A 57325-nucleotide genomic window follows, 5' to 3' on the forward strand; every position below is an offset into this window, starting at 1 on the left:
TGATGAAGTCTGGAAAGATAGAGGGAAAGATTCCCGTGGAAGCACTAATGCTGAAGGAAATACAATAACTGTCTTTGTCAACTCTTATTCTAAAGTAAATTCGCAAGATGGGAGCACATATGATTGGTCTCCGAGCTTAGACAGGACCTCTGTTGCTACAGCAAAACAAATGGGAAGAGGTATCTTCTCAAGAACTATGACCTTTTTTCATGAGTCTTTTATTCATGCAGATTTATTTGCGAAGGATTATCAAGATAATGGTTTATTTGACTATAGCAATATATCCAGCAGGTTTAAAACTCCTGGTCTAAAGGAACACTGGCAACATTTTCAAGTTTTATATAATAAAGATAATTCACTATGGCCTGGAGGAGCTAAAAGGGGATTAATAGAAGTAAACTCAGGATACCAGTATTATAGTAATGAACAAATAAGTAAGATGATATGGGATTACAATGGAGGAAAAAGGTAACGAACCATTTCAAGGTTTTAGTCTGGTGCTCGTTTTTACTTTTCTGCAGCTCATGTGATAGTAGGAGTGAGGAAGTTATATTACTATCATATAATTGGTTTGATAGTGCCGATAAACAACTGAGTAGCGATACAACTACAATTACCTTATTAGAAAATGGAGCAATAAATACTGTTGAAGTATCGAAAGGAGGCCAAGTTCTTTTTACTTATAAACAAGTTTATGATAAAGACTCAGGCCTCTACAACTTCTGTGACGGTGTGAAAGTGCTAACACACTCCTTTTATGATTCTCTATCACTTTACAGGTATTGTAAGGCAAAATCCCCCTTTCTCAGCGAAGAGACAATATTAGTAGATAGTAAAAAATATAGCAGTAATGGTAAGAACTTTGTAGTGTTCCAGTATAAAGAGTTCAACACAATGCAAGCACCATTCTATAGTTACTATTTGGATGAAATTGGATTCATATGCTATTATGATTTTGAGAGTGATATTTACTTAAAACCTACATATTCCACTAAGCACTGGGATGTGGTTAAGGACATAACCCAACAGCTTGTTAGTGATTCTACTTTTTTTGCGAGATTTATCCTTAATAAAGCTTCTCCAGACTTTTATCGAGGTAGTGGTTATGAATAAATCCAAACTCTGTTAGTTCGGGGTTATAAACTGTATCCGCATTTCAATATGAACATAGTAGAGGCCATTTCCACTCTTAATTAGGCTACTTCCTTCAAAGGGTTTCTTGGGGAAAAAGCATTACTTGCATTAGTGTCATTGACAGGTAAAGCGGTGTTCGTGCGTGTCCTCGCTCACGCTCCCTTCGGCACACCATGGTCTACTCGCTGCGCTGCGTTCCACCATGGCTTTGCCTTTCGGTCGGCTCGTTGCGGTACTCCTCACGGCTGTTGCTATTTTGTTTTTGAGTCTATAATAAGCCTCCGGCAGGAAGGCCAAAAACAAAACCCACAGCCCATTTTATGCTCGCCTGCGGGTCAGCCGCCGCACAGCCAGCCGCCCACCCTCACGGGTGTTCTCTTCCTGGCTGGCTCTGGCTTCCGCTCGCAGCGGCTTCGCGCTTTGGAATCTTACCCCCAACCCCCGGCATCAACCGGGGGCTTTACTTTTGAACCTTTCAAGAGGAAGTTAGATTCTGTAATGTGACAAGTGCTTAATACATTTTATGAGTTAATTATTTTTTATACTTCTTTTATCTAATAATGTACTCCATGAATTCCCTGCCAAACTGTGTAATGCTCATATACTCAAAAGGTTCAACACCAATGCCCCCAATACCCGTGTCAACTAATAAGCCTCTCGAAAAAAGCCTTTGTTTGAAGTAAAGGAATTGATCTTCTGTTATATTATAATATGGTGCTTCCAGTCTATGTCTGCCAGAGGTGATCTTTTCATTTTCAGATGCGATCAGATTATTCACTCCATCAATCTCTGCGATTAGAGAAAGATAATTGTTGGCATAACCAGCAGCTTTTAGTTCTCTTTCCGGTTCTAATCGTTCCCTAAGCTGTTCCAACTTATTGTTATGCCTTACTAGATTTTGCTTAATAGGCTTAAGTTTAATATAGAAGAGGTTGAAATGATGCAGAATCGTGATTTCAGCTTCACTAAGACTTGAAATTAAGTCTAAATAAATCTCAGCACTGTCAACATTGATATTCGGGCAAAGCATTTGATTGATTAATATATCCCTGAATCTTCTATGTTTTTCCTTAGAACTCGACTGTACTACCCTCATTAGCACGGACTCAAATAAGTCGCTAAACTCCTCGGTTTGAAGGGTATCAAGGTTTATCAACTTAGTGTTATAATCTGATTCATCTTTTAGTAAATCTGCAAAATCGCTAATTCGATTCTTCTTGATCTGGCTTCTATCCGCAAATGCTACTAAATCAAGTGTATTGCCTATGTTCGGGATATCACTAAAGTAGTTTTGCATAACTGCAAGCCTTCGGTCTTTTTTATGGATACTATGTTTCATCGCTACATTTTATTTCTCTAAAGTTAATGTCATCATAACTTTACTCAATATTTTAATGCTGCCTTAATAAAGGGTTTAACTAATGTAAATTAAATGGAAATAATATTTCAATCTGGCGAGTTTTATGGTGAGGAAAATTCGTGGATAGGGGATCTGTTCATTACTTCTATAGGTGCGTTTTTAGGGTTTTGTGGCGCATTGATTCTATTTCGGTACCAGCTAAGTGTGGAAAAAGAAAAAAATGGAAAGGCTGAAAAGGATTCAATAGAGCGAAAGCTCCATTATTTTACCTCGTTGATTCACAAAATAACTGGAGCAAGCAAAGAACAGGCTGATCATTTAAGGGCATTTTGTAATTCATTTAGTGAAGACCCATTTGAGCTACCTAGACCGGCATTGGTATCATCTCTTGATATTAAAAGGTTCTCAGAAGGACTAAGCCACGAAGAGTACTATTATGCATACATCAGCAAATTTGGGCTAACAAAATCAATAGTCTATGGATACAGACGCTTATATTCTTATATTGATTTTCTAAATATGGCTTTACCACAGCTTGATGAAGTATACAAACAATCAGTAATTTACCACAACGAACTAAAAAGTGAATACACAGACTTGGTCAATGAAAGTGTCCATATGGCAAGAGAATTGGTAAAACAGCTTGTTAATGATGAAGAATACAAAAGTTTGACTGAGTTTCTGGAAGAACGGCTTCATCGGAATAATGAGAATGCGGCATCTAGTTCAAGCCTTCTTTTAGCACAGGAGGAATGGGTGGATGCAGTAAGTGAATTTCTAAAAGTTAACTACATAGATGATGAAACCCTAAGTGATTTGATTAGAAAGCTGGACCGTGTTACGAACGTCTTTATCTTTAAAGAGCAAGCTAATGATACAATAAAAGACATGTTCAAAAAAAGTCATACTAAAATTGAAGAAGCGCATCGGGGGTTACTTGAAGTATCTTCCAATTTGGTATCAACTTACATCTCATATCAATAGCGCTTATGCAATTGATAAATTTGTTGACTTTGACTATTTTTTTAACAGATACATCGGGGCTTTAAGGTTAACGACATCGGCAGCATCGTGGGACTTGGCCGCTACTTCAGTTTTAGCGGTATAATCTCGGCCAGCATACTAAGCCGCTCTGATATAATTAGGCCTGTTCCTCTTCCATTCCAGGAGCCTTGCTTTTATGAAAGTTAAGAGCTTTTTCAGTTCTTTCTATCGCGAGTTGTAGTGTATATATAATATTATTGATAAAAGTAACCTTGTCATCTTATCTTACAGGAATGTTGTACTTGTAGCTTTGAGAGCCCAGCACTAACTGCCAACTAACTTTTTAAAAAAACATCACCACTATATGCGTTATCTGCTCTTGCCCTTTGCCAGAACCTGTATTAGACTACTGCCCTTCCTTCTACTTTTGCTTTCCTTTGCATCGTTTGCCCAGCCAGCCAAGCAGCACCTGCCGACGGGCGCTCCGGAGGCCGGGGAGCTGCTGCGCGAGATGATCGCCTGGCAGGACAGCCTGCAGGCAATCGACTATGCGCTGCAGGATTCCTCGCGCCTGCATGCTTCGCTTGACAGTCTGCGGCAGTTGGGGGAAGAGGGAGAAACACTCGCGCGAAGAGTTGACAGCCTCTCGCAGGCCGTAGCGGGACGGTCGGTACTGCCTGAGGAACTGAAGGAGGTGCGCGGGAGACTGGAACGCCAGCTGCAGGAGGGAAAGGAGGCCCTGGCCACCCAGTTCATGCCGGAGGAGCTCGAACAAGCCCTGCGCCAGCTTGAAGAGGCCGGGCAAAAAAGCGTTGCCGTCCGGTTACCCCAGCCCACTGCTGTGGGGCCGCTGCCAACTTCTGCCGACGAGTTGAAGGCAAAAGCAGGGCAGACGGCATTGAAAGCGGCGGGGGAGCCCTTTACCGAGCCCTTCGACAGGTTGGGGCAGGCGAAAGCCGACTTTGACAAGTACAAGGGTCGGGCAAGCAAGGTGGAGAGCGTGAAGGACATGCCCAAAGGCCTGCTGGGACCCAACTCCCTCAAAGGGAAGCACTGGGTGGAGCGGGTGGTGGTGGGCAGTCTCTGGCAGGCGGGCAAGCAGGAGCACTTCTTCCTGGACCTGGGGCCGACACTAGCCTGGCGCTTCTCGGAGCGACTCTCAGCGGGCGCGGGCGGACAGTACCGCCTGCACCTGAGCGTGAAGGAAAAGCCCTTTGTAGGCGGCTCGGAACGGGTGGGGGGCTACAGCCTCTTTTCGGACTTCCAGATCAAGAGCGGCTTTTTTGCACGGCTGCAGTACGAATACTTAAGTGCGCCGGTGAAGGAAATAGATCCCCTCACGCAGGAGGAGACACTTGGTAGAGTATGGGTGCCTGGGCTGTTAGTGGGGCTGGGTAAGGACTACACGCTCTACAAAAAGCTTAGGGGCTACGCCCTTCTGCAATACAACCTGCTGCACGAGAAGAGCCGCACGCCTTATCTACACCCGTTACAGGCCCGCGTCGGATTCTTCCTCTTTGGCAGTGATATTATCAAGTGACTTTAAGCAAAAGCATGCACTTATAATTTCATGAGCATCTTATTATGTGGAAGATAACAGGCTCGTTTGGGCTTGATGAGTCAAATCACATTTTAAGTTAATGGGATTTGTGCGGAATAATTTCTAAGTTTTTTGAGTAAAATAGGACGAAATAAAAAGGCGGAATAATTAGCTCCAAAACAGGAGATTTGTGTGCGAATTGTGTGTACATAAAAAAAGCCACTTAACGATTTTACTCGTAAGTGGCTGATTTTCAAGTGGTCGCGAAGGGAGTCGAACCCCTAACCTTCTGATTCGTAGTCAGATGCTCTATCCAGTTGAGCTACGTGACCATTTTCCGTTATGGTGATGCAAAGTAAAGGCCTTTTTTCTTGCGATGCAAGCCCCAGAGCGAATTTTTCTCAACTTTTTGCCGTCGCTTTCCGGAGCGCCCGCTTCAGGGCCTGGTCAAAAATAAAGTACAAGCCGCCTATCGATATGATTACCAGTGCGATCATCAGCAGTTGACTTCCTTTGTTGCTGCCAGGGTCCTGCAGTAATTTTATCACGTCGCTGGCCTGCGTACCTACCCAGAAGAAGAAAAGGGTACGGGGCAACATACCCACAATGCTCGCCAAAAAGAACCGGGTCTTGTCGACCTGCAGCAGCGAGAGCACAAAATTCATCAGCGCGAAGGGCAGCACCGGGGAAATGCGTGTCAGGAAGATCAGCCCCCAGCTCTGTTCGCGCAGCTCCTGCATCAGGTACATCGTTTTTTCGAAGCGATTCAGGAAAGACATCATTTTGCCATGGTCGATGAGACGGGCCAGGGTATAGCCGATGATTGACGCAATGCCATAAGACACAACCACTCCAGCAAAGCCAGGCCAGCCCAGGTAAAAGCCGCTTACCAGCGCCACAAAGGTAGTCGGAGTGAGGGCCAGTGACATGGTAAAGGAGATCACGACAAAGTAAAGGAGCATCTGTGGCCAGCTCAGGTCCTCTAGCAGGGTTTCGTTTTGATACAGGTATACAGCAGCCGAGGAGCTGACAACCAGCGGCACAACGACCAACAGCAGCATGGAAATAAAGGAAGGCGCGTTTTCACGTATAAAAGTCCGCAGCATGGACAGTTTAAGCATAGTAGACGTTTTTGGTCAAAGATAGAGCCTTGCAGGCAAGGAATTGCTGAAGGTATACGTAGATTACGGTATGGTCAATAAAACTTTGCGATATGTGCTATCAGCGCCGGGCCTCCTGGAGTCATTCAACTCCTGAAAGGTAAATTTATTAACTTGTGTCAAACCATTTATCCATAAAATAGATACTATGAAATTCGGAACAAAAGCTATACATGCCGGCGTGGAGCCGGACCCAACCACAGGCGCCATCATGACGCCCATTTACCAGACCTCCACGTACGTGCAGCGCTCGCCCGGCGACCACAAGGGCTATGAGTATTCCCGCACGCACAACCCGACCCGCACCGCCCTGCAAAATGCGCTGGCCGAGTTGGAGAACGGGAAGCATGGCCTTTGTTTCTCCTCAGGTATGGCGGCCATCGACGCGATCATCAAAATGCTGAAGCCAGGCGACGAGGTGATCTCGACCAATGACCTGTACGGCGGCAGCTACCGCATCTTCACGAAGATATTCGCCAACTACGGCCTCAAGTTCCATTTCACCAACATGAGCGACCTGAGCAAGGTCGAGGCGCTGGTGAACGAGAACACCCGCATGATCTGGGTGGAGACGCCCACCAACCCGCTGCTCAACATCATCGACATTAAAGGCTGCGCCGCCATTGCCAAAAAGCACAACCTGCTGCTGGTAGCCGACAATACCTTCGCCACTCCCTTCCTGCAGACGCCCCTTGACATGGGAGCCGACATTGTGATGCACTCGCTCACCAAGTATATGGCGGGCCACTCGGATGTGGTGATGGGCGCCGTGATCGTGAAAGATGATGCGCTGCACGAAAAGCTGGCCTTTATCCAGAACGCATGCGGTGGCACCCCTGGTCCGCAGGATTGCTTCCTGGTGTTGCGTGGCCTCAAGACGCTGCATATCCGGATGGAGCGCCACTGCGAAAACGGCCGCGCGGTGGCCCAGTACCTCAAGAACCACGATAAGGTGGAGAAGGTGTTCTGGCCGGGCTTGGAAGATCATCCGGGGCACCGTGTAGCCAAGGAGCAGATGCGCTCGTACGGCGGCATGGTGTCGTTTGTGCTGAAAGGCGACCGGATGGAAGACGCCATTGCTGCGCTGGAGCGCTTCAAGTATTTTTCTTTGGCCGAGTCGCTGGGCGGTGTGGAATCGCTTTGCGGACACCCGGCCTCTATGACGCACGCCAGCATCCCGAGCGCCGAGCGCCTGAAGGCTGGCCTGAGCGACTCGCTGATACGCCTGAGCGTAGGTATAGAAGACATCGAGGACCTGCTGGCCGACCTGGAGCAGGCTATCGGGTAATCATAAAAAAGACTGAAAGGTATAGCCGTTCCTCCCACAAGTGGAGCGGCTATTTTCGTAAGGTATAGATATAGATGGAAGAGCAACGCATCTTGTTCCGGGAAAAGCAACGGTTTAAGCAGTTCTGGCTATGGGCGCTGCTGCTGGGCCTGGCAGCCATCATGCTGGCAGGTTTTGTGTACCAGGTCCTGCTGGGCGGCACCTTCGGCAACCGGCCCGTGTCGGATGTGCCGCTGAGTATTTTGGTGGCCTTGATCGGCTTCGGGCTTCCTTTCTTTTTCTATTGGATAACCCTGACCACAGAGGTAATGCCGGGTGTGCTGCAGATGCGCTTCCGGCCTTTCCATCTGAAACCGGTGCGCATACCGCTGCATACCGTGCGCGATTTTGAGAAGGTAACCTATGACCCGATCCGTGAATACGGCGGCTGGGGTATACGCTGGGGCGCAAAAGGAAAGGCCTACAGCACGTCGGGCAGGGAAGGGGTGCTGCTGCGCTTTTACAACCAGCAGCCTCTACTGATTGGCTCACAGCGGGCAAAAGAGCTGTTTCTGGCTATAGAGCAGGCCAAAGTGCTGGGCAAAGGTATAGCAGACTGAGTCAGCAGGTATAGCACTCAGTTAACAGGTATAGAAAAGGCCGCTGTTCGGGAGGAGCAGCGGCCTTTTTAAGTGTATGCGGTATAGGGACTACTTCATCGACTGGATGCCCAGGATCTTGTAGATCTCGGTGAAATCTGGTGTCAGTATGATCTCGGTACGGCGGTTCTTGGCCTTGGCGGCAGGCGTACGGCCCGTGTCAACGGGCTGGAAGAAGGCACGTCCTGCCGGTGTGATGCGGTCAGGAGACAGGCCACGCTGTGCCATCAGACGGGTAATCTCGGTGGCACGCAGCACGCTCAGATCCCAGTTGTCGGCGATGTCCTTCGTACCTGGTCGCACCTCCACGTCATCGGTGTGGCCTTCTACCATCACGCCCACGCTCTGGTTTTTCTTCAGCACGTCTACCAGTTGGTCGAGGGCCTGCTTGCCGGTGTTGTTTACTTTGGTGCTGCCCGTGGCAAACAAAAGCTTGTCTGACATCGACACGTATACCTTGCCGTCTTTGATGTTCACGCTCAGGTCGCCCTGGTTGAAGCCAGACAGCGCACCGTTCACCTCGTTGCGCAGGTCGTCCAGTATTTTCTTCTGGTCGTTCATGGCGCGTTCCAGTTCCGCCAGTTTTTGCTCACGTGCCCGCAGCGTGTTACTCAACTCTTTTTCTTTGTCGCGGCTGGCGGCCTGCTCGCGTTCCAGGGCCTCCTTGCTGGCTTTCAGTTCGTCGTACTTTTTAGAGGAAACGCAAGATGACATCAGGGCGCCACATAGCAGCAGTGACAAGGATACTTTCGTGAAATTAGATTTCATGTGTGTTGGGGTGTTAATTGATCAGGTTGTTTGTGATTGATTTTTACTGGCAACTAAGCTACAGAACGAAAAATGACGCACGGAAGTATAAGCCGGCTCTATTCTGCACCTTAGCAGTCCCAATAATTAAGCAAATATTATGCTAGAACTATATTTTAGGTATAGCCGAAGGTATAAATATTTCTGGTATCGTAACAGGTAAACCGCAGGAAAAGGCTGATCAGGGCTCAGTAACCAGAGAAGGCGGCCTGGTTTGACAGGTGGAAGGGCTACTACAGAATATAGCAGGAACTGGTCATGCTTGATTTTTACTCATCATCTCTTCGAACCCATTCCAATGCTTTCTCGCGGTCGGTGGGTTCAAAGTACTTTACCTTTGCCGTGGTGAAGGGGTTTGCCATGACGGTGAACCAATCCAGCCACTTGCGGTTGCCGACAAGGGCTACTTTTTTAAAGTCAGATGCGTGGCGGAAGTCAAACTTCAGGTCTTCCCAGAGTGCCTGCAACGAAATCTCTTCGGCCTCCTGCAACTCGGCGTACACCCGTATCTTGCCGTACTGTTTGATTTTCTCTTCCAGGATCGGTAACATCACGTCGTAGTCATGGCGGTCTACGCTGCCTGCCAGGCGAAAAGCAACCATCTCTTCTCGCGACTCTTCCAGTAACTGTAGCATTGGGATCAGGTTTGTCGTCATAGATACGTAACGACAATAGCTGCGTTCCAGTATTGTATGCGGCTCCAGCTATACTTATACCTGTTATTGTACAATATTGGGGCCTATTGGGCGGCCAGCGTGTTCAGTTGGCGTAGCAGCACATCGCGGGTGGTGCTGGTAGTTCCGTCGGCGAACCGGATGCTGTAAGGTGTGCCTGACGAAGACTGCGTAGCCAGTTCTGTAACGAACCCTTCCGCTGTTTTAATTTTGGACGCGTGCTTTTTCCATTTTGAAGAAAGGTGCTCGGCGGCCTTTTCAGGTGCGAATTCGCTGTTGTCGCGTATAAAGGTGGCGCCTTGCAGGGTGCGGATGTATTCGATCAGCTTCTGGACTTTCTGATCTTCTGACATCGTTTCGGGTGAGTTGCTGTGATCGTAAGAAGCTTGTGCGGCAGCGGGTCGTGCTGCACTTTGAAATAAGAGAATGGCCACCGCCACGAATAGTATTCTGAACATGGTTTTTGTACTCGTTTTATTTTAAAAAAATCTGATCTGATCAGTAATTTTGCAAACTGATAAGGCACTTAATTTCAAGTCTTAACGTTAGGTTCAGAAGCAAAAGCATACCTGAATCTGCCGCTGTAACGGCTATACGTATTTTATGAAGAAAATTTTCTCCCTTTTTGCGACGGCCCTGTTGCTTTGCCAGCAGGCCTATGCCCAGCAGAACATCGAAACCAGACTAGGCTACAGTTACAACGATAAATTTGAATTTTCGGACGAGTGGCAGTACCTCTCCACCGACATATACCTCTACAACGGCGGGCAGTTTAACCGTGTGCTCAACGAGCTGGAGTCTGGGGTGAAGAAGAAAAGCAAGAAGAATTACGCCTATGAACTGGAGTATCTGTTCATCACGGCGCAGCTCAAAAACCTGAAGCTCTTCGGCAACGACCAGATCGTATACCCGCTCTTCAACTTCCACATCAACACCGACAAGAAGGAATACCACACCCAGGTAAGTGACCATCTGGAAGTAGTGCGCATTATCGACAAAATGCCGCTGACTTCTGCCCAGAACAGCATCGACGCGGCCATCAATGCCAAGGCAGTCACCAATCAGGACGGCGATCAGGTGTTCAACCTGGTGGCCAGCCAACTGGTAAGTCTTTCGAACCTGACCAACCCATCGGTGGCGGTGATGTCATTGGTAGGGGAGTTTGGCAACCTGCTTAATTCGCGCGCCAAAAAGAAAGAGTACAAATTTAGCTCCACTATCCGCCTGTACGAAGGACAGGATTTTGACACACGTCTGCATTCGGTAAAGGTATACGTATTCGTGCCGGGCAGTGTGAAAACCGTTACGTTAAAGCCAGCCAAACTTGCAGACTACCTCAGCAAAAACTCGAGCAAACTCGATCGAAAGCAAATAGAAGACGCCATCGGGTACAAGGAGTACCCTTATATTGTGGTGGCCAACTACAAGTCGCTCTACAAAGTGGATGTGCTGACCGGCGATGAAGTGACCATGGACCTGATCGAAAAGCGCAAACAGAAGATCCAGACGGCCTACGACACCAAGCTGATGAACGACGAGACCTATCGCCAGGAAAAGCTGTACGTGGAGTTCCTTCGCATCTTCGCCGAAATGAAGCAGAACCTGAACGCCTACCGGCTCAACTACCGCAACAACTCTCCGGAGATCAACGCCAAGAACCTGTTTGGCATCATGCAGGAGTACAAGCGCATGAAAACCGCCTTCGAGGCGCGCGAAAAGGAGTTTGAGAAGAACAGCACGTACAAGAACATTTTCCGCTCGGAATACGAGTCGATACTGGCCAATGCCGACCTATACCTGGACGCTGACCACAACCTGAAAAATGCCAAGGTGCTGGTGAACACGCTGCAGGAACTGGAGAACAATCCGAAAGCATGGGACACACCGGCCAAACGCGAAGCCGCGCTGGCCAAGCTATCGTCGGTGGAGTTGCCGCGCGCCGATTACCTATCCGCCTCAGTAGAAGGGGAGGCCATCGTGCGCCTGACCAAAAGGCTGGAAGACATGCAGTATAAGGAGGTGTTTGAAAAGGATGTGAATAAACTGGCTGAAACACAGGCTTCTGACGAAACTCTGTCTGTGCGCAATGCCCTGCAGGACAAAGCCAACACGAGCAACTGCCTGAGCTGCCGTGACAAGGTGCGCGATGCGGTGAACGAGTACAACAAACGCCACGAAAGCTCCCGGCTGAAAGAGGAGACCAAAGAAATGGGCAAACTGCAGAGTTCCGCCGAACAGCAGGTGCTGCGCCACCTGCGCTGGCAGCTGTGCTTCGACAATAACCTGCAGGCCGTGGCCGTAGCGAGTTCCGATAATGGCATGGACCAGTACTACGCGAAGCTGGGTGAGAGAAGCACTGCCTTTGCCGCTACAATCAAGGAACTGGACACGCTCGCCAAGAACGCACCCGAGAACCCCCGCCTGCAACAGGTGCAGGTCTATAACAAGCAGCTGACGAACCTGATGAAGGAAGTGGAGCAGCACTATACCACACTCTGCGAGCTGGATAAAAAGCTCTGCGAGTGTCAGTAAACAGCTAATAACATTCCTACGATTTTACGCGTTGGGAGTGTATGGCTGACTTTCTGGATGCGCTGCTAGGTATAGACTCCGACTCGCTCACGTGGTGGCAAATGTCTGTCCGGGCGGTGGTGGTGTTTATTGTCGCCCTGATCATCATGCGGATCGGCAACAAGCGCATCTTCGGCAAACAAACCGCTTTCGATATCGTGCTGGGGATCATCTACGGTTCAGTCCTTAGCCGCGCTATTACCGGCAATTCTCCCTTCTGGCCAACGCTTGCCGCCGCGCTCGTACTGGTTCTACTTCACCGCTTTCTGGCTTTTCTGGCTTATAATACCGAGGGTTTTATAGGGCCTTTTATCAAGGGAAACCCTGTTTGTCTGATCAGGGACGGGAAACTGCAGGAGGACAAACTTAAAAAGCACAACCTGACCGAGAATGACCTACAGGAAGCCCTGCGAAATGGCGGTGTATCCTCCATCAAGGAGGTTGCATCGGCTTACCTGGAGCGGAGCGGTGATATCAGTATTGTGAAGCGAGATACCTAAAAGCGAAAGCCTTTCCAAAACTGGAAAGGCTTTCGCTTTTAGATGCTATCAGACCAGTGCTTAGGCCATCTGTGCGTCCAGCTTGCCAGCCAGTACGTTTTTAGGCACAGCGCCTACCTGCTTATCCACTACCTGTCCGTTTTTGAAAACGAGCAGCGTCGGGATGCTGCGGATACCGAACTTGGCAGAAGTCTGTGGGTTGGCGTCTACGTCCACTTTGCCGATCACGGCTTTGCCTTCGTACTCGCCAGCCAGCTCTTCCACGATCGGGCCTACCATGCGGCACGGACCGCACCACTCTGCCCAAAAGTCTACCAATACTGGTTTATCTGAATTGATGATCTCATCAAAATTAGCGTCAGTGATTTCTAATGCTTTGTTAGCCATAACTTTAACGTTTTGTTGGTTAAATTCTGTGTTTTAAATATAGTAACATTTTATAGCTTGTCAAATTTAAGCCCAAACTTGGTTTATATGACAAGCTGTCCTGTTCCCGGGCAACTCCCGCTGCAAATTTAGAACTTATACATACGTTTTTCACAAGCTGCGGGTATATTTATTTGTATAAACAAATGTTGGGGGATTAAGTTTCAAAAGGGGGAATGGAGGGGACATAGTGACAGGGTAGGATTGATGTTAATCTGGAAACTCAATTGGTAGTAAGCCGGGCAAGTTAGCATAGTTTGCTGCGGAGCTATACCTGTAGTGTTCTGGTTCATCAACCCACTCTGCCCGTACGGGGTTTTGGTGGATGTACTCCAGCTTTTGATCTAGGAATGTGTTGCTGTGAATCTCCTTTGCTTCGTTACCGTCCTGCCAAAGCTTGTAATGGCGCACCTTGGGATTAGGCTTGGCTGAAAACTCAAAACGGTGCAACATCCATTGTCGGCGGCTTTCTGGCTCTTCCTGAATAGCGGTTACTATCTTCCTGCTGGTATAGCCTTTAAAATCCCGAAGGATATCAGAAAGGTTTTTACCTTCATCAGCCGCTGCAATTATGTGTAAATGATTACTCATCAGGCACCAGGCATACAGTTTAAGGCCCTTATTTTCCTGACAAAATTTTAAAGTGTCTACTATGATATGTTTGTAAGTAGGACGGGTAAAAACATCAACCCAATCCACAACAGTCATCGTCAGGTAATACAATCCATCAGGTACAATTCTGTTTTTGAGTCCCATGCAGAAGGTATACCTTATTTCTGTATATGCTGTTTCGAGCAAATATGCTGTTTCGGACATCCGTGTCCGAAACCCCTCTGTTGCGGACGTCCGCGTGTGTCGGGGACATGGATGTCCCCATCAGAAAGCATTCGGACACGGATGTCCGAATGAGCAAAAGAAAACCCCCTACAGTTTACTTTCGGATTGAAAAATCCGAAAGAGCGATCAAAACAAAAAAGGTATGCTGCGCGAGCAGCATACCTTTCCTATACCTAAAAGACAGAAGAGCTTCATCTCCCCATCCTTCAAATCTTCAAATCAATTACAGCAGCTTACACTCACCCAACCCCAAGTCCTTGATCTGACCTAGAAACACCTTCGGATCGACACGGTATTTACGGGAGTAAGTCGGCAGTACCAGCTTTTCGTCCGGTACGTGCAGGGTAATTTCCAGTCGCTTTTGGCCCGGGCTGGTCGCGATGGCTTCTTCCAGGGCCTCGGCAATATTCGGGGTAAGCAATTGCAGGTTGACGTTCAACTGCACGCCCTGTGCCATTTTGTCCATCACGTCGCCCAGGAGCTGGATGTTGGTTGGCTTCAGTTCCCACTGGTCTTCGGTTTTATAGCGCAGCTGTACTTTGCCCCGGATGAACAGGTATAGCCCCTGTCGCAGATAGGGCTGGAACTTCATGTAGTCCTCCCCGAACAGGGCCATTTGCAGGGTGGTGTCGTAATCCTCGATGGAGAACAGCGCAAAGGGGTTGCCGTTCTTGGCCGTCCGGATCACCACTTCCGACACCATGCCGGCCACGTTGATGTCCTTGTTCTTATGGTTGGCAATATCAGCTAAGGCTGAGGTACAGTACGAGTCGATCTCCATTTTAAACTGGTCGAGCGGGTGGCCCGAGATGTAGAAACCTACCACATCTTTCTCGCGGCGCAGCATTTCGGCCTGTGTCCATACCTGTACTTCTGGTATCTTCGGTAACGGTGAAGCTACGGCGGCACTGCCCCCAAACAGCGACTGCTGCGCCGCCTGTTGTTCTGCCTGGTAGTTGTTACCATACCTAACAGCCTTCTCCAGCAAACTGATGTTCTCGCCTTCCGGCACTTCCATCAGCTGCGCGCGGTGATAGAGTCCCCACGAATCGAAAGCGCCGGCCAGGGCCATACTTTCGAAGGTTTTCTTGTTCACGGCACGCAGGTTAATGCGCTTGGAAAAGTCGAAGATGTCCTGGTATGGACCGTTCTTTTCTCTTTCTGAAATGATGGCATCCACGGCTGCTTCGCCGGTGCCTTTGATGGCGGCCAGACCGAAACGGATCTGCCCTTGTTCGTTCACGTTGAACTTCAGTAAAGACTCGTTCACGTCAGGACCAAGTACGGCGACGCCTTGCTTGCGCGCTTCCTCAATAAAGAACGTCACCTTTTTGATGTCGTTCATGTTGTTGGTCAGCACCGCCGCCATGTACTCGGCAGGGTAGTGGGCCTTGAGGTAGCCGGTCTGGTAAGCCACTACGGAGTAAGCGGCAGAGTGCGACCGGTTAAAGCCGTACTGGGCAAACTTCTCCATTACGTCGAACACCTCTGAAGCTTTCTTTGCCGGGATCTTGTGCATTTCATGCGCACCGGCAATAAACTTCTCACGCTCCTCGGCCATCTTTTTCATGTCCTTCTTACCCATGGCGCGGCGCAGCAAGTCGGCGCCACCCAGTGAGTAACCGGCCAGAATCTGGGCCGTCTGCATGATCTGCTCCTGGTACACCATAATCCCGTACGAGTAATTCAGGATCGGCTCGAGCAGCTCGTGCGGGTATTCCACTTCCTCTTTGCCGTGCTTGCGGTTAATGAAGTTCGGGATGAACTGCATCGGGCCCGGACGGTAAAGGGCGTTCATGGCGATCAGGTCTTCAATGTTGGTCGGCTGCAGGTCCTTGAGGTACATGCGCATCCCTTCCGACTCGAACTGGAACGTACCGATCGTGTCGCCGCGCTGGTATAGTTCGTAGGTCTTCTCGTCGTCTATCGGAATGTTGTCGATGTCGATCTCTACGCCATGGTTCTTCTTGATCAGCTCCATAGCGTCTTTGATGATGGTCAGGGTTTTCAGGCCCAGGAAGTCCATCTTCAGCATACCGGCACTCTCGATCACCTTGCCGTCGAACTGCGTCACGAGCAGGTCGGAGTCCTTGGAGGTCGAAACAGGTATGTAATTGGTGATGTCGTCCGGCGCGATGATCACACCGGCGGCGTGTATACCTGTGTTACGCACCGAGCCTTCCAGCTTTTCGGCCAGCTTCAGTACAGCAGCGCGCGCGTCTTCCCCTTCGCGGATGGCGGCCAGTTCCAGGTTCTCCATAAAGGCCTTGGCTAGTGTGGTGCCCGGTGTTTCCGGTACCATTTTGGCCAGTTCGTTGGCCTCGGCCAACGGCAGAGAGGTAGCACGGGCCACGTCTTTAATGGACGACTTGGCAGCCATTGTGCCAAAAGTGATGATCTGGGCTACCTGCGTTTTGCCGTATTTGTCCACCACATAGTCAATCACGCGCTGGCGGTTCACGTCGTCGAAGTCAATATCAATATCGGGCATGGACACACGCTCCGGATTCAGGAATCGCTCGAAGAGCAGGTTATACTTGATCGGGTCGATGTTGGTGATACCGACACAGTAGGCCACGGCCGAACCGGCGGCAGAACCACGGCCCGGCCCCACGAACACACCCATGTCGCGGCCACGGTTGATGAAGTCCTGCACGATCAAAAAGTAACCGGCAAAACCCATGGTCTTGATCACATGCAGCTCAAAGTCGAGGCGCTCGGTCACTTCCGGGGTTATTTCAGAATAGCGCTTGGCAGCCCCCTCGTAGGTGAGGTGGCGCAGGAAATCGTCGGCATCGGCGTGCTGCGGCGGAATCGGGAAGTTCGGTAGCAGGATATCGCGCTTCAGAACGGGCGGCGTGATTTTATCTACAATCTCGTTGGTGTTGTCAACCGCCTCAGGCACGTCACTGAACAGCTGGTTCATTTCGGCCTGCGTCTTGAAGTAGAACTGGTCGTTGGGGAAACCGAAGCGGGTTTTCGGGCCAGCCTCGTCAATGCGCTGCAGCATCTGGCGCACGCTCACATGGTTGCTGTACTTGCTGCGCACGTTCTCCACGGTATCGTAGATCACCTTCTGGTCATCGCTCAGGAAGCGGTAGTATTTTGTGGCAAAGTCGCCTACGGGCGTACTCTGGTCCTCGCCTGTGTTCACGCAGAGCAGAATGTCGTGCGCGTTCCAGTCCTCCTGGTCCACGTAGTGGGAGTCGTTGGTACAGATCACCTTCACATTATACTTCTTCGCCCACTTCAGCAGCACCTGGTTGATGTCCTCCTGGCTCTTGCCCGTGCCGTCGATGTTCATCAGGCCGTGGCGCTGAATCTCGATGTAGTAATCTTCACCGAACACATCAAGCCACCACTTAAATATCTCTTCGGCCTCTTCTTCGCTTTTCCACAGAATAGCCTGTGGTACCTCGGCACCGATGCAGCAACTGGTCGCGATCAGGCCTTTGCTATACCTGAGCAGCAGCTCCTTGTCAATGCGCGGCCACTTGCTGTATACCCCCTCGATGTAGGAAAGCGAGCAAAGCTTGGCCAGATTCTGGTAGCCCTCCTGATCTTTGGCGAGCAGCAGCTGGTGGTGACGGACGTCCTTCTGTTCCTTGGTGAAGGTCTTCAGGTGACGGTCAGTAACCAGGTAAAACTCGCAGCCCACGATCGGCTTCACGTTATACTTGTTGGCCTCGTTCACGAAGTTGAAGGCGGCGAACATATTGCCGTGGTCGGTCATGGCAACGGCGGGCATGCCATCGGCCTGCGCCTTTTTCATGAGCGCGCTGATGCTGGCCTGACCGTCGAGCAGGGAGTACTGGGTATGGGTGTGTAAGTGCGAAAAAACTGGCAAGACTATCTAGAATTAGTAATGACGAATGATGAATTTCTAATGACACGCAGGTATAGCGTTCCTATACCTAGAGCCTTTTTCGGGATGTTAAAATTACGCAAAATCGGGCGGCCGCCCAAACCAAAAACAGCCCTGCAGCAAAACAAACATGTGGGCATATACATCCCCTACGCATGAAGTAATTTACTAACAGGCATTCCTGAATAAAGCGTATAATTATAACTCGAAAAGCGTCACTTGACGTAAGATAAAGCCTGTGCCCAAACAGGCATAAGAAAAAGAACAGCATGGCAGATACAGTCGATTCAGGGAAGATAGGAGGTATGTTCCGGGCTTTGCGCTCGCGCAACTACCGGATCTTTTTCATGGGGCAGGGGGTCTCGCTCATCGGCACCTGGATGCAACAGATCGCCATCAGCTGGCTCGTATACCGCCTCACAGACTCGGTGTTCCTGCTGGGCGCCGTGACGTTTGCCAACCAGATTCCTTCTTTTTTGCTCGGTCCCTTCGCCGGAGTGCTGGCCGATAAGTTCAACCGCCACCATGTGCTGCTGATCACGCAGTTTTTGTCGATGCTGCAGGCGGGTACGCTGGCTACGCTGGTACTGACGGGTACGGTGCAGGTATGGCATGTGATGACGCTGATGGTGGTGCTCGGCACGATCAACGCCTTCGATGTGGCCACCCGGCAGGCCTTCGTGGTGCAACTGGTCGACAAGCGAGAAGACATCAGCAACGCCATCGCGCTCAACTCCTCGATGTTCAACATGGCCCGACTCGTGGGACCTTCGATAGCGGGGATACTGATTGCCTGGGTAGGGGAGGGCGTCTGTATTCTGATCAACGCGGTGAGCTACCTGGCGGTGCTGGCTTCACTCCTCACGCTCCAGCTTACCCCTTTCGTGCGGGAAATTCGCCAGGAAAATGTATGGAACTCTCTAAAGCAGGGTTTTTCCTATGCTTTCGGTTTTCCGCCTATCCGTACCCTAATCATGATCGTGGGACTGATCAGCATGTTCGGCATGCCGTTCAGTGTGATGCTGCCGGTGTTCGCCCGCGACATCCTGCACGGCGGGGCCAACACGCTGGGCTACCTGATGGGAGCATCCGGGCTGGGGGCTTTGTCAGGGGCGCTGTTCCTGGCGCAGCGCAAGTCGGTGATCGGGCTTGGGAAGGTGATCATTTTCACCATGACGTTGTTCGGTACGGCGCTGATGGCCTTCTCTTTTTCCACCGTCTTGTGGTTGTCGTTGGCGCTGATGCTGTTCACCGGTTTTGGGATGATCGTGACGATGGCTTCCTGCAACACGCTCCTGCAAACGCTGGTAGACGAGGACAAGCGGGGCCGCGTGATGAGCCTCTACGCCACCGCCTTCATGGGGATGGCGCCGCTTGGCAGTATGCTGGCGAGCAGTATAGCAGAGCAGATCGGGGTGGCGTATACGTTGCTGGGTTGCGGATTCCTCTGTGCTGTCAGCGTCATTCCCTTTGCCCTGAACCTGAAACGCCTGCGTGTGATGGTGCAGCCCATCTACGAGCGTCTCGGCATCATCCCCGAGATTGCCAACGGCCTTCGAACTGCCACGAAACTGACCGCTCCTCCGGGGAAAAGATGAAGCGTATCACGACACACGTATCACGTAGCACGACATTTTCTGGACAAAAGTCAATAGACATTGTGACAAAAGATATTCGCTTACAGGTATAGCCGATAAAAAAACGCTCTTTCGGATTTGTAATATACCTGGCAAAGACGGTGGCTATTGGCAAACAAGCAGATTGCAAATCCGAAGCAGCAGCAGCAGGATAGATTTGATATAGTATACCTATATACCTTGATGCTGCTCCAGAGATTTCTATTAGACTGTAGCCTTTGTTCGGCACCCAGCGTCTGTGAGTATTGAGTTCACATAAAAAAAAGCGTCGGTTTAGGTGGCCGGCGCTTTTTTTATGTTCTTTTGTCCTTTGTCAAATAATCCTTTAACAGGTACTCTTCAGAGAGTCTTGCTACGTGATACGTGTGTCGTGATACAGCAAATTTACTTCTTCCGGATCACCAGCTTATCGCCGGGCTTCACGTTGAAGTCAGATTTGTTGTTCCACTCCATGATGTCTTTGATGGTGACGCCATACTTACGGGAGATCTGGTAGAGGCTCTCGCCAGATGCCACCGTGTGCTGGGTGCTGGAACCCGTGAAGGTTTCTGCAGGCGTTTCTTCCAGGTCCTCGTTTGTAACATCCTGATCGGCAGGGGCAGTCACGCGGAGCTCCTGTCCGATGGAGAGGGCGGTGCTACGCAGGTTGTTCCAGGCTTTCAGCTCGTTCACCGTCACGTTATACCTGCGCGAAAGCACGTAAAGCGATTCGCCGGCAGCTACGGTATGCACCTCAGTTTTCTCCGCTGCAACGGGCGCTTCTGCATTTGCCTCCACGTTATTAGCAGATTCTTCGGGCACTGTTTGCGGCTCCGCAATGATCAATTCCTGACCGATCTTAATCGGTGCGTCGCCGAGGTTGTTCCAGGTCGTGATGTCGTTCACGGTTACGGCATACAGCCTCGAGATGCCCCAGAGCGACTCGCCTTGCTTCACGATGTGACGGGCAGGTTTGGTTTTCGGGGCAGCATTTTCTTGAGCTACCGTGCTGGCTTGCGTAGTTTTAACTGACTCCTGTCTGGCAGGTTTTGGCTTTGCAGATTCAGCTTTGACAGGAGTAGTCTTCACCGTCACTTGCTCTGTGGCAGCAGTTTCTACTGTTTTCTCTGCTTCGAATACTTCCGTTGTTTCTTCCTCTTCGTTTCCGGAGAAACCCACAAACACGTCTTCGCTCAGACCCACGGCCCACTCGGCATTTTCCTCTTCTGTCCCTTCAGCCTGCATTTCCTGCGTTACGGTTTTTTGCTCCTCTATTTTCTGGGTTTTCTTGCCAGGGTATAGGGTGGCGTTTTTTGGCTTCTCCGTCGCAGCTGGTGTTGCCGTTTTTTGAGCTTCAACTGGTTCTGCGGCTTTTACCTCCTGCTCAGGCTGTTTCATCACAGGTGCAGGCGCCTTTTCATTTTTAGGGGTCACAGCCACCTTCACTGGTTCTTCTTCCTGGGCTATACCTTGTTCAGCTTCCTGGACAGGTATAGCGGCAACGGCTGTTTCCTCTTCCTGTCTTGAAGTGGCAGTAGTTTTCGTTTCTGGTTGTTCAGGTGCTGTTGGTTGGCCTTTGAGTTTGTTCCAGCTTCTCTTGAAGCGGGTCAGGAAATCGTCTTGCTGGGCAGCAGGCTCCGCAGTATTTGTCCTGGCCGAAGCTGTGGTAATTTGCGTCGCTTTCTCCTGTGCAGTAACGGTTTGCCTTTCAGCACCTGGGACTGACTTTAACTCACGCACTTCGATGGCCACCTTGGCCGGACGGCGCTTCTGCAGCCAGAGCACACGGCCTGGTACAGGCACCTCGGCGCGCTTCATGCGGTTTTTGAACTGCAGGTAGTCCATCCGGATGCCGTATTGCTGGGCTATCTCCTGCATGGTTTCGCCGTGCTGCACCACATGGTACTCTTTGTCGGCATTCAGGCGTTTTGCTTCCACGTAATAGGCTTCACCTTCTTCGAACTTGTCGAAGTCGCGCATGTCGTTGAAACGCAAAAGCTTGCGGGTGGTGATGCCGGCTTTCAGGGCCAATTTGTCTTTGGTGTCGCCTTTGCCGGCCACGATGGCGTTCAGGTTATTGCGCTTGATGATGCTGCCTGCCGCAGGTATAGCGCCCGTCTGGCGGACAGGTGCCGTGCGAACAGGCTCCGTAGAAGCCACGATACCTGGCTCGGTGGTATGGCGCACCGGAAGCATCACATAATAATCTTTGTCGGCAGGTATGGTGCCGCCCAAAAGCCACTTATTATATTTCTCTAGTTCAGACGGATCGGTTTGATAAGCCAATGCAATGTCGGCCAGGCTTTGGCCAGGGGTGGCACGCAGCTCGCGCAGTGAAACCACGGGCGGCGCACTCTTCCCGATGAAGCTGTCGTAGGCTACTTTGTGCGCCAGGAAAGTCAGCAGGTAGGGGTCTGACTTCTCGGTGATGTCCATTTTTTTGCTGCCTCTGTCTGACTCTTTGGTATACGCCTTGGCGCCTGAGTAGCCGTGGTAATACGACAGCAGCGTGTTGAACCAGTTGTTATAGTAGTTGTTGCTGCGCTTGAAATAGCGGGCAGCACCGCGACTGGCCTCCACAATATGCCGGCGCTCGTCCACCAGGTGGTCCATGCGCAGGTTAAAGTCCAGGGCCGCTTCTTTTTTGAACTGCCAGTACCCTACGGCATTGGAAGTAGACACGGCATCGCCGCGCAGACCGCTCTCCTGGAGGGCCAGGTACTTGAAGTCATCCGGAACGCCTTCTTCCTGAAACGTGCGCTCAATCAGCGGAAAGTAGGCGTCGGCCAGCTCCACTTTCATCTGGAAGAACTTGGGACTACGGTGCAGGGCATCCACTTTTTTCTGGATCTCTTCCTGCGCCCTGGGCGAAATGCGCAGGTGGATGTCACCGAAATACAAGTTGTGAGGCACAGTGACAGTTTGTGCCACAGCGAATAGTGGCAGAAGCAGGAGCAGTAAAAATGGTAATGGTGTCTTCATAAAGGTAAACGGGTAAAATAAGCGAAGCTATCCACAAAGTGGCTACAGTATATGTTGAAACAGCTGTTGATAACTCATTAAGGTATAGGTTGTTCTCTATATAGAGATACACTTGCAAAATTAACGCAAATTACCCCGCATTCTAAAGCTTAGAACGAAGTTATTTTAGAGAAATTTTTTGGTGTGGATAAGTAAAGGCAAGTGCCTGCAGACTATTGCACAAACCACTACAGGGTAGAAACTTCAGGTATACCTATACATGGGCACATTAGCTATACCTGGCAGCTATACCTATAGGGCATAAAAAAAGCGACATGCGGTCGCTTTTCTGTTATTTTTTGCGGGCCACCATCAGCCCATCGCGCACAGGCAGCAGAATGTTCTCTACCCGCGGGTCGTCCTGTACCATTTTGTTGAAGTCCAGGAGGGCGGCCGTGTCTTCGTCGAGCTTCTTGCGGTACTTGGCCAGCACCTTGCCGCTCCACAGCACATTGTCGGCAATGATGTAGCCACCCGAACGCACCCGGTCAATCACCAGGTTATAATAGTTGGTATAGTTATACTTGTCGGCATCGATGAACACCAGGTCAAAAGTCACGTCAATGGTTGGGATAATCTCCAGAGCATTGCCGATGTAGTACTTCACGCTCTCGCTCAGGCCCGCCTCTTTTATGTAGCCCCGCACCGTGTCTTCCAACTCTTCGTTGATGTCGATGGTGTGCAGTGTACCGTCCTCCTGCAGTCCCTCGGCCAGGCAAAGGGCCGAATAGCCGGTATAGGTGCCTACTTCCAGGATCTGCTTGGGGCGGATCATGTAGGAGAACATGGAGAGCAAACGCCCCTGCAGGTGACCCGACAGCATGCGCGGCCGCATCACGTTCAGGTGCGTCTGGCGGTTTATCTTGTGCAGCAGCTCCGACTCCGGTGAGGTATGCTCCTCTGCGTACTGCTGCAGTTCTTCGTCCAGGAATTCCATTTTATTGAATTGTTTAATGGTTGATGGTTAAATTGTTGGTTTCTCAGTTAAGTTAAAAAGGCAATGCGTTTCTTGCGAAAATCCCCTTTTTAACAATTTAACAATTCAACAATTTAACCCTTAACTAGGTACGTAATTCAGGAAACTAAGCTTCTCTTCGCGCAGTACGTCGTTGGCAATGTCGATCAGGTCCTGGGCGGTTGTGTTTTTAATCTGGTCGAAGATCTCGTTCAGGGTATCGATGTGGCCCTGGTCGAGGATGCTCTTGCCCATCATCATCATCAGGCCCATGTTGCTTTCCTCCGCCATGGCCAGCTGCCCCATCAGCTGCTCTTTGGCCGTGTGCAGTTGCAGGGAGCCCAGCTGCTTTTCACGCAGCTTCTTTAGCTCCTTCAGAACGAGCGAAGTGGTGCGCTTCAGCTGCTTCTTCTCCGTACCAAAGTAAATAGACAGCAAGCCTGTGTCGATGTAGGTGGCGTAGTTGGCGTCGATGGTGTACACCAGGCCGTGCTTTTCGCGGACAGCCAGGTTCAGGCGCGAGTTCATGCCCGGACCGCCCAGCAAATTCACCAGCATGAAGAAAGGTATACGGCGGTCGTCGTTTAGGGCGTAAGCCGGACAGCCGATGACGCAGTGCGCCTGTGAGATCGGTTTCTCGAACGTCACCGTTTTAGGAATGTATTTCTCAAAAGCGATACGCTGACGTGGTTTGCTAATGGTCGGAATATCGGCGAGGTACTTTTCTGCCAGTTTCACCACCTTCTCGAAAGGCAGGTTGCTCACTGAGCAAAACACGAGGGCCTCGGTGCTCAGGTTGTCTTTGATAAAGCGCTGAAAATCTTCTTTCTTGAATGCGGACACGCTCTCTTTGGTACCCAGGATGTTATTGCCAAGCGGATGGCTGTCGAATACCACGTTGTCAAACTCGTCCACGATCGCCTCTTCCGGCGTGTCCAGGTACATGGCCATTTCCTCGAGTATCACGCCGCGCTCTTTCTCAATTTCCTTTTCGGGGAAGATGGAGTGGAAGGTGATGTCGGTGAGGAGCTCAAACGACTTTTCGAAGTGCTTGTCGAGCACGGAGCTGTAGAAACAGAGCTTCTCTTTGGTGGTATAGGCGTTGAGTTCGCCGCCTACCGACTCCAGACTGTTCAGGATGTGGAAAGACTTTCGCTTGGCCGTGCCCTTAAAAGCCATGTGCTCCCAGAAGTGGGCCAGCCCCAGCTGGTCGGGCTGCTCATCGCGGCTGCCCAGGTCCAGAATAAAGCCACTGTGCGCAATTTTGGTGTGGAGTACTTGTTTGTGAACGATTCGAATACCGTTCGGCAATGTATGAATATGATAATCAAGCATTCAGTTCGAAATTAGCCTGCAAAGATAGGCAAAATTACCAAAACAGGCCGCTTGCCCGCCAAATGTTAGCGGTCGAGGCTGCGTCCACCCACGTTGATCACGAAGCCCAGCGAAAACACAGAATAGCCCGCCGTGAGCGCCTTGCGGTTGCGCAGACCGAAGTTAGTGCCGCTCGTGTACTGCAGCTGCACCGAAGGCGAGAGCGTCATGCGGGTATAGAAGATCGGCTCCAGGAAAATGTTGTCTTCTTTTGGTTGCTCTACAGAATTAAGCAGATGCTTGTTCATGTTGACGTAGCTCAGGCGCAGGGCGGTGCCGTAGTTGAGCGGAAACTCGTTGCCGAGCAGTCGCAGCGACTTTTTCTTTTTGGAGCTGAAATTCACCTGCGTGAAATATTTGCTGAAACCGGCCTCGCGACGGGTATAGGTCATCACGCCTTCTTTCTCTTCCTTCTCGGTGCGGTCGCTGCTGCCACCGCCAAAGCCGGCGTATACCTCGAGCACCCGGTTCTGGTTCGGGCCAAACGTGGTGAAATAGCCCGCGCCAGCCTCTATCAGGTTATGGCGGAAGTCCCGCTTCTTGCGCTCCTGGTTCAGCATCGAGCCGTTCAGCATCACTCCGATGTTGTCGGTAACGGCATAGGCCGTGTTGAACGTGATATTGCCTTTCGGTGTGATGTGCCCGCCGGCGCTCAGCTCGCCTTTCTCGGTGAACATAGGCACATTGGGCACATTGGGCATGTAGGTAGACACACAGCCTGTAGTCAGGAAGAGGAGGGCAGCAGCAAAGAGTTTAGTAGAATGTAATAGTGCTTTCATACGGGTAAGCATGGCTAAAAGAACTGCTAAACTAACTTTCCTGTCGCTAAGAAGAAAAATTTTTTTGCTCTTTTCCGTGAAAGAAAGCCCAGGCCTATACCTGCGGCCCCTGAGCTTTCAAGTTTAACGGCATTGGCGTAGCTTTGCGGCAGCTTATACCTGATGAAAAAGATCCTGATCATACAGACCGCCTTTCTGGGCGATGTGGTGCTGGCAACGGGGCTGGTCGAGAAACTGCACGCCCATTATCCGGAGGCGCAGCTCGACTTTCTGCTCCGCAAAGGCAACGAGTCGCTGCTGAAGGGGCACCCGCTGCTGCGGCAGGTACTGATCTGGAATAAACAGGAAGGCAAGTACAAAAGCCTGCTGCGTTTGCTCCGGCAGATCCGGCACGAGCGCTACGATCTGGTCGTGAACCTGCAGCGCTTCGGTGCCACCGGTATACTCACCGCCCTTTCCGGCGCCGGGGAGACGGTCGGCTTCGACAAGAATCCTTTCTCCCGCTTCTTCACCCGCCGCTATACCCACAGCGTGGACTCCGGCACGCATGAGGTGGAGCGCAACCACCTGCTCATCGCCAGCCTCACCGACATGCAAGCGGCCAAGCCCAGGCTATACCCATCTCCGGAAGACTTCAATAAAGTGCAGCCATTGAAACAGGAGCCCTTTATCTGCATGGCGCCCACCTCAGTGTGGTTCACGAAGCAATACCCGGCCGAACAGTGGGTGGATTTGCTCAACCAGCTAGGCGACAGGTATACCGTTTACCTGCTGGGGGCACCGGCTGATAAAGCACACTGTGAGGAGATCATCAGCAAAACCAAAAGCAATCGGGTAGAAAACCTGTGCGGACAGCTCAACCTGCTGCAGTCGGCGGCCCTTATGCGCGATGCCGTGCTCAACTATGTGAACGACTCCGGCCCCATGCACCTGGCCTCTGCCCTGGACGCGCCCACCTGTGCCATCTTCTGCTCCACGGTGCCGCGCTTTGGCTTCGGACCGTTGGCAGACTTTTCGGCCGTTGTCGAGAAAAATGAGCCACTTTACTGCCGTCCCTGCGGCTTGCACGGGTACAAATCGTGCCCGGAAGGACATTTTAAATGTGCAAAAGATATTGCCACGGCGCAGTTGCTGGATGTGCTCGCTACCCGCACAGTTTAAGTTAGTTAGGGTAGTGTAGGCAGCGCGGCAGAGAAAGGAATAAGCTAAGTTCGGCGCACCTGTTATATTAGGTTTTTTCTATAAAGGTGTTTGGACTAATGATAAAAGTACTACCTTTGCAGTGCAAGTTCGGTCAGGCCTAAGAATCTGACAGACCACTGCACCTAGCTACTATACCTACAAAACTATGAAATACCAGCCCATCGACAGGGAGCTGTTCTGCTATAACAGGCGCAATTTTGTGCGGCAGCTCAAGCCTTCCTCTCTTGCTGTTTTTCATTCCAATGATGTGATGCCAACCAATGCGGATGGCACCATGGCGTTCCGTCAAAACAGCGACCTCTTCTATCTTACGGGAGTAGACCAGGAGGAAAGCATCCTATTGCTTTTCCCGGACGCGCGCGACGAGCGCATGAAGGAAGTGCTGTTTGTGCGTGAGTCGAACGAGCACATCATGGTATGGGAAGGGTATAAGCTTACCAAAGAACAGGCCCGCGAAACGTCAGGTATAGCCTCTGTGCTATGGCTGAAAGACTTTAAGCAGGTTTTCAACAGCCTGATGGCCGAAGCCGAGCACGTATACCTGAACACCAACGAGCACTTGCGTGCCGTGGTGGAGGTAGAGACTCGCGACGCCCGCTTCATCAAATGGTGCCAGGAGGTATACCCGCTGCACCGCTACGAGCGCAGCGCGCCCATCATGCACCACCTGCGTGCCATCAAATCCGAAAAAGAAATAGAGCTTCTCCGCAAAGCGTGCGATATCACGGAGCTGGGCTTCCGTAGACTACTGCAGTTTATCAAGCCCGGGGTGATGGAGTACGAAGTGGAGGCAGAGCTCTATCACGAATTCATACGCAACCGCTCACGCGGCCCGGCCTACAGCCCAATCATCGCATCGGGCGAGAATGCCTGCATCCTGCACTATACCGACAATAGCCGGGAGTGTAAGGATGGCGACCTGCTACTGCTCGACGTGGGGGCGGAATACGCCAACTACGCCGCTGATATGACGCGCACCGTGCCGGTGAACGGCAAGTATACCAAGCGCCAGCGCGAGGTATACGAGGCGGTGCTGCGTGTGATGAAGGCCGCCACCCAGATGCTGGTGCCCGGCAATTCGCTTGACCAGTACCATAAGTTTGTGGGAACTGTGATGGAGAACGAACTGATCGGGCTCGGCCTGCTGAGCGCGGGCGATGTGCGCAACCAGGACCCTTCCAATCCGCTATACAGGAAATATTTCATGCACGGCACCTCGCACCATCTGGGGCTCGACGTGCACGATGTGGGCAGCAAGTACCGCTCTTTTGAGGAAGGCATGGTATTCACCTGCGAGCCGGGTATCTATATTAGAGAAGAAGGTATAGGCGTGCGCCTGGAGAATGATATTCTGGTTACCAGAAGCGGACCGGTGGACTTGATGAAGAATATTCCGCTGGAGGCGGATGATATTGAAAGGCTGATGCAAAAGCGCTAAGCGCGTGCATAGCAGGGGTTTACATATAACTACTTGCAGCCTTTTTTATTGTATTTACGTTAAAAAACAGATGCTTTGCATTTATTGATGTTGAGCACACAACTTACGACCCGTAAAAGGGGTTGAAATACAGGGATGCGCGGCTGCGGATAACAGGTGAAGCAGTGCAAGCAGCGCATCGGAGTAGATTTAGATTTAAGCTGTTAAGACCGTTTTTTTAGACATTAACAAAATGCTTTTGCTTATGGATAAAACCTACAACAATGCAACGACTACCCGCCTGACGTATCGAAATATACGTTCCGTCTGTTTTTTTATAGAAATATAAAAAAACTTACCTGAAAATATGTACGTATTGTCATATCAAAATATACTTTCTAAAATTATGCGAAAAACTCTAACGAAACTATTTACAACTGCACTCGCGCTTGTATTCCTGCTGTCTGCCAACACAGCTGTGCTTGCGCAGAACGCTGACCAAAGGACGAACCTCCAGATCTACGGAAGTGCGCTCCAATATAAAGGTGATTTAGGCCACAACTGGTGGAAGGACAAAATGGGCTGGGGAGGCGGCGTGTCGCTGAACCAATACCTGAGCCCGTCTTTAGACGCTGGTCTGCACCTGAGCTATGGTAACACCGAATTCAGCAGATTCGGATCTTCCATGGACACCAAACTCGGCATGGCAATGCTCGGCCTGAGACTGAAAATGTATGGCAACATCCTGAAAGAAGATGCTTTCATCGGTCCATACCTGACAGTTGGCGGTGGTGCTCACTTTGTAAGACCAGAAGGTGTTTCGCCAACGGGTGCTTATGACGAAAACTTCGTGGCAGGTGCAGCTTTTGGTGGAGCCGGTATCCGTTTCAGATTCTCTGACGCGGTGAGCCTGTTCATCGAGACAAGAGCGCACTTCACTAGCAACGACAAATACGACAACATCGAGTCGAACATCAACGACCGCTTCCTGCAGCACAACATCGGCCTTGGCTTTAACCTTGGCAAAGGCAAAGACACAGACGCTGACGGTGTGCCGGATAGAAGAGACAAGTGCCCAGACACTCCAACTGGCGTACAGGTTGACAAAGACGGTTGCCCAATTGACACAGACGGTGACGGTGTTCCGGATTATCAGGACGAATGCCCAACTGAGGCTGGCGTAGCGAACCTGGGTGGTTGCCCTGACCGCGACGGTGACGGTGTAGCTGACAAAGATGACCAGTGCCCAGACGAGCCAGGTACTGCTGCCACACAAGGTTGCCCAGACAGCGACGGTGACGGTGTTCCGGATAAAGACGACAAGTGCCCTGACACGCCATCTGGTGTTCAAGTAGGTGCCGATGGTTGCCCAGTTGACTCTGACGGTGATGGTGTTCCGGATAACGAAGACCTTTGCCCTAACTCAGCAGGTACTGCCGAAACAAAAGGTTGCCCTGAGCTGGATGCCCGCACGAAGAAACTGATCGAAGAGAAAGTTAAATTTGAATTCGACCAGGCTCGCGTACAGGACGGTTACCGTCAGCTGCTTGACAGCATTGTGGTAGCTCTGGAGAAATACCCTGACCACGTACTGTTGATCAAAGGTCACGCTGACCACATTGGTTCTGAAGAGTACAACCAGGCACTTTCTGAGCAAAGAGCCCAGGCTGTGAAGGACTATCTGATCCAGCGCGGTGTGCAGAACCCAGACCGTTTGGTGACAAGAGGTTACGGTGAAACTCAGCCACTTGTACAGGTAAACACAAGACTCTCTAAAGCCAGAACTGCTGCTGCCCGTGCTCAGAACCGACGTGTCGGTTTCGAGATGAACACGCCAGACATGCAACTGAATCTGGAGTAACATCAGTAACCATTAAGGTTAAAACACAAAAAGGCCCCGCAGAGCAATCTGCGGGGCCTTTTTGTGTTAATGCGGGTTTGTGCACTCAGACTTCGCCGTGTCTCTCAGATCTGCGAGTGTCTGGGTGGCTACGGAGGTATAGCTTGTCTGAATCTTTATATAGGGCCCCTACCCCAAGGATTTTCAGGATTCAAGGATTTGCAGGATTCTCGTGAACGATTATACCCACCCCTGCCCCTCCCGAGAGGGGATTTTTGTCATTGCCTAATCAAAGGTATAGCTTCGTGGTTAAAGCAGTTCCTTTGAAGTACCGGGTCCAACCACCCCTACCCCTCCTTATCCAAGGAGGGGAGTCTGTAGTTGCCAACTTACAGGTATAAGCTTCGTTGTTACTGTCACACACCACTGGCAGGTATAGCAAGAGTAACTTGCCACGCTGGCATTGAAACAAACAGCATCAGCCAAGTGCATAAACGACGATTTTGTGTTTGAGCGGTCAGCGAGTTTAAAAGCGTCTTGATTTTTTTGCTTACTTTTTTCATCAAGGAAAAAAGTAAGGCCCGCCCGGCCAGGGCAAGCTATAGAACAAAACAGGTTGCTATACCTGCAACAGCACTTGCCACAAAGCAAAGCAGGCTATACCAAGTCCAGAGGCACCATCATACCAGACACGAGCGATGACGCTCACGCCATTAAGCTATACCTATACAGCTTTCCTCAAAAATGATAAAGTGAGTTTTACTGCTTCGAAGCCAGCAGGTATAGCACCGCCATACGGATGGCCACACCGTTCTCTACTTGGTTGAGGATAATGGAATGATGGGAATCAGCAGCATCGGAGCTTAGCTCCACACCGCGGTTGATCGGGCCAGGGTGCATGAGCACGATCTCCTTATCAAGGCTGTCGAGCATCTTCTTGTCAATGCCGTAATAAAGCGTGTACTCGCGTAGGGATGGGAAATACTTCATTTGCTGGCGCTCCAGTTGTATGCGCAGCACATTTGCTACATCGCACCAGGCGAGCGCTTTGCGGACATCAAATTCCACTTTTACGCCCAACTCTCTGATATACTTGGGCAGGAGGGTCACAGGACCGCACACCATCACTTCGGCACCGAGCTTTTGCAGCGCGAAGATGTTGGATAGCGCCACGCGGGAATGCAGAATGTCGCCAATGATCACCACTTTCTTACCTGCTACTTCACCCAGTTTCTCCCGGATGGAAAAAGAGTCGAGGAGGGCCTGGGTGGGGTGCTCGTGGGTGCCATCGCCGGCGTTTACGATGTTAGCGTTTATGTGGCGGCTTAGGAAGTGGGGTGCACCCGGGCTGGAGTGGCGCATCACGATCATGTCCACCTTCATGGCCAGGATGTTGTTTACTGTGTCAAGCAGTGTTTCGCCTTTCTTCACGGAGCTGCCGCTGGACGAGAAGTTGATCACATCAGCGGAAAGTCTTTTTTCAGCCAGTTCGAAGGAAAGACGGGTGCGGGTAGAGTTTTCGAAAAAGACGTTGGCAATGGTGATGTCACGCAGCGAGGGCACTTTCTTGATGGGCCGGTTCAGAACATCTTTAAAGTTATCAGCGGTCTCGAAAATGAGTTGGATGTCTTCTGCTGTAATGTCTTTGATGCCGAGTAGATGCCGGACGCTGAGCTCTTGCATGGATGCTTTATTCTTCGTTTTTGGTCACTAACCAGATATTGTCTTCTTGTGTTTCGGACCCTTGCCACTCCACCAGCACCCGCTGCGATTGCAGGGAGTTAACGCGCCGGCCCACATAGGTTGGCTCGATGGGCAGGTGGCGGCTGTAGAGGCGGTCGATGAGCACCAGTAGCTCCACATTGGCCGGGCGCCCGAAAGAGATCATGGCATCCATGGCGGCCCTTACCGAGCGACCGGTATAGAGCACGTCATCCGCCAGGATCACCTTTTTGCCTTCGATCAGGAAGTCGATGTGCGTGGCGTTGGCGGCCAGCGGTGTTTCCCTTCTCCTGAAATCGTCGCGGTGAAAAGTGGTGTCGAGGTAGCCGGTTGGTACGGTGGTGCCCAGGATGGCCTTCAGAGTGCTTTGGATGCGTTGTGCCACCTGTCGTCCGCGCGGCTGCAGACCGATGATCACAGAATCAGAGAAATCGCCGTGGTTCTCGATGAGTTGGTGGCAAAGGCGCATCACCATAATCTCGAGCAACTGGTGGTTAACGATGAGTCTTTTCTGCATGGCCTGGGGGTCTTGGTTGCAAATATAGGATGTTCGGTTGAATTGTTAAATTGTTGGGTGGTTAAAAGGGTAAATTGTTAAATGGTTGAATTGCTAAATGGTTAAATTGTTGAAGGATGGAATATTTTTGATGTGGCAGGTAAGAAAGAGTTTCTGAAGAAGGTATAGCTAAGCCCGCCAAACGATGAAAATAGGTATAGCAGCAACTCTGCATCGAAATTTATAACCATCAACCATTTAACAATTCAACCCTCAACAATTCGACCATCAAAAACTAATCTTATTGATGTAGAAGACCGTGCGGTTGGGGCCGTTGGGGACGCGTATGCGCTGGAAGCCGAAGGCGGCAAAATGGGGACCATACCAGCGGATCAGGCCCGGCAGATCTGTGCTCAGGATCTTCTCTTCTTTTTCGTAGGGCAGGAGCTCTATTGAAGTTTCTTCATCCGTGTACTTGTTCTGCACCATCTGGCGGTAGATGATTTTTTCCTGCTCGGGGTAGGCCATCACCAGGCGCCCGTCCGGCAGACTGGCGACCTCCACTGCATAGGTAAGCGAATTGGTCAGCACGTCGCGAAGAGGGAAGGTATTGTCCCAGAGCAACACTCCATCCCGGTCGAAGCCCAGCGCGATCGCGTGCGTGCGCTTGTAGGCCTGTGCTTCACGCTCCACCCCTCTGATGCGCGTGTCAAATAAATTGCTGTTGCTGCGGTATTGCGGAAAGTATACCTCCGCTGCGAGCACATAGCCACCAGGCGTTTCGATCAGATCGTGCAGGAGCATGCGGTAGCGCTGCATCGGCTCTTTTCCTTCCTTAATGCGGGCAAATTCGCGCTTGCGGGTACGCTCCTCACGCCGCGGCTTCATGTATTTGAAGAAGTTCTGCAGGTCGAGCAGCGAGTAAAACTCCCCTTCCGCAACTTTAAAAGCCACCGGTGATGTGAAAAAGCCCTGCACAAAACGTAGGTCCCGGACTCCGTAGGTACCTACCAGCAAACGGGAAAGCGTGTCGCCGGGAGTGACCTCGGCGTTGAGCAGGCTTCTGTCCTGAGGCTGGAGGATGAAGTAGTTCTGCAGCAGCTTGCCCTCGGGGTTGAAGCTCTTTACCTGAAGGCGCGAAATCCGGCGGTTGGTCTCGGCCAATACCACATCCACACGGCCGTGCTCATGATCGGTGTGCAGGTCAGAGAAAGAGGATTCCTCGCCATACAGGGCAGGCAGGATGGTGGGCTGTGGCTTCTCGGGGTTCAGGTAGAGCAGGTTCGGCTTTGTGTCGTAGCTATTGCCGGTGATCAGGAAATGGTTGCCGCGCAGTACGTTGAACTCGTAGATGAACTCTGCTTTTTCGAGTTCGATCTCGCTCTGGCTTACCGTGCCGCTATCCAGGTCGAGGCGCACAAAGGTATAGAGCGTCGGTTTGGCTGCCTGAAAGATAAGGTAGGTATAGGGAGCCTCCGTGTAGTGGCGCACAAATTCGTACTCCGACTTCAGATCCAGGGTGCTTTTCCAGACAGGTTCCAGCTGCGCGTTGTACTTCTCCAGAACAAAGTCAGGAGCCTTGGCCCAGGTATCGGCGTTGCGGCTGTAGACCAGTAGGCTGCTGTCGGGCAGGGCCAATACCTCTACATGGCTGGTTTCGTACTGGTAGGGCAGCTCGAGTCGCACGGGCTGCCGGGGCTCCTGTGCCCAAAGCAGGACAGGTGCCAGCCCGGCAAAGCAGAACAGCAAAAGGCGCAGGTATGGCATGTTACAATCTTATGCTGCCGGTAGGCAGTGGGTATAAGGCAGTTAAATGCTTTTTACTCTTTTTTGTAAAGTAACGTTGTGCCTGCCTGCGGCCAGCCGTCCCGGATTAATTACCCAGGGCGAGCAGCACGTCAAATTCCTCGGCTTTGAGCGGCATCACCGACAGGCGCGACTGGCGCAGCAGGGCGATGTTCTCCAAACGAGGGTCTTTCTTGATCTGATCCAGTGTTACGGGAGTCTTAAACGCACTTTCCGGCACCAGGTCAACGGCCATCCACTTCGGGTCGTCGGCGCTTGGGTCAGGGTAGGCGGCTTTGTCCACTTTGGCCATACCTACAATCGCTTTTTCAGACACGCTGTGGTAAAACAGCACCAGGTCGCCGGGCTGCATCAGCTGCAGGTTGTTGCGGGCCTGGTAATTGCGGACGCCGTCCCAGCAAACGCGGCCTTCTTTTATAAATCTGGCCCAGGAATAGGCATCAGGTTCTGATTTTACTAACCAGTATTGCATGTGGTAAGGTATAGGTAATCGAATTTAAAATCAGCTGTTGACCGCAGACGGCCTAAAGTACAGCCCGTTACTCGTCCTGTACTTCCGGCTTTATTCGCACCTTCAGCACACTGTCTTTCAGCGACACGACTTCCATGGTGTATCGCTGCTCAGGGTAGCCGTTGCCCTGGATGTGTACGCGGATGGTGTTCTTGTCTTTGTACTCCCAAATGCCGATGTGTTCCTCCAGCCCGTCGGCAGGAGCGATCGCATACTGCTTGGCCACGCCTTCCTGCTCCAGCGCAAAACCGGTCCGGCCTCTGGAGGGCGGAAAGTCGTAGGTGTTGGGGCGGTACACGAGCACGTCGTCCTCATCTTCTTCGTATGAGTGTAACCAGGTTTGGCCCAGGAGTTCAGCCTCCGCCTTTTTTCGGCAGGTGTTGGCCAGCAGCACGAGGCACAGAACGCATAGCAGCGAAGCGTATTTCATATTTTTTAGTTTGGGAGCGTCTTTTAGGATCAGCTAAATATCTAGCTAAGATAAGGATTTCCTGCTTTATATAGAAGCCTCGTAATATAAAAGGTCGCCGGACAGAGGTGGCAAAGGTATGGCGGCTTTTTCTATCTTTGTACCTATACACAACATTGCCTTGGAAAATAAGAAAATCATAAAGCTGTTCAAGCTGGCAGCCGAGCTCATGGAGCTGCACGACGAGAATCCGTTTAAGGTACGCTCATACGTGAACGGCGCCGCGGCACTGGAACTGATGGAAGAGCCGCTGGCACTTAAAAGCCAGGCCGAGCTGGAAGGTATAACAGGCGTAGGCAAGAGCATCGCCGCCCGCGTGATCGAGATCACCGAAACCGGTTCTTTCACGGAGCTGGACCAGCTGCTTTCGGTAACGCCGCCGGGCGTGGTGGAGATGCTGCGCATCAAGGGCATCGGACCCAAAAAAGTGCGCAACCTCTGGAAAGAGCTGGGAGCGGAAACGGTAGAGGAATTGCTCGACGCCTGTGAGCAGGACAAAGTAAGCAAACTGAAAGGCTTTGGTGCCAAGACCCAGGAAAATATCAAACAGGCGTTGCTGTTTACGCAGCAAAACCGGGGCAAACTGCTTTATGCAGAAGCCGAATCAGCTGCCCAAGCTTTACTGGAAGAGGTGCAACAGGCCCTGCCGGATGCTGAGGTAGCCCTGGTAGGCGATGTGCGCCGCTGCCTGGAGATTGTAGTGAAACTGGAACTGGTGGTAGGTACCGACAACCCAACGGAAGCGGAAGCCGCCCTGAACAAACTCGACGAGCTGCAGCAGGACGAACTAAACTCCGGCCCCATGGTATGGCGCGGCAAGCATACCCTGAGCGGACTAGCCACCGAAATCCGGTTTGCCAGCCCGGCCAACTTCCAGAACGAACGCTTCATACGCTCATCCTCGCCAGCACACTTGTCCCAGGTATTTGCTGCCAACAAAAACATGCTCACCGTAACCCGTGAAGGTAGCCACAGTTCGGAAAAGGATATCTATGCCGCGGCAGGTATGGCCTACATCGTGCCGGAGCTCCGGGAAGGCGCCAACGAACTGCAGCTTGCCATGGAAAACAAGTTGCCCAAACTGCTCGAGCTGGGAGACCTGAAAGGCATCCTGCATAACCACAGCACCTACTCTGACGGCGCTCATACCCTGGAGCAGATGGCAACCTACTGCCGCGACATGGGCTACCAGTATTTAGGTATATCCGACCACAGCAAAACGGCAGCCTATGCCGGCGGTTTGCGCGAAGGCGACGTGCTGCGTCAGCAGAAAGAAATTGACGAGCTGAACCAGAAACTGGCTCCTTTTAAAATATTCAAAGGTATAGAGTCGGATATTCTGGGCGATGGCTCCCTGGACTACGAAGAGGACATCCTCAAGACCTTCGACTTCATTGTAGCCAGCATCCACAGCAACCTCAACATGGACGAGCAGAAGGCCACAGCGCGTCTTATTACGGCCATCGAGAACCCTTATACGACCATGTTGGGCCATCCGACCGGGCGCCTGCTGCTGCGCCGCGAAGGTTACCCGATCAACCACAGAATGGTGATCGACGCCTGCGCCGCCAACAATGTGATCATAGAGATCAATTCCAATCCCTGGCGCCTCGACCTGGACTGGCGTTGGGTGCACTATGCGCTCGAGAAGGGCGTGATGCTGAGCATTAACCCGGATGCGCACCACACCAGCGGTTATGACGACATGCGCTACGGCGTGCTGGTTGGCCGCAAAGGCGGACTCACAAAAGAGATGACCTTTAATGCGAAGACTGCGGAGGAAGTGGCCGCTTATTTTAAGGCCCGGAAGGAGAAGATAAAATAGCGAATGCCAAAGATCCTCATTCTCCGTTTTTCCTCGATTGGCGATATTGTGCTGACTACCCCGGTGGTCCGCTGCATTAAGCAGCAAGTGCCGGGGGCGGAGGTGCATTATTGCACCAAGCAGTCCTTTAGAGGTATACTGGAGCCTAACCCTTACATCGATAAGGTGCACACGCTGGGCGATAGCCTAAACGAACTGGTGCAGCAACTCCAGGCCGAGAACTTCGATTTTGTGGTGGACCTTCACAACAACCTGCGCACGCGCATCATCAAAACCCGGTTGGGCAAGGCTTCCAAAAGCTTCGATAAGCTCAACTTCGAGAAGTGGCTGATGGTGAATCTGAAAGTGAACCGACTGCCGGACGTGCACATCGTTAACCGCTACCTGGCCGCTGCCGAGCCCCTTGGCATACAGGACGACGGCACGGGCCTGGACTACTTTATACCTGCCGCTGACGAAGTGGACATCAACACACTGCCAGAGCCCTTCCGGCAGGGGTATACAGCCTTTGCCATTGGGGCGCAGCACTATACCAAACGCCTGCCTACGGACCGCATCATCGAGCTGTGCGCGCAGTTGCAGCAGCCGATCATCCTGCTCGGCGGGAAAGAAGATAGCATAGTAGGAGAGCAGATCGCTGCTCATTTCAGACAGTCAGCAACAAGCAATCAACAAGCAACCATCATCTTCAACGCGTGTGGCAGGTATAGCCTGGCCGGTTCGGCCTCGCTGGTGCGGCAGGCACAGCAGGTGGTCAGCCACGACACGGGCCTGATGCACATTGCGGCGGCTTTCCAGAAGGACATCATTAGCGTGTGGGGCAACACCATACCTGAGTTTGGCATGTATCCTTTCCGGACCAGGTATAAGGTGCTCGAAGTAAACGGGCTCCCTTGCCGGCCCTGCTCTAAAATAGGGTATAGCAAATGCCCCAGAGGCCACTTCAAGTGTATGCGCAATATCGATTTCAATGCCATCGGGCAGCTGCCTTACAAGGTATAAAGCAGCAAGGTATAAACAGTTCAGGTATAAAAACGACATCGCCCGCACAGGTATAGACTTGTGCGGGCGATGCTCTTTTTCAGGTATAGCTATACCTGGTTAGTTAATTTACTGCAGTGGTTTTACGGTATAGCCGGCTCTTTGCAATAACTTCAGTAAGCCGTTTTCACCAGGTAGGTGCGCTGCCCCAACCGCAATAAAGGTAGACTGCTCTTTCATGATGGCAGGGAGTTTTGTCATCCAGTCTTTGTTGCGGTCGTCGGTCATGTAGGCCAGGTCGCCGCCGCCAGTCACTTCATTGTATTCCTGCGAAAGCGCCCAGATGCCTTCCACGTCCTTATCGAAATACAGCTGAACGAGTTTGTTGGACAGCTGCATGGCAGCCTCTTTATTTTTGATGTAAGCCACGAGCTGCTCTGCCTGCTTATCGAGTGGGTAGTGGTTGTAAAGCAAATCAAACTGCTGTTCCATGGTCTCGAGCGTGGTTACTTTCTTATTGCTTTTCTTGTTGTAGCTGGCGAAGTACATGTCGAGCGGCTGACCGGTATAGTTTTTCAGTACTTCCATGTCCTGGTAGTCTTTCATGGAAAGCATCAGCATCAAAGTCATCGGTTTCATCTGGTCGGCCATGCTCAACTCAAACCCAAACTTTTCTTTCATCTCCTGGTTCACCAAAGCATAATCCTCCTTGCTCAGCAGGTTCGAGAGTTTGTTGTCCGGCATCACCATTTTAGCGCCCAGTTGCATCATCTTGGCCGAGTCGATCTCTGTTTCCACCACCAGACCACGGCTCTCCATAAAGCGCTCCATTACTTCGGGCACTGTGTTCAGGTAGCTGGAGTTAAGCAGGTGGTAGGTGCCGTACAGGTATGAGGGTTGCTTCAGTCCGTTGCCGCTGATCTCCCAGAGCAGTGATTTGGTAGTGGCCGTAGGTTGTAACTGGGTAGATGTCTTAGCTTTGGCCAGTTTTGATTTTACTTTCTGGGCTTCGCTGAGGATAGGAGATAAAAGCAGGGCAACCAGCAGGATGCAAAGGCTGGCAATTTTGTTTCTGTAATTCATTCTTAATCGTAAGTAGTAAAAAATAATGTCAATTGCAGTAGTAGAGTTTACCGCTTTTCATAAGAGTATAAAGTGGAAGAGCAAGTGCCCAAAGTACCTATGTAAAGTTTATCTTCAGAAGCAAAGCCGTAGAAGTTTACACCACTAGTACACCCGGGATACCAGGCTACTTTCGTCCATTCGTTTTTGATGGCGTCATATCTATAGAGCGCATAGTCGTCTCTCTGGCCGATGGCATATCCTTCATTTTGGTAAGTGAAAGCCTGTGTATTGGTAAAAAAGCTGATGCCGGGCAGCGAAGCCTTCTGTGACCAGCTATCTTGTTGTGCATCGTATGCCCACAGCTCAATACCATCCATGGCATATACAATGCCATTGCTCTCAAAAGTGTGGCCACCAGAAGTGCTGGCCGGGAAGTTACTCAGCGCCACAACAGTTTCCGTTGCCGGGTCATACTGCCATACCTTTATGTTACTGCTATTATTCTGCCCGCCAAAGAAATAGATCTTGCCATTCAGCACAAAGCTTGTCGCATTTTGTACAGCGAGCGGAAGGTTTTTTAACCTGGTCCAATTGTTCTGACGATAGTCGTACTCCCATACATCGCCATAGTACGTGTTGCCGTTTTTGCCGCCTATCAGATAAGCTTTGTCGCCGACCCGTTCAAAGATGCTGTTGTGCCTGTAGATGCCCGGAAACATACCTTCATTTTTCCAGAGATTGGACGCGATTGTATGGCTGATCACGCGGTCAAAAGAAAAGAAGAAAGCTTTGCCATCGGCAACGAAAGAGGGCAAGCGTGTTTGTGTAACTCCTGTGGCAGATGGGAGGCTGGAAGCCACCTTAAAGCCTGATTCCAAGGTATAGGAATAAGGGAAAGTGGCCGTTTTGTTTCCGCGGTAAACAGCTACAGTCAGTGCCTGATCATATAAGCTGGATGTGCCTTTCGGCACTCTCACCTTAATCTCCGTGTTGGTCTGGGAGAGAATGTTGGCCTTTTTTCCTCCGATGGCTACGTAGGTCCCGGGGTAGGAGTAACCTAAGTTATTGCCATAGATGATCAACTCATCTCCAGGCATTCCGCTGCTTGCTGAGAGGTGGGTGATTTGTGGCCCGATGATCTCAAACGCTTCTGGTGCTGTGATACGCTCGCCACGTACGGTCATGGATAGAGGGAAACTTCCCGAGTAAGACACCGTCGGGGTGCGTATGATGACACTGTCGCGGTGCACAGACATAACAGTTGCCTGTGCGTTCCCAATGGTCACTTTCACCAGATAGCTCTCTTCCCCGAAGTTCTTTCCATAAATGGTGACGGGTCTGTTATCCTCCGCTGCCTTTGGGCTGAAGGAATGGATGACCGGTATAGCGGTGCTCTGGCTTTTAAACGGCAAGGCGGTTCCGTAGGTGATGTTCTGGCCGTGCTTTGCGTAGGCTTGTATTTTGTAGGTATAGCCCTTCACGAGGTCGTCGGTTAACCTGGCCTCGTACTCGCCGGTAGTGGCGGTAGTGCCCACTATCTTTCTGGAAACGCCCTTGCTATTGCTAATAGCACTGTATTCAAACCCGTATTCCGTCACCGGCTCGTTTCCAAGGCTTACGATCTCGCCCCTGATTGTTGATCCGGTGCTGTCAGGCAAAACCTCCAACGTTCTGATAATCGGGTAATTCTGCACCTCCGGGAAATCCTTTTCCTTGGCGCAACCATGGAGTAATACCAGCAGAAGTATAAACGGTAATAATCTCAGCAGCCTCATAGATTGATCCGAATAGAGGTAGAAAAGTTGTTGATAGCGTAGCCCTTGCCAATTACCTGGCCGGTACCAAGACCGAGGTTGATGTAGTGCTTTGGCAAATAAAAATACTGCAGTCCCGCACCTGCCATCATGCTAAAGCTTGCTTTTTGCAGCGGAAACACATCCTCATGCTCGTGTATGGATGTAGTGCTGTTCTTGTGCTTTGCCTCCACTAGTCTGCTGGACTGCTCTTTTACATAAAACAGTTCGGGGCCGGCTTCCACATAAAAGGAGACTTTGTTGGCATTAAGGTAGTAGCGGGGAGCAACGGACAGTTTCAGGAAATCAAGAGTCAGCTTGATGTGCTGATCCAGGGGAGAACTGATGTGTGTTGAGACATACTCCATTTTACCATAGCTCAGTTGGCTCATTAGGCTCAAGTTGTTGACTTGCCAGACAGGTGCTTCCACAAATAGTCCTGCCTCTGCATTTTCTGACGTCATGCTATACTCACCGAACCCATTCTCGGGGTAGGCATCGGCTTTCAGCTGCATCGTTGAGCGATTGAAACTGGCAACGGCTCCAAAACTGAGCATGGACATTCTGGGCTTCCTGCCTTGGTTAATGTTGCGGGCAAAGTAGCGCAGGGAATGCTCAGATAGTCTGACACGCGGGAGCTGCCTTTGCCAGGATGGTGAGGTAGCAGCGTACTGCTGCAGATTCGTTTGCAGATTTTCCTTCGTGAGTTGGGTAAGATGGCTGTTGTTGAGATAGAACTGTTTGCCCCCCTCGCCGTGTACCTCGTACAAGTTCAATGCACCGCCGGCAAGTTCTCTCAGAAACACCATACGCTTTTCGCCAAAGTATACTACCTCGCGTGCTGCATACCGGGTGCTGTCTATATAACCGAACTCGGTTAGCTTATTTGCGGCATAAGTTTCGACAGGGCTTTTTTTAGCTCTCTGAAACTCAACCTGAAAAGGCTTTCGCCAGTCAAACTGAATATAGCCGTCTGTGTAAGCCGTGTCGCCCTGCACAATGTAGCCTTTGGACTGAGCCCACGAGGGGGACCATCCTATAAGCAATGCAAGAAAGAGGAGGAAGGTATAGCAACTAATTTTGCCGATCATTAGAAATAGAGTAGGAAACCGAGCCGATTTTGAGATAAATTTGCAGGCCAAATATAGGTATAATATTATATAGTTGCCGGCGAAGCGACTAATAACTAGACGTATTGAAGAAATGGTGAAATACAATCTAACATGGCAGGAGTCCGATGCCGGGTTACTCGACGCTTTGCTGCTGGCGACAGGCGGTGAGGGAGGCGCTACGCTGCAGGATGTTCTGCTGATGGGTGACGCCGTTGATGGGACCGTTTTTTCACTGGAAGAAGTGACGGCAGGACTGGAGAAACTGACAGCTGCCGGTTGCATTGCAATACAGAAAAACAAGCTATACCTGTCACCTGAGTTTCTGGAAGCGTATGAGAAAGCCACACTAGACGAAGGGGTGGAAGAGAAGACGGCGCGGCCTCTGGAAAAACTGCTCCATCAGAAAGGAATCACAGCAGAAGCAATCGAGCAGGTGCGGACTAGTGTTTTTAAGAAGTACAAGGTCAAAAACCACTACCAGCAGTACTTGGAGCAGTTTGGGTAGTTTTTTAGATTTGGAGATTTGGAGATGATGGAGGGGTGAAACTTCAATTCGCAGCCTCGAAATACCGGCATGAAATGTAACTTCATTCTATAATAGCAACCTAATAAAAGCAGAAGCGCCGCTGAGTTATCTCAGCGGCGCTTCTGCTTTTCAGGTATAGAGACATTTTCAAATCTCCTCATTCTCAAATTTTCAAATCTGAAAAAATCTAGGAAATTTTTTCAAAACCCAGGTATGGGTGCAGCACTTTTGGCATGTTGATGCCGTCCGGTGTCTGGTTATTCTCCAGGAGGGCGGCTACAATACGCGGTAGGGCCAGTGCACTCCCGTTGAGCGTGTGCAGCAGCTGTGTCTTGCCTGATTCCGTTTTGTAGCGCAGCTTCAGGCGATTGGACTGGTAGGTCTCAAAGTTAGAAGCGGAACTTACTTCCAGCCAGCGGTTCTGGGCGGTAGAGTATACCTCCATATCGTAGGTGAGGGCAGAAGTAAAGCCCATGTCACCGCCACACAGGCGCAGCACACGATAAGGGAGCTCCAGTTTCTGAAGCAGGCCCTGGATGTAGCTGCTCATTTCTTCCAGCGTTTCGTATGATTTTTCTGGTAGCGTAATCTGTACAATCTCTACCTTGTCGAACTGGTGCAGGCGGTTGAGTCCGCGCACATCTGCTCCCCACGATCCGGCTTCTCTTCTAAAACATGGCGTATGGCCTGTGTTCTTGATCGGCAGTTGCTCCACGGGCACAATCACATCGCGGTAAAGGTTTGTGATCGGCACCTCGGCCGTCGGGATCAGGTATAGGTTGTCCTCGGTGGCGTGGTACATCTGCCCGTCTTTGTCAGGCAATTGGCCGGTGCCGTAGCCAGAGGCTTCGTTTACCAAAATTGGCGGCTGCACTTCTATGTAGCCGGCTTTCATGGCCTCGTCGAGGAAGAAGTTGATGAGCGCGCGCTGCAGGCGGGCACCTTGCTTCTTGTATACCGGGAAACCAGCGCCGGAAATCTTGTTGCCGAGCTCGAAGTCAATGATGTCGTATTGCTGGATCAGCTCCCAGTGCGGCAGGGCGCCTTCGTGCAGTGTAGGAATTTCACCGTGTTGTAGAACTACTTCGTTGTCTTCTGCTGTTCTACCTTCAGGAACACTTGCATGCGGAAGGTTCGGCAACTTGTATAGTGCTTGCTGTATTTGCTCTTCGATGGCGGCCAGCTGCTCACTCAGCGATTTGGTCTGCTGCTTTAACTCTGATGTTTCAGCTTTGGAGGCTTCCGCTTTTTCGCGGTCGCCGTTCTTCATCAGTATACCGATCTCTTTTGAGATGGCATTGGCGCGGGCCTGCAGCTCATCGTGCTGGCTTTGCACCTGTCGGCGCTGCTGGTCCAGGGCTACAATAGCCTCTACCTCTTGGGCGGCATTTTTGTAGTTTTTCTTGGTAAGTCCAGCTATCACAAGCGCTGTCTGCTCTCTTAAAACGTTTAGCTGTAGCATAGTTTGGGTCGTTGTGTAGCTGCAAAAATATACTTTTTTAGGTTGTTAGCGGCATTTGCGAAATCTTTTAAGGAAAAACTGAAACATTTTCAACAAATTCCCCGCTAATATTTGTTAATTACTAAGCATTGCAATAACATTGCAGTGCAATTTATGGCAGGCCCTATCCTGAGCCTCACAAAACTCTATCGCATTCATTCATTTTCCGAATTACTAAGTCAAGCTCTCGCTGCGTTCGCCCATGCGTGCCAAGCAGGTTAATTTAACTACCATACCACATTTATGTACAAAATTGAAGAATTGAAAGATAGGCTTCTTTCAGAACTCAAGGAAATTGCAGAAGACCTGGGTGTCAAGAATTTCAAGAAACTCAGCAAACAGGATCTCGTCTACAAAATCCTTGATCAGCAAGCTATTACCCCTCCCGACAAATTGCCCAAAAAAGTAAAATCCTCCTCTGGTACAGCCGTCGCCAGCGAAACCGCAGCTACTGAAAACACAATTACCATCAGCGAAGAGCAAGAGGTGAATGAAGAGCCGGCGGCCACTGTAGCCGAAGCGACAGCCCAGCCAAAACCTGCCCGCGAAGCAGCCCGCCGCGAACAAACCAGTCCGACTTTAGTACAACAGGCGGCCCCCGTAAAAGACCATGGCCCGCAGCGTGAGCGCGTAACGACCCGCCGTGACAACCGCAACGAGGGCGCCCCGCGTGAGCAGCGCCAGGAACAGCGTGTGGAGCGCACGGAGGCCCGCCCGGAACGCGCTGAGAGAACCGAGCAGCGTCCGGAACGTGTTGAGAGACCTGAAACCCAGCGTCCTGAGCGCAACGACCGGAATGAAAGAAACGACAACCGTGAACAACGCCCGGAGGTAGGCAACCGTGCAGAGCAGCAGCGTGAGCAACGTCCTGAAATAGGAAACCGCAGCGATAGCCGCAACGACCAGAACCGGGGTGGTGATAACTTCCCGCGCCGTCAGCCGAACGCGGCTGCCAACAGCAATAACTTCCGCGAGTTTGACGGAATAATCCTAAATGAAGGTGTGTTGGAGCTGATGCAGGATGGCTACGGCTTCCTTCGCTCTACGCATTACAACTACCTGGCCTCGCCAGATGATATCTACGTGTCTCCTTCGCAAATCAAATTGTTTGGTCTGAAGACAGGCGATACGGTTAAAGGCCAGATCCGTCCGCCGAAAGAAGGGGAGAAATACTTTGCCCTGCTTAAAGTGGATCTGGTGAACGGACGTACCACGGAGGAAATCCGCGACCGCATCCCTTTCCAGCACCTGACACCGCTTTTCCCGGAAGAGCGCCTGAAACTGACCACCAAGCCCAACCTGCTTTCAACCCGTATCCTCGATCTGTTTGCCCCGATCGGTAAAGGCCAGCGTGGTATGATCGTGGCGCAGCCGAAGACAGGTAAGACCGTGTTGCTGAAAGAGATCGCCAATGCCATCTCTGAAAACCATCCGGAGGTATACCTGATGATCCTGCTCATAGACGAGCGCCCGGAAGAAGTAACCGATATGGCCCGCAGCGTGAGAGCAGAGGTGATTGCCTCTACTTTCGACGAAACTGCCGACCGCCATGTGAAGGTTTCGAGCATTGTGTTGGACAAGGCCAAGCGTATGGTAGAGTGCGGCCACGATGTAGTGATCCTGCTCGACTCCATCACGCGTCTGGCGCGCGCCTACAACACGGTGGTGCCTTCATCAGGCAAGATCCTGTCGGGTGGTGTGGATGCCAACGCGTTGCACAAGCCGAAACGTTTCTTCGGTGCTGCCCGTAACGTGGAGAATGGCGGTTCACTCACTATCATCGCGACTGCCCTGATCGACACGGGTTCTAAAATGGACGAGGTGATCTTCGAAGAATTTAAAGGTACCGGTAACATGGAACTGCAGCTGGACCGCAAACTGGCCAACCGCAGAATCTACCCGGCTATCGACGTGCCGGCTTCCGGTACACGCCGCGAAGACCTCCTCATGGACCGTGACGAACTGAACCGCATCTGGATCCTGCGCAAGTTTATGTCTGACATGAACTCCGTAGAAGCCATGGAATTCCTGAAAGACAGAATGCAGGGTACCAAGAGCAACGAAGAGTTCCTGATCTCGATGAACGGGTAAAGTATACTTACCAAAAACAGACCGGCCCCACTGCTACAAAGCAATGGGGCCGGTCTGTTTTTGGAGGTTAAATTGTTGAATGGTTAAATTGTTAATCAGCTACTATCTATCATGCACAGTGTTAGAACATGTAGGCTGTCTTTTCAATTGATATACTTCGTTTACAACATTTATCTAACCATCAACAATCTAACAATTCAACAATTTAACCATCAACAATTTAATACAAACTCCAAAACGGATAATCCGGCTTGGCCAGCAGGTAGACGGTATAGGTGAGCACCAAGCCAAAAACGATGTGTGCAAAAATAAGTGTGGTGAGGTAGGTGCGGAGCGATATGAGGGGCGGTCTGGGGTGTACCATGAAAAACAGATACCAGATGAACATCGCCATTAGGCCATGCGCCAATCCAAAAAGGAATCCCCAGGAGGCGTTGATGAGCCCAACCTCGGAATGCCACAGCGCAATGTAGAAGAGCGCAAAAATTATCCCGGCCAGGTAGTGGGCCACCGTGCCGTATACCTTGGTGTTGGTGGCCTTTGAGAGCGAGCCGTCGGGTTGTGTGCGGTTCATCAGCATAGTGCCCAATATGCGGGTTACTTTCATAACACGGTGCGTCACATACGACATCAGGTATAGGAAGGCAGTCATGGCGGCGGTGGCGGCGAGCCCACCTATTACAGCGTAGAGAAGTTTCATGGTGAGATGGTTTTTGCTGTTATACGCAATCAGGCCAGGTAGTTACGGATCGCCGTCCTGTATGAAATTATGAGGCGTAAACAGATCGCAGCAGTAGTATAAGGAAAAAAGCCAGGCTGATGCAGAGCGACGAGATCTTGTTCATGCGCATCGTGTTTTCAAAATTCACTTCCCCGTAGTTCCGCCACGACCGCCGCACCCAACTCAGAAAATAATAGGTAATGGGACCGGTGCAAAGCAGGAAGATCGCTATGTTGAGCAGTTGCCCCAGCGCCAGGTATAGCCCGATCAGAAGTGCCGCTCCCAGGCTGAGCGCTATACCTGCGAACACAAAAGTGCCCCGTATACCCAGCAGTAAACTTAGTGTTTTGTCACCCCGCTCACCGTCTTCCCGGTGTTGGTAGATTTGGGTGAGGGGATAGGAGCCGCAAAGAAAGAGCGTGCTGACCAGGGCAAACCAGATGTTGGGAGCTTGCAGCGTTTGCTGCCAGTCCAGACCAGCCCCTACCTGCACCATCCAAAAAGTGAACGCTCCCTGAAAAACCGTAACGACCAGTGTGCTGATAACAGGGTATTTCTTGAGCCGGATATCCCGGTTGCTGTAAGCCTTGGAAACCAACAGGTATAGCGCCACCAGCAAAGCAAACAGAGGAGAAAGTAAAAAGCTAAGTAGTACGGCCAGCACATCAAATAACAGCACCAGGTGAAACAGCTCCTGCGTGACTTTGGGGGGCCGGCGGAGTCCGCCGATGCTGCCTTCATCCCGATCGTGGTAGGAGTTGTAACCGTTGCTGGCTGGGTATACGAGCACATGCAGAACCAGGAACACATCCGCTGCCTGCCACCAGGTATAGCCGTCGGCTACGCTCAGCGCAAACCAGTACACCGGCATCAGATATACCGAAAACGGAATCCGCATCAGCGTCAGGGCGCTGCCGTATTTTCCGATGACAGGGATAGCGACTGGTTTCATGGTTGATTGCTAATTGTTGATTGATGTATGATGATCGTTGATGTAGCTTATACTTTCATGCTCTACTACTTACTTTCATGCTCTACTACTTTTAACTCATTGATATTAACCTCCGGACTACGTTTCTCTCTTCTGTACTGATTAATTTTCTCTTACGGCGATTAAAATCCTTCTCCCTCAATAAAGAATCTACAATTAACAATCAGCAATTTTATTAATCAGGATAGCCCAGCAGATAAATGACCTGCTTGCCCGGTCCGCTTCCTACGATGCCGCTGCGCCAGGTATAGCCGGGCGGGGTATCGACGCGCGTCAGCAGCTTGTCCAGCATACGTGGATTGTAAAGCCTGAACAGCGACACCAGGCCATCCCACATGATGCCCAATGGAATGATTGGTATAAGGTACGTGAACAGGAGTCGGCTCAGTTTAAAAGGCCGGATAAAAGGCGTTACGAGCAGGATGATGACCGGGAAAGTGAGCAGGAAAATGATTAGCTCCGCCCAGGTCTTGCCGCCTCCTTCAAAGATACCGATAGGCGCCCGCTGATCGGCGGCGTTTTGCAAAATGGCCGCAGCCTGCGCTGGCCGGAAATGGTGAAAAGAGGAAAAGATGGTGCGAACGCCTTGTATTTGCGGTGGCACTCTCGTGGCATCTACAGGCGAGGCAATAAAGTCAATCAGTCCACCGGATTGGTTATGCAGGTACTCGTACGCACCCAGGTTGGGGAACCGATCCGATAAGGTGACGCGGACAGGCTCGCCCATGCGCTGGCTAAGCGCTTCGCGTATACCTGCTATGCCACCGCCGGCGCCGGAGCACAGGTCTGTGAAGTGCGTTTGGCCGCTGCGACGCAGCAGCTCCTCCAGCAGCGGTATGGCGGGGCCGTAGGCGCCGAGCTTCGAGATCATGAAGCGGAGGAAATCGAGCATGCCCTGGCGGAAAATGTGCGGAAACCAGGGCTGGTCTTCTAACTCGAAAAGGTGCAGGCGGAAGTTCAAGGGCAGCAGCGATTGTTTTGTTCGCATACTGCCCTCTGCCTGTAAAAGTTGCTAGGGGAGTGTCGTGCCGCGCTGGCTCATCCAAGGATGCAGCTCCATGATCAGCTTGCCGGCTTTTACGGCCGGGTCTGCCTCGGTCAGTGCCTTCGCTTCTTCCAGCGTAGCCACGTCAAAAATGAAAATACCGCGCAGTTCGCCATTGTCCAGAAACGGACCAGCCATCACCAGTTTGCCATCGGCGGCCATCTTCCGGATATGCGCCATATGCCCACGCTGGATGCTGTTCACTTCGGCTGTGTCGGTGGGTTGGTAAGGACCTTTTTTGAGCAGGGCCATGTAGTAGGTCTTCATCTGGCTCATGTCCATCTCACCAGACTTTTTAGGCGATTCCTGTGCTGTGGCGGCTGGCGCTTTTTTAACCGTCGCTTTCGACTTGGATTGGGCTTGAGCGCCTAGTGTGAAGCAAAGGCTGAGGGCCAGTGCTATACCTATGGTTTGTAGCAGTTTTTTCATGCAGGTAAAGGTATAGAAACTCAGTTACTTTTCACGATTCCTGTAGCCCCGGCCCCAATGCTGAAGTTATCGCCAGCATTACTGAACAATTGCCAATATTCTTCCTGCGGCTTACCCAGGTCAGGCGCTAAGATCAGGCGGTCGCCGTTCACAAAAGTCAGGGCAATGCCGTAGGCGTCTCTTACTTCGGAGTGCTCTACTGCCAGGGCCTGGCTGCTGATCACGAGTCCCTGCAGGCGCTGGTCGCGGAGGTTGGCGCCGGGCACTTTCCAGTCGAACTTGGGGGAGGGCAGGCCGGGCTCCCGCTTGCGCATGAACACCTCACTGTGCTTGATGGTGTCGCCGTTGGCCAGTTCAAAAGTCCAGGGGCAGTTCACGGCCAGGGTATAGAGGCCAACGTCGAGGATTAGTCCCTGCGGCGTGGTATAGCTGGTTTTGCCGAAGTGAAAGTACTGCACCAGTTCGCTGCGGGTGGTCTTGGTTAGCGGCAGGCCTTTGATTTTGTCGAACGCTACCTGTAATTGCTCTTGCATGGGCGTATGGGGAATGCTATGCGGCAAAGATAGGCAGGGCCTGCCAAAGTTATAACAGCTAATGCATATCGCTGACTAAGTTTTATGCGTTTCTGGAAAAGTATTTGGACACAAAAGGTATATTTGCAGTAGATTAGAGAGAAGCGATCCGGAAAAATACAGGCAATTCGCCCTGATGAAATAACATGCTGCAAGAGCAAGAAAAAGAACAAGTAAAGCAACCGGCTAAAAAGAGAAGGTCCGTTTACGGCCGCATCATTGGCTATACCTGGAAGCTGTTTCTGTTGGGACTGATGGTGGTGGTCGGTTACCTGGTAAGTGTGGAGTATAACTTCTTCTACCTCTTCGGTTCCTCCCCGAGTCTGGATAGGCTGGAAAACCCGCGTAGCGACCAGGCTTCCGAACTCTACACTGCCGACGGCCAGCTGATCGGAAAGTACTTCCGCGAAAACCGCAGTCCGGTGGGCTTTAAGGAAATGTCGCCAACGCTCATCAACGCCCTGATCGCCACCGAGGACATCCGGTTTTACGAGCACGCAGGTATAGACCCGACGGCCATTTTTGGTGCCGTATACGACAATCTCCGCGGCGAAAGCCGGGGCGGCAGTACCATTACGCAACAGCTGGCCAAAAACCTGTACAAGACCCGTACCGACGACTCCAAAGGCGTACTGGGCCACATACCGGGTCTGAACATCGTCATCTCCAAAACAAAGGAGTGGCTCACTGCCATCAAGCTGGAGCAGCGCTATACCAAGGAGGAGATCCTGGCCATGTATCTGAATACGGTGGACTTTGGCAGTAACTCGTTTGGTATACAGGTAGCCTCCAAGACCTTTTTCAACACCTCCCCTGACAGCCTCAAGTCCGAGCAGGCCGCCGTGCTGGTGGGTTTGCTCAAGGCCCCGACCTACTATAGCCCGCGCTTCAACCCCGAAAATGCCACCCGCCGCCGCAACACCGTGCTGGGGCAGATGGCCAAGTATGACTACCTCACCCAGGCGCAGGCTGATTCCCTGAGCCAACTGCCGCTGGTGCTGGACTACAAAGTAGAGAACCACTACGACGGACCGGCGACTTACTTCCGGGGGGCGGTGGCTGACTTTATGAAGGAGTGGTGCAAACAGAACGGCTACGACCTATACCGCGACGGCCTGAAGGTATACACCACCATCGACTCGCGCATACAGGCGCATGCCGAGGCAGCCATGGAGCAGCAGATGCGCACCCTGCAGCGCCGCTTCGATAACCACTGGAAGGGCAAGAACCCATGGGTAGACGAGAAAAACAATGAAATCCCGGGCTTCATAGAAGAAACGATCAAGCGCACCGACTACTACAAGCGCCTCAAAAAGAAGCACGGCGACAATACAGCCGCGATCAACAAAGAGCTGAACACACCGCGCGAGATGATGGTGTTTACCTGGGATAACCCGGAGCGCGAAAAGAAAATGACCATGTCGCCGCTGGATTCGCTGCGCTACTACAAGCGCTTCCTGCACGGCGGTATGATGACCATGGATCCCTTCTCCGGTGAGATCAAGGCCTGGGTAGGGGGTATCAACTACAAGTACTTTAAGTTCGACCACGTGAAGCAGGCGCGACGCCAGCCAGGCTCTACCTTCAAGCCGTTCGTGTACGTGGCCGCCATCGATAACGGCTACTCGCCCTGCGACAAGATCGTGGACACGCGCATTACTATCAATTATGTGGAGAAAGGGGAGAAGAAGAGCTGGTCGCCTACGAATGCTGACTGGGAGTATACCGGTGCGCCGATGACGCTGCGCCGTGGTATGGGTAAATCAGTCAATTCTGTCACGGCCCAACTCACGGAGCTGGTTGGCTGGGAAACTGTGGTGGACTACGCGCACAAGCTAGGTATCAGCAGCCCGCTGGATAAGGTGCCCTCCATTGGCCTGGGACCGAGCGATGTGTCCGTGTACGAAATGGTGGGTGCCTACAGTACCTTCCCGAACCATGGTTTCCATACAGCGCCGCGCTTTATCACCCGCATCGAGGACCGCGAAGGCAACGTGATCGAGCAGTTTGTGCCTGAGCAGAAGAAAGTGCTGAGCGAAGAAACGGCTTTCCTGATGATGCACATGCTCAAAGGAGGTATAGAAGAACCGGGTGGCACCTCGCAGGCGCTCTGGGAATACGACCTCTGGAAGGGCAACGAGATCGGGGGAAAAACCGGCACCACCTCTAACCACTCCGATGGCTGGTTTATGGGTGTAACCAAGGACCTGGTAACCGGTGTGTGGGTGGGCGGCGAGGACCGCAGCATTCACTTCCGCACCTCTAGCCTGGGCGAAGGCTCCAAGACGGCACTGCCGGTATACGGCCTTTTCATGGAGCGAATCTACAAAGACAAAGACCTAGGCTATACCATGGGCCGCTTTCCGGGGCCAACCGTCAAGATCAACAAAAAATACAACTGCACCACCGTGCTGCCAAAAGCGGAGCCCGACTCCCTTTTCTTCGATCTGAATTTTGAGATTCCTGAGTTGATCGATACCTTTTAAGCTATACCTGAACCATAGAAAACAGCAGCGCCGACTATGCTAATAGCCGGCGCTGCTGTTTTAAAGTAAGTGCTATACCTGTGACAATAGGGAAATCAGCTTTTGTCTTTGCTCTTGCTGTAGAAGGATTCCAGGGCCTCGTCCAGGTAATTGTATTCGAAGGTGAAGCCGGTCTGCAGCACTTTGTTGGCGCTCACACGCTGGCCGCTCAGCACCACATCGCTCATTTCGCCGAGCATCAGGTTAAGGGCAAAAGAAGGCACTTTGGGCAAAACCAGGGGCTTGTGCATCGCCTCAGCCAGGGCTTCTGTAAACTCCTGGTTGGTAACAGGGTGAGGAGCCACGGCATTGTATACGCCAGTGAACTGCGTGTCTTCAATGGCCCGGATATAAAGGCGGCACAGGTCATCGATGTGGATCCAGGACATGTACTGCTTGCCACTGCCCAGCGGGGCGCCCGCCATCATTTTAATCGGTCGGGCCATCTGCGGCAGCGCGCCGCCCTTTTCGCTCAGCGCTATACCTGTGCGCAGAATGACGGTGCGTATACCCAGGTCTTTGATCTGCCACACGGCCGCCTCCCAGGCTTTGCATACCTCAGCCATGAAGTCTTCGCCGTAGCTGCTCTCCTCCGACATCAGCTGGTCACCTGAGTTGCCGTAAATGCCGATGGCAGAGGCCGAGATAAAGCCTTTCACGCGGTGCTCTTCTTGTTTGCGGAGACTGTTGAGTAGCAGTTGCGTGCTATCTACCCGGCTGCGCAGAATTTCGCGCTTGCGTTCTTTCGTCCACTTCTCATCAGCCAGTCCGGCGCCCGCCAGGTGGATGATGTAGTCGGCGTAGGTAATGGCGTTCTCATCCATGTATCCCTCCTTTATATCCCAGCGGAACGTCTTGTAGTGAGAGAACTTATCAGGAGCTCTGGACAGATGCGCCACCTCATAGCCCTGATCGATGAGCATCTCCGAAAGACGCGATCCGATCAGCCCTGAACCACCTGAAATGAGTATTTTTCCAGCCATAAATACTGATCGTTGTTATAATTTATATAGAAATATATCTATACGTGTAAGGACTAACTGAAAGTTGCTTTCAACGATCAAAACCGGCAGGCGGCGCTAAGGTTCGCTCGGGCGGGTCTTATTTCTTGCGGATGTGGTTCAGGAACTCGTTGCGGTACTGGTCCTGCTCAAACAGGCCGGAGTACTCTGCCGTGATGGTGCTGCTGCTCACATCATTCACGCCACGGCTCATCACACAAAGGTGGTCGGCCTCGATCAGCACGGCTACGTTCTCGGTCTGCAACGCCTGCTTCAGCTCGTTGGCGATCTGCATGGTCATGCGCTCCTGCACCTGCGGGCGGCGGGCGTAGTACTGCACTATCCGGTTCAGTTTAGAAAGGCCGATCACATGCTCGTTCGGCATATAGGCCACATGGGCTTTTCCGATGATGGGCACGAAGTGGTGCTCGCAGGAAGAGTACACGGTGATATCGCGCTCTACCAGCATCTGCTTATACTTGTACTTGTTCTCAAATCGGCGGATAACCGGTTTGTTCTCCGGGTGCAGGCCACTGAAGATTTCCTGCACATACATTTTGGCAACGCGTAGCGGCGTTCCCTTCAGGCTGTCGTCTGTGAGGTCGAGGCCCATGGTATGCATAATTTCGCGGAAGTGCCTTTCAATGATCACGATCTTCTCGGCGTCAGAAAGGGCAAATGCGTCAGGGCGCAGCGGCGTTTCCAGAGAGCCCTTCAAGTGGTCGTCTAGCTCCTCCGCGTCAGGGCCCAGGTCCTGGTTATCCATTATATTCAACAAAGTTTCGTTCCGTTTCATAAAGCGTTACTGCCAGTTCATACTCCCGGCTTATTTTTTCCCGCAATCGCTCCCAAATGACCATGGCAATGTTTTCGGCGGTCGGGTTCAGCTGCCTGAACTCCTCGGTGTCGAGGTTGAGGTTTTTGTGGTCAAACCTGTCGATCACTTCTTCCTTCACCAGTGTGCTGAGCTTTTTCATGTCGTACACATACCCGGTGTCCTCGTTCACGGCGCCCGTTAGCTTCACGATGAGCTCATAGTTGTGCCCGTGGTAGTTGGGGTTGTTGCACAGCCCGAAAACCTCCGCGTTCCGCTCGTCGCTCCAGGCCGGATTGTGCAGTCGGTGTGCGGCATTAAAGTGCTCTTTTCTGCAGATCGTTATTTTCATTGCGGTTCAAACAGGTGGGCCTGTGTTATTGTTCGCGTACGTGAAAAATTCACATTGGGCTAGCCGGGCTGTAAACCTACAAAGTTAAGCTTCGTGGCCCCTAAACCCAAACAGAACAGTCCCTAAATTAATCCGGGCTCTTATATCTGATATATGCTATGGATTAGCTATTTTCGTAGGTATACGATTGTTCCTGTCAAATCATTATTTCTAAGTAGAGTATGCGAGTAAAAGGATTATTGGTAGCGGCCATGTTGCTGGTATCGGGTATGGCGAGTGCGCAGGTCATGCAAGTGGAGGAAAACGAACAGGTGGTGAGCGGCATCAAGCGCAGCGGCCAGCAGCTGAGCGTGCAGCTGGACCCTAAGTTTGTAGAGAAGATCTGGAAAGACCATTTGTCGCAGGAAGCAGGCAAGGTGAAACACTCCAAAGGTGTTTACACCGTTGAAGAAGCCAAGCTGAAAAGCATCAGCAAAGAGCCGGTACGCGTGATCTCAACGGTGGGCACGCACGCCAAGGGCAGCTATGTCTGGTGGTCACTCGATATGGGTACGACTCATCTCGATAAAAAAGCGACACCGGAGGTATACGCCGCCGCGGAGCAATTCATGGAAAGCTTCGGCAAAAAGCTGTACCAGGAAGACGTGCTGTTGCAGATTAACGAGGCCGAAGCGGTGCTGCGCAGCACCAAGAAAGAGCAGGACCGGGTGGTAAAGCAGGCCAACGATCTGCAACTGAGCATTGAGCGAAACAAGAAGCGCAAGCAGGAGCTGGAAGCCGAACTGGTGCGCAATGCCGACGAACTGCGCCAATTGGAGCAGAATGTGGAGCTGAACGTGAAGCAGCAGGAAGCCAGCCGCCAGCAGGTGCAGGCTATGGAGAAAGCGGTGGATGAGGTAAGAACCAAATTGCGTGATATCAAATAAGGTATAGTTGCTATACCTGTGTTAGCCAAATTTTGAGATGCCTAAGTTTCCAATGATTAATATTACAGATAGTTGGAGTCATGAAGAAGATGTTCTTGAATACTATTTGTTTGATGACGTTATATTAACTGGGAGCGATAAATTATTCCAGCAATATTTCCACAATAAAATTTTTTGTGACTCAGATGGACAATTGTATAAAGTAATCGGTAAAACCCTTCCGGCACAGATATGGCGGAAGATATTCAAGTTTCTGCCAAATGTTTACAAAGTAAAACTACATTTCGAGAAAGTGAATCAAAGAATGGAGGTTGAGCAGCTTCGAGCCTTTATTTTACAAAAGTTACATCAGTTGGAGCCTAACGAGGTACTTGCCAAATGGATTAATCAAATTAATAAAGCAAAGAGTCATGCGGAGATAATTGGAACAGAAATAAAATAAATACTGGCTACCTATGTGCAGCTTTGCCTCTCTCACCAGCTGCACGAGTAACGATAAACAGAAAAGCCTCCTGATCCGGAGGCTTTTCTGTTTTAGGGCTTGGCTATAGTTTCATCCAGCGCTGTATTTCCTGTTCGGCGAACTGCTCGTTGCGCCAGCCTACAAACTTACTTTTGGCGGTGGGGTTGTGGTGCACGAACCATTGCTGCAGGATGGCCTTAGCGGCTGGGTAATCAGCGGTAAAGCTATTGTAGTCGGAGGCGTTGATGGAGCGCTCGCTCGGCCTGGCCGGTACCGCGATGATCTTGTGGTCCAGCTCGCCGTCTGTTTCCAGCTGCAGCACGCCCACCGGAATCACTTCCATCACCGTGCCCGTAGCAACACTCCCGGCCAGAACTACCACTTCCAAAGGTTTTTTCTGTGCGTTGGTTTCGGTAGAGGGTATAAAGCCGAAATTGGCAGGGTAGGGCAGGAAAGTTATGATGCGGTCCTGACCGGCCTGCTGCTCTGCTTCAAAGGCTTTCGTTTGCCGGTTGTAGTGCAGCTTGGTCGAACTGCCGGCTGGCACCTCTATCACGGCCTGCAACTGTTTTTTGCCATTGTAGGTGGGCAGGGCGGTATAGTCTGTCTGGCAGGAGGCCAGCAGGACTAATGATAGCAACAGGAAGGTATAGCGCTGTAGTGTTTTCATGGGTGAAGGAGGAGTCAAAGGTAGAGAGAAGGTATAGCTGCACAAATATAGCAAGCCAGGCCAATGTAGGTATAGCCTGACAGGTATAGCAGGTATAAAAAAAGGAGCCGTTTGGTTAGAAACGGCTCCTTTTACTAAAACTATGGAAAACTTATGAAAACAGGTTCTTTAATTATCTTCTTTCCTTGATACGAGCAGCCTTACCCTGCAGACCTCTCAGGTAGTACAGTCTAGCTCTTCTAACACGGCCTTTTCTTACAAGCTCGATCTTCTCGATAGATGGAGAAAGCAGTGGGAAAATACGCTCCAGACCAATCTGGTTAGACACTTTTCTTACAGTGAAAGTCTCACCGTTTGTGTTTACGTTCTTGCGCTGAATAACAACGCCCTGGAACTGCTGGATACGCTCTTTGTTACCCTCACGGATTTTCACGTGGATGTTGATGGTATCACCAGACTGGAAAGTCGGGAAAGAGGCGCGCTTGTCTGTAGATTCCTGCTCGATAAATTTAAGTAATTCGCTCATGGCTATGTTGTTAAAGCTAAATATCTTCTTCAAAATTCGGACTGCAAAGATATGCAATTATTTATTACTTAAGAATCTTTGCAGAAAAAAAATGTAAGTTTTTGAAACTTATCCCTGAAAAGCGCGAATGAAGCGATTTTTGCACCTTCACAACGGCTATTCTAATTACTCGTTGAGCAGGTCTGGCCTGCGCTGTCTGGTGCGCTCCACCGCCTGCTCAAAACGCCACTGCTCTATTTTAGGCCCGTCTCCGGAAAGCAGAATATCGGGCACTGTCATGCCTTTGTAGTCGGCCGGACGGGTATAGACTGGTGGTGCCAGCAAACCGTCCTGAAAAGAATCCGTCAGGGCGGAGGACTCGTCGTTGAGCACACCCGGTATGATCCGGATAATGGCATCGGCC

The 57325-nt window shown here is 51.3% G+C and carries 51 protein-coding genes and 1 tRNA gene (2 of these 52 cut by a window edge); 19 read left to right on the forward strand and 33 right to left on the reverse strand.

Annotated features, from left to right (window positions below; all coding sequences use genetic code 11):
• Positions 1-472: the 3' end of a DUF6443 domain-containing protein gene (locus tag IEV97_RS20065; RefSeq protein ID WP_229733920.1), read on the forward strand. 5276 nt of this gene lie to the left of the window's left edge; only the last 472 of its 5748 coding nucleotides appear in the window; its start codon lies off the left edge, out of view; the stop codon is at positions 470-472.
• Positions 445-1113 (forward strand): hypothetical protein, encoded by a 669-nt coding sequence (locus IEV97_RS12105; protein WP_188501738.1) that lies wholly within the window; start codon positions 445-447, stop codon positions 1111-1113. The genes IEV97_RS20065 and IEV97_RS12105 overlap by 28 nt, the downstream gene beginning before the upstream one ends.
• A gap of 571 nt (positions 1114-1684) precedes the next feature.
• Here IEV97_RS12105 and IEV97_RS12110 read toward each other — a convergent pair.
• The gene (locus IEV97_RS12110) at positions 1685-2473 is read right to left on the reverse strand and encodes a hypothetical protein (RefSeq protein ID WP_188501739.1); all 789 of its coding nucleotides are present in this window, start codon (positions 2471-2473) and stop codon (positions 1685-1687) included.
• Positions 2474-2566: 93 nt separating this feature from the next.
• Here IEV97_RS12110 and IEV97_RS12115 point away from each other — a divergent pair, with 93 nt between their 5' ends.
• Entirely contained in the window at positions 2567-3478 is a 912-nt protein-coding gene (locus IEV97_RS12115; RefSeq protein WP_188501740.1) for a hypothetical protein, read from the forward strand.
• A gap of 364 nt (positions 3479-3842) precedes the next feature.
• The gene (locus tag IEV97_RS12120; protein ID WP_188501741.1) at positions 3843-5018 is read left to right on the forward strand and encodes a hypothetical protein; all 1176 of its coding nucleotides are present in this window, start codon (positions 3843-3845) and stop codon (positions 5016-5018) included.
• 258 nt (positions 5019-5276) lie between these two features.
• On the opposite strand, the gene IEV97_RS12125 is transcribed toward IEV97_RS12120, so the two are convergent.
• Both IEV97_RS12125 and IEV97_RS12130 read right to left on the reverse strand, forming a co-directional pair.
• A tRNA-Arg gene (locus IEV97_RS12125) sits at positions 5277-5350 on the reverse strand.
• A 69-nt stretch (positions 5351-5419) separates the two neighbouring features.
• Positions 5420-6139, reverse strand: coding sequence for a TVP38/TMEM64 family protein (locus IEV97_RS12130; protein WP_188501742.1), 720 nt, complete (start codon positions 6137-6139; stop codon positions 5420-5422).
• Between the two features lie 187 nt (positions 6140-6326).
• Between IEV97_RS12130 and IEV97_RS12135 the strand changes: the two genes are divergently transcribed.
• Positions 6327-7466, forward strand: coding sequence for a cystathionine gamma-synthase (locus tag IEV97_RS12135; RefSeq protein WP_188501743.1), 1140 nt, complete (start codon positions 6327-6329; stop codon positions 7464-7466).
• A gap of 74 nt (positions 7467-7540) precedes the next feature.
• Positions 7541-8065, forward strand: a complete 525-nt coding sequence (locus IEV97_RS12140; RefSeq protein ID WP_188501744.1) for a DUF6141 family protein — start codon at positions 7541-7543, stop codon at positions 8063-8065.
• Between the two features lie 90 nt (positions 8066-8155).
• Here IEV97_RS12140 and IEV97_RS12145 read toward each other — a convergent pair whose 3' ends face one another.
• The 3 genes from IEV97_RS12145 to IEV97_RS12155 form a co-directional block, all read right to left on the reverse strand.
• Positions 8156-8872: an OmpA family protein gene (locus tag IEV97_RS12145; RefSeq protein WP_188501745.1), complete on the reverse strand. Its 717-nt coding sequence runs from the start codon at positions 8870-8872 to the stop codon at positions 8156-8158.
• A 308-nt stretch (positions 8873-9180) separates the two neighbouring features.
• Entirely contained in the window at positions 9181-9546 is a 366-nt protein-coding gene (locus IEV97_RS12150) for a SpoIIAA family protein (RefSeq protein ID WP_188501746.1), read from the reverse strand.
• Between the two features lie 104 nt (positions 9547-9650).
• The gene (locus IEV97_RS12155) at positions 9651-10043 is read right to left on the reverse strand and encodes a DUF5329 family protein (protein WP_229733921.1); all 393 of its coding nucleotides are present in this window, start codon (positions 10041-10043) and stop codon (positions 9651-9653) included.
• A gap of 145 nt (positions 10044-10188) precedes the next feature.
• Between IEV97_RS12155 and IEV97_RS12160 the strand changes: the two genes are divergently transcribed.
• Together IEV97_RS12160 and IEV97_RS12165 are read left to right on the forward strand one after the other, a co-directional pair.
• Positions 10189-12117, forward strand: coding sequence for a hypothetical protein (locus tag IEV97_RS12160; RefSeq protein WP_188501747.1), 1929 nt, complete (start codon positions 10189-10191; stop codon positions 12115-12117).
• A gap of 41 nt (positions 12118-12158) precedes the next feature.
• Positions 12159-12656 (forward strand): DUF421 domain-containing protein, encoded by a 498-nt coding sequence (locus IEV97_RS12165; RefSeq protein WP_229733922.1) that lies wholly within the window; start codon positions 12159-12161, stop codon positions 12654-12656.
• 60 nt (positions 12657-12716) lie between these two features.
• Here the strand turns inward: IEV97_RS12165 and trxA are convergent, their stop codons facing one another.
• The 3 genes from trxA to dnaE all read right to left on the reverse strand — a co-directional run bounded on the left by trxA (position 12717) and on the right by dnaE (position 17766).
• Positions 12717-13043 (reverse strand): thioredoxin, encoded by a 327-nt coding sequence (gene trxA, locus IEV97_RS12170; protein WP_076669473.1) that lies wholly within the window; start codon positions 13041-13043, stop codon positions 12717-12719.
• Positions 13044-13292: 249 nt separating this feature from the next.
• The gene (locus IEV97_RS12175; protein ID WP_188501748.1) at positions 13293-13838 is read right to left on the reverse strand and encodes an REP-associated tyrosine transposase; all 546 of its coding nucleotides are present in this window, start codon (positions 13836-13838) and stop codon (positions 13293-13295) included.
• A gap of 304 nt (positions 13839-14142) precedes the next feature.
• On the reverse strand, positions 14143-17766 hold the full coding sequence (dnaE, locus tag IEV97_RS12180; protein WP_188501749.1) for a DNA polymerase III subunit alpha: 3624 nt from the start codon (positions 17764-17766) through the stop codon (positions 14143-14145).
• 287 nt (positions 17767-18053) lie between these two features.
• Between dnaE and IEV97_RS12185 the strand changes: the two genes are divergently transcribed.
• A complete protein-coding gene (locus IEV97_RS12185; protein WP_188501750.1) occupies positions 18054-19382 on the forward strand; it encodes an MFS transporter in 1329 nt (442 codons plus the stop codon).
• A 423-nt stretch (positions 19383-19805) separates the two neighbouring features.
• Here the strand turns inward: IEV97_RS12185 and IEV97_RS12190 are convergent, their stop codons facing one another.
• From IEV97_RS12190 to IEV97_RS12205, 4 genes are all read right to left on the reverse strand, one after another.
• Positions 19806-22382, reverse strand: coding sequence for a LysM peptidoglycan-binding domain-containing protein (locus IEV97_RS12190; RefSeq protein ID WP_188501751.1), 2577 nt, complete (start codon positions 22380-22382; stop codon positions 19806-19808).
• Positions 22383-22713: 331 nt separating this feature from the next.
• The gene (locus IEV97_RS12195; protein WP_188501752.1) at positions 22714-23358 is read right to left on the reverse strand and encodes an O-methyltransferase; all 645 of its coding nucleotides are present in this window, start codon (positions 23356-23358) and stop codon (positions 22714-22716) included.
• Positions 23359-23478: 120 nt separating this feature from the next.
• Positions 23479-24711, reverse strand: coding sequence for a M16 family metallopeptidase (locus IEV97_RS12200; protein WP_188501753.1), 1233 nt, complete (start codon positions 24709-24711; stop codon positions 23479-23481).
• A gap of 65 nt (positions 24712-24776) precedes the next feature.
• Positions 24777-25529, reverse strand: coding sequence for a hypothetical protein (locus IEV97_RS12205; protein WP_188501754.1), 753 nt, complete (start codon positions 25527-25529; stop codon positions 24777-24779).
• A gap of 162 nt (positions 25530-25691) precedes the next feature.
• Here IEV97_RS12205 and IEV97_RS12210 point away from each other — a divergent pair, with 162 nt between their 5' ends.
• The 3 genes from IEV97_RS12210 to IEV97_RS12220 all read left to right on the forward strand — a co-directional run bounded on the left by IEV97_RS12210 (position 25692) and on the right by IEV97_RS12220 (position 30010).
• On the forward strand, positions 25692-26690 hold the full coding sequence (locus tag IEV97_RS12210; protein ID WP_188501755.1) for a glycosyltransferase family 9 protein: 999 nt from the start codon (positions 25692-25694) through the stop codon (positions 26688-26690).
• A gap of 187 nt (positions 26691-26877) precedes the next feature.
• Positions 26878-28170, forward strand: coding sequence for an aminopeptidase P N-terminal domain-containing protein (locus IEV97_RS12215; RefSeq protein WP_188501756.1), 1293 nt, complete (start codon positions 26878-26880; stop codon positions 28168-28170).
• A 385-nt stretch (positions 28171-28555) separates the two neighbouring features.
• Positions 28556-30010: an OmpA family protein gene (locus IEV97_RS12220; protein WP_188501757.1), complete on the forward strand. Its 1455-nt coding sequence runs from the start codon at positions 28556-28558 to the stop codon at positions 30008-30010.
• A 738-nt stretch (positions 30011-30748) separates the two neighbouring features.
• Here IEV97_RS12220 and IEV97_RS12225 read toward each other — a convergent pair.
• The 5 genes from IEV97_RS12225 to IEV97_RS12245 all read right to left on the reverse strand — a co-directional run bounded on the left by IEV97_RS12225 (position 30749) and on the right by IEV97_RS12245 (position 34954).
• Positions 30749-31672 carry an aspartate carbamoyltransferase catalytic subunit gene (locus IEV97_RS12225; RefSeq protein WP_188501758.1) on the reverse strand — a complete coding sequence of 308 codons (924 nt, stop codon included), beginning with the start codon at positions 31670-31672 and terminating at the stop codon, positions 30749-30751.
• 7 nt (positions 31673-31679) lie between these two features.
• On the reverse strand, positions 31680-32228 hold the full coding sequence (gene pyrR, locus IEV97_RS12230) for a bifunctional pyr operon transcriptional regulator/uracil phosphoribosyltransferase PyrR (protein ID WP_188501759.1): 549 nt from the start codon (positions 32226-32228) through the stop codon (positions 31680-31682).
• Positions 32229-32495: 267 nt separating this feature from the next.
• Positions 32496-33974 carry a hypothetical protein gene (locus IEV97_RS12235; protein ID WP_188501760.1) on the reverse strand — a complete coding sequence of 493 codons (1479 nt, stop codon included), beginning with the start codon at positions 33972-33974 and terminating at the stop codon, positions 32496-32498.
• A gap of 106 nt (positions 33975-34080) precedes the next feature.
• Complete coding sequence (locus IEV97_RS12240; protein ID WP_188501761.1) at positions 34081-34485, reverse strand: EVE domain-containing protein; 405 nt, start codon at positions 34483-34485, stop codon at positions 34081-34083.
• Positions 34486-34552: 67 nt separating this feature from the next.
• Complete coding sequence (locus tag IEV97_RS12245) at positions 34553-34954, reverse strand: hypothetical protein (RefSeq protein ID WP_188501762.1); 402 nt, start codon at positions 34952-34954, stop codon at positions 34553-34555.
• A 118-nt stretch (positions 34955-35072) separates the two neighbouring features.
• Between IEV97_RS12245 and IEV97_RS12250 the strand changes: the two genes are divergently transcribed.
• Both IEV97_RS12250 and IEV97_RS12255 read left to right on the forward strand, forming a co-directional pair.
• Positions 35073-36818 (forward strand): DNA polymerase/3'-5' exonuclease PolX, encoded by a 1746-nt coding sequence (locus tag IEV97_RS12250; protein ID WP_188501763.1) that lies wholly within the window; start codon positions 35073-35075, stop codon positions 36816-36818.
• Between the two features lie 3 nt (positions 36819-36821).
• Positions 36822-37820 (forward strand): glycosyltransferase family 9 protein, encoded by a 999-nt coding sequence (locus IEV97_RS12255; protein ID WP_188501764.1) that lies wholly within the window; start codon positions 36822-36824, stop codon positions 37818-37820.
• Positions 37821-37928: 108 nt separating this feature from the next.
• Here the strand turns inward: IEV97_RS12255 and IEV97_RS12260 are convergent, their stop codons facing one another.
• From IEV97_RS12260 to IEV97_RS12270, 3 genes are read right to left on the reverse strand one after another with little or no spacing between them, the layout of a single operon-like run.
• A complete protein-coding gene (locus IEV97_RS12260; protein ID WP_188501765.1) occupies positions 37929-38882 on the reverse strand; it encodes a TraB/GumN family protein in 954 nt (317 codons plus the stop codon).
• Positions 38883-38929: 47 nt separating this feature from the next.
• Complete coding sequence (locus IEV97_RS12265; RefSeq protein WP_188501766.1) at positions 38930-40639, reverse strand: IPT/TIG domain-containing protein; 1710 nt, start codon at positions 40637-40639, stop codon at positions 38930-38932.
• Positions 40636-41748: an outer membrane beta-barrel protein gene (locus IEV97_RS12270; protein WP_188501767.1), complete on the reverse strand. Its 1113-nt coding sequence runs from the start codon at positions 41746-41748 to the stop codon at positions 40636-40638. Before IEV97_RS12270 ends, IEV97_RS12265 begins: the two co-directional genes overlap by 4 nt.
• 112 nt (positions 41749-41860) lie before the next feature.
• Here IEV97_RS12270 and IEV97_RS12275 point away from each other — a divergent pair, with 112 nt between their 5' ends.
• Entirely contained in the window at positions 41861-42274 is a 414-nt protein-coding gene (locus tag IEV97_RS12275) for a hypothetical protein (protein WP_188501768.1), read from the forward strand.
• A 208-nt stretch (positions 42275-42482) separates the two neighbouring features.
• Here IEV97_RS12275 and serS read toward each other — a convergent pair whose 3' ends face one another.
• The gene (gene serS, locus IEV97_RS12280; RefSeq protein WP_188501769.1) at positions 42483-43757 is read right to left on the reverse strand and encodes a serine--tRNA ligase; all 1275 of its coding nucleotides are present in this window, start codon (positions 43755-43757) and stop codon (positions 42483-42485) included.
• Between the two features lie 282 nt (positions 43758-44039).
• Between serS and rho the strand changes: the two genes are divergently transcribed.
• Positions 44040-45887 carry a transcription termination factor Rho gene (gene rho, locus IEV97_RS12285; protein WP_188501770.1) on the forward strand — a complete coding sequence of 616 codons (1848 nt, stop codon included), beginning with the start codon at positions 44040-44042 and terminating at the stop codon, positions 45885-45887.
• 220 nt (positions 45888-46107) lie between these two features.
• Here rho and IEV97_RS12290 read toward each other — a convergent pair whose 3' ends face one another.
• From IEV97_RS12290 to IEV97_RS12310, 5 genes are all read right to left on the reverse strand, one after another.
• Positions 46108-46587: a hypothetical protein gene (locus tag IEV97_RS12290; protein WP_188501771.1), complete on the reverse strand. Its 480-nt coding sequence runs from the start codon at positions 46585-46587 to the stop codon at positions 46108-46110.
• A 67-nt stretch (positions 46588-46654) separates the two neighbouring features.
• A complete protein-coding gene (locus tag IEV97_RS12295) occupies positions 46655-47560 on the reverse strand; it encodes a UbiA family prenyltransferase (protein WP_188501772.1) in 906 nt (301 codons plus the stop codon).
• A gap of 214 nt (positions 47561-47774) precedes the next feature.
• Positions 47775-48587, reverse strand: a complete 813-nt coding sequence (locus tag IEV97_RS12300; protein ID WP_188501773.1) for a class I SAM-dependent methyltransferase — start codon at positions 48585-48587, stop codon at positions 47775-47777.
• 24 nt (positions 48588-48611) lie between these two features.
• Positions 48612-49073, reverse strand: a complete 462-nt coding sequence (locus IEV97_RS12305; protein WP_188501774.1) for a YciI family protein — start codon at positions 49071-49073, stop codon at positions 48612-48614.
• 20 nt (positions 49074-49093) lie between these two features.
• Positions 49094-49606: a hypothetical protein gene (locus IEV97_RS12310; protein ID WP_188501775.1), complete on the reverse strand. Its 513-nt coding sequence runs from the start codon at positions 49604-49606 to the stop codon at positions 49094-49096.
• Between the two features lie 185 nt (positions 49607-49791).
• On the opposite strand from IEV97_RS12310, the gene IEV97_RS12315 reads away from it, so the two are divergent.
• Entirely contained in the window at positions 49792-52131 is a 2340-nt protein-coding gene (locus tag IEV97_RS12315) for a penicillin-binding protein 1A (protein WP_188501776.1), read from the forward strand.
• A 95-nt stretch (positions 52132-52226) separates the two neighbouring features.
• On the opposite strand, the gene IEV97_RS12320 is transcribed toward IEV97_RS12315, so the two are convergent.
• The 3 genes from IEV97_RS12320 to IEV97_RS12330 all read right to left on the reverse strand — a co-directional run bounded on the left by IEV97_RS12320 (position 52227) and on the right by IEV97_RS12330 (position 54337).
• On the reverse strand, positions 52227-53153 hold the full coding sequence (locus tag IEV97_RS12320; RefSeq protein WP_188501777.1) for a TIGR01777 family oxidoreductase: 927 nt from the start codon (positions 53151-53153) through the stop codon (positions 52227-52229).
• Positions 53154-53271: 118 nt separating this feature from the next.
• Positions 53272-53967 carry a GTP cyclohydrolase I FolE gene (folE, locus tag IEV97_RS12325; RefSeq protein ID WP_229733923.1) on the reverse strand — a complete coding sequence of 232 codons (696 nt, stop codon included), beginning with the start codon at positions 53965-53967 and terminating at the stop codon, positions 53272-53274.
• Positions 53930-54337, reverse strand: a complete 408-nt coding sequence (locus IEV97_RS12330; protein ID WP_188501778.1) for a 6-pyruvoyl trahydropterin synthase family protein — start codon at positions 54335-54337, stop codon at positions 53930-53932. Before IEV97_RS12330 ends, folE begins: the two co-directional genes overlap by 38 nt.
• A gap of 221 nt (positions 54338-54558) precedes the next feature.
• Here IEV97_RS12330 and IEV97_RS12335 point away from each other — a divergent pair, with 221 nt between their 5' ends.
• Complete coding sequence (locus tag IEV97_RS12335; protein ID WP_229733924.1) at positions 54559-55263, forward strand: DNA repair ATPase; 705 nt, start codon at positions 54559-54561, stop codon at positions 55261-55263.
• Between the two features lie 37 nt (positions 55264-55300).
• Positions 55301-55705 carry a hypothetical protein gene (locus IEV97_RS12340; protein ID WP_188501779.1) on the forward strand — a complete coding sequence of 135 codons (405 nt, stop codon included), beginning with the start codon at positions 55301-55303 and terminating at the stop codon, positions 55703-55705.
• 103 nt (positions 55706-55808) lie between these two features.
• On the opposite strand, the gene IEV97_RS12345 is transcribed toward IEV97_RS12340, so the two are convergent.
• The 3 genes from IEV97_RS12345 to trmD form a co-directional block, all read right to left on the reverse strand.
• Positions 55809-56396 carry an inorganic diphosphatase gene (locus IEV97_RS12345; RefSeq protein WP_188501780.1) on the reverse strand — a complete coding sequence of 196 codons (588 nt, stop codon included), beginning with the start codon at positions 56394-56396 and terminating at the stop codon, positions 55809-55811.
• 172 nt (positions 56397-56568) lie between these two features.
• Entirely contained in the window at positions 56569-56922 is a 354-nt protein-coding gene (gene rplS, locus IEV97_RS12350; protein WP_007657440.1) for a 50S ribosomal protein L19, read from the reverse strand.
• A gap of 165 nt (positions 56923-57087) precedes the next feature.
• Positions 57088-57325 carry the 3' end of a tRNA (guanosine(37)-N1)-methyltransferase TrmD gene (trmD, locus tag IEV97_RS12355; RefSeq protein ID WP_188501781.1) on the reverse strand. It continues 440 nt past the right edge of the window, so 238 of the gene's 678 nt are visible here — the last part of the coding sequence; the start codon falls outside the window, past its right edge; its stop codon occupies positions 57088-57090.

This window comes from Pontibacter amylolyticus, from assembly GCF_014638845.1.
GTDB lineage: Bacteria > Bacteroidota > Bacteroidia > Cytophagales > Hymenobacteraceae > Pontibacter > Pontibacter amylolyticus.

What these genes read in the sequence shown, in the direction of transcription:
- IEV97_RS12345 (WP_188501780.1), bottom strand. Translation starts at nt 56,396, where the DNA reads ATGAAAACACTACAGCGCTATACCTTCCTGTTGCTATCATTAGTCCTG.
- IEV97_RS12185 (WP_188501750.1), top strand. Translation starts at nt 18,054, where the DNA reads ATGGCAGATACAGTCGATTCAGGGAAGATAGGAGGTATGTTCCGGGCT.
- IEV97_RS12130 (WP_188501742.1), bottom strand. Translation starts at nt 6,139, where the DNA reads ATGCTTAAACTGTCCATGCTGCGGACTTTTATACGTGAAAACGCGCCT.
- IEV97_RS12205 (WP_188501754.1), bottom strand. Translation starts at nt 25,529, where the DNA reads ATGAAAGCACTATTACATTCTACTAAACTCTTTGCTGCTGCCCTCCTC.
- folE (WP_229733923.1), bottom strand. Translation starts at nt 53,967, where the DNA reads ATGAAACGGAACGAAACTTTGTTGAATATAATGGATAACCAGGACCTG.
- IEV97_RS12260 (WP_188501765.1), bottom strand. Translation starts at nt 38,882, where the DNA reads ATGAATTACAGAAACAAAATTGCCAGCCTTTGCATCCTGCTGGTTGCC.
- trxA (WP_076669473.1), bottom strand. Translation starts at nt 13,043, where the DNA reads ATGGCTAACAAAGCATTAGAAATCACTGACGCTAATTTTGATGAGATC.
- IEV97_RS12145 (WP_188501745.1), bottom strand. Translation starts at nt 8,872, where the DNA reads ATGAAATCTAATTTCACGAAAGTATCCTTGTCACTGCTGCTATGTGGC.
- IEV97_RS12195 (WP_188501752.1), bottom strand. Translation starts at nt 23,358, where the DNA reads ATGGAATTCCTGGACGAAGAACTGCAGCAGTACGCAGAGGAGCATACC.
- IEV97_RS12245 (WP_188501762.1), bottom strand. Translation starts at nt 34,954, where the DNA reads ATGAAATACGCTTCGCTGCTATGCGTTCTGTGCCTCGTGCTGCTGGCC.
- IEV97_RS12330 (WP_188501778.1), bottom strand. Translation starts at nt 54,337, where the DNA reads ATGAAAATAACGATCTGCAGAAAAGAGCACTTTAATGCCGCACACCGA.
- IEV97_RS12135 (WP_188501743.1), top strand. Translation starts at nt 6,327, where the DNA reads ATGAAATTCGGAACAAAAGCTATACATGCCGGCGTGGAGCCGGACCCA.
- IEV97_RS12305 (WP_188501774.1), bottom strand. Translation starts at nt 49,073, where the DNA reads ATGAAAAAACTGCTACAAACCATAGGTATAGCACTGGCCCTCAGCCTT.
- IEV97_RS12210 (WP_188501755.1), top strand. Translation starts at nt 25,692, where the DNA reads ATGAAAAAGATCCTGATCATACAGACCGCCTTTCTGGGCGATGTGGTG.
- IEV97_RS12110 (WP_188501739.1), bottom strand. Translation starts at nt 2,473, where the DNA reads ATGAAACATAGTATCCATAAAAAAGACCGAAGGCTTGCAGTTATGCAA.
- IEV97_RS12220 (WP_188501757.1), top strand. Translation starts at nt 28,556, where the DNA reads ATGCGAAAAACTCTAACGAAACTATTTACAACTGCACTCGCGCTTGTA.
- rplS (WP_007657440.1), bottom strand. Translation starts at nt 56,922, where the DNA reads ATGAGCGAATTACTTAAATTTATCGAGCAGGAATCTACAGACAAGCGC.
- IEV97_RS12250 (WP_188501763.1), top strand. Translation starts at nt 35,073, where the DNA reads ATGGCGGCTTTTTCTATCTTTGTACCTATACACAACATTGCCTTGGAA.
- IEV97_RS12175 (WP_188501748.1), bottom strand. Translation starts at nt 13,838, where the DNA reads ATGGGACTCAAAAACAGAATTGTACCTGATGGATTGTATTACCTGACG.
- IEV97_RS12300 (WP_188501773.1), bottom strand. Translation starts at nt 48,587, where the DNA reads ATGCGAACAAAACAATCGCTGCTGCCCTTGAACTTCCGCCTGCACCTT.
- IEV97_RS12155 (WP_229733921.1), bottom strand. Translation starts at nt 10,043, where the DNA reads ATGTTCAGAATACTATTCGTGGCGGTGGCCATTCTCTTATTTCAAAGT.
- IEV97_RS12105 (WP_188501738.1), top strand. Translation starts at nt 445, where the DNA reads ATGGGATTACAATGGAGGAAAAAGGTAACGAACCATTTCAAGGTTTTA.
- IEV97_RS12335 (WP_229733924.1), top strand. Translation starts at nt 54,559, where the DNA reads ATGCGAGTAAAAGGATTATTGGTAGCGGCCATGTTGCTGGTATCGGGT.
- IEV97_RS12255 (WP_188501764.1), top strand. Translation starts at nt 36,822, where the DNA reads ATGCCAAAGATCCTCATTCTCCGTTTTTCCTCGATTGGCGATATTGTG.
- IEV97_RS12315 (WP_188501776.1), top strand. Translation starts at nt 49,792, where the DNA reads ATGCTGCAAGAGCAAGAAAAAGAACAAGTAAAGCAACCGGCTAAAAAG.
- serS (WP_188501769.1), bottom strand. Translation starts at nt 43,757, where the DNA reads ATGCTACAGCTAAACGTTTTAAGAGAGCAGACAGCGCTTGTGATAGCT.
- rho (WP_188501770.1), top strand. Translation starts at nt 44,040, where the DNA reads ATGTACAAAATTGAAGAATTGAAAGATAGGCTTCTTTCAGAACTCAAG.
- IEV97_RS12320 (WP_188501777.1), bottom strand. Translation starts at nt 53,153, where the DNA reads ATGGCTGGAAAAATACTCATTTCAGGTGGTTCAGGGCTGATCGGATCG.
- IEV97_RS12265 (WP_188501766.1), bottom strand. Translation starts at nt 40,639, where the DNA reads ATGAGGCTGCTGAGATTATTACCGTTTATACTTCTGCTGGTATTACTC.
- IEV97_RS12240 (WP_188501761.1), bottom strand. Translation starts at nt 34,485, where the DNA reads ATGCAATACTGGTTAGTAAAATCAGAACCTGATGCCTATTCCTGGGCC.
- IEV97_RS12290 (WP_188501771.1), bottom strand. Translation starts at nt 46,587, where the DNA reads ATGAAACTTCTCTACGCTGTAATAGGTGGGCTCGCCGCCACCGCCGCC.
- IEV97_RS12310 (WP_188501775.1), bottom strand. Translation starts at nt 49,606, where the DNA reads ATGCAAGAGCAATTACAGGTAGCGTTCGACAAAATCAAAGGCCTGCCG.
- IEV97_RS12165 (WP_229733922.1), top strand. Translation starts at nt 12,159, where the DNA reads ATGGCTGACTTTCTGGATGCGCTGCTAGGTATAGACTCCGACTCGCTC.
- IEV97_RS12115 (WP_188501740.1), top strand. Translation starts at nt 2,567, where the DNA reads ATGGAAATAATATTTCAATCTGGCGAGTTTTATGGTGAGGAAAATTCG.
- IEV97_RS12225 (WP_188501758.1), bottom strand. Translation starts at nt 31,672, where the DNA reads ATGCAAGAGCTCAGCGTCCGGCATCTACTCGGCATCAAAGACATTACA.
- IEV97_RS12150 (WP_188501746.1), bottom strand. Translation starts at nt 9,546, where the DNA reads ATGCTACAGTTACTGGAAGAGTCGCGAGAAGAGATGGTTGCTTTTCGC.
- IEV97_RS12120 (WP_188501741.1), top strand. Translation starts at nt 3,843, where the DNA reads ATGCGTTATCTGCTCTTGCCCTTTGCCAGAACCTGTATTAGACTACTG.
- IEV97_RS12215 (WP_188501756.1), top strand. Translation starts at nt 26,878, where the DNA reads ATGAAATACCAGCCCATCGACAGGGAGCTGTTCTGCTATAACAGGCGC.
- IEV97_RS12160 (WP_188501747.1), top strand. Translation starts at nt 10,189, where the DNA reads ATGAAGAAAATTTTCTCCCTTTTTGCGACGGCCCTGTTGCTTTGCCAG.
- IEV97_RS12190 (WP_188501751.1), bottom strand. Translation starts at nt 22,382, where the DNA reads ATGAAGACACCATTACCATTTTTACTGCTCCTGCTTCTGCCACTATTC.
- IEV97_RS12340 (WP_188501779.1), top strand. Translation starts at nt 55,301, where the DNA reads ATGCCTAAGTTTCCAATGATTAATATTACAGATAGTTGGAGTCATGAA.
- pyrR (WP_188501759.1), bottom strand. Translation starts at nt 32,228, where the DNA reads ATGCAGAAAAGACTCATCGTTAACCACCAGTTGCTCGAGATTATGGTG.
- IEV97_RS12140 (WP_188501744.1), top strand. Translation starts at nt 7,541, where the DNA reads ATGGAAGAGCAACGCATCTTGTTCCGGGAAAAGCAACGGTTTAAGCAG.
- IEV97_RS12295 (WP_188501772.1), bottom strand. Translation starts at nt 47,560, where the DNA reads ATGAAACCAGTCGCTATCCCTGTCATCGGAAAATACGGCAGCGCCCTG.
- IEV97_RS12235 (WP_188501760.1), bottom strand. Translation starts at nt 33,974, where the DNA reads ATGCCATACCTGCGCCTTTTGCTGTTCTGCTTTGCCGGGCTGGCACCT.
- IEV97_RS12275 (WP_188501768.1), top strand. Translation starts at nt 41,861, where the DNA reads ATGGTGAAATACAATCTAACATGGCAGGAGTCCGATGCCGGGTTACTC.
- IEV97_RS12270 (WP_188501767.1), bottom strand. Translation starts at nt 41,748, where the DNA reads ATGATCGGCAAAATTAGTTGCTATACCTTCCTCCTCTTTCTTGCATTG.
- IEV97_RS12200 (WP_188501753.1), bottom strand. Translation starts at nt 24,711, where the DNA reads ATGCTTGATTATCATATTCATACATTGCCGAACGGTATTCGAATCGTT.